The sequence below is a fragment of the Micromonospora sp. NPDC005806 genome (assembly GCF_042871425.1).
Classification (GTDB): Bacteria; Actinomycetota; Actinomycetes; order Mycobacteriales; family Micromonosporaceae; genus Micromonospora.
The window spans coordinates 110,630-165,575 of sequence record NZ_JBIAIL010000014.1 but is presented as its reverse complement, the minus strand read 5'-3'; the positions used below and the strand labels follow the sequence as shown (position 1 = coordinate 165,575).

General features: G+C 71.5%; 59 protein-coding genes (2 of these 59 cut by a window edge). 29 read left to right on the top strand and 30 right to left on the bottom strand.

From position 1 onward, the window contains the following. The 5 genes from ACFYOS_RS17455 to ACFYOS_RS17435 all read right to left on the bottom strand — a co-directional run. On the bottom strand, nt 1–175 hold the 5' end (the start) of the coding sequence (locus ACFYOS_RS17455) for a replication initiator (protein ID WP_387142014.1). Its footprint begins 1,544 nt before the window's first position; 175 of the gene's 1,719 nt are visible here — the first part of the coding sequence; it begins with the start codon at nt 173–175; the stop codon falls past the left edge of the window. Continuing rightward, nucleotides 172–798, bottom strand: a complete 627-nt coding sequence (locus ACFYOS_RS17450; protein WP_387142011.1) for a DUF2637 domain-containing protein — start codon at nt 796–798, stop codon at nt 172–174. Before ACFYOS_RS17450 ends, ACFYOS_RS17455 begins: the two co-directional genes overlap by 4 nt. Then, nucleotides 795–2,225: an FtsK/SpoIIIE domain-containing protein gene (locus ACFYOS_RS17445; RefSeq protein ID WP_387142008.1), complete on the bottom strand. Its 1,431-nt coding sequence runs from the start codon at nt 2,223–2,225 to the stop codon at nt 795–797. Before ACFYOS_RS17445 ends, ACFYOS_RS17450 begins: the two co-directional genes overlap by 4 nt. A 3-nt stretch (nt 2,226–2,228) precedes the next feature. Next, complete coding sequence (locus tag ACFYOS_RS17440) at nt 2,229–2,684, bottom strand: hypothetical protein (protein WP_387142006.1); 456 nt, start codon at nt 2,682–2,684, stop codon at nt 2,229–2,231. An 87-nt stretch (nt 2,685–2,771) separates the two neighbouring features. Further along, a complete protein-coding gene (locus tag ACFYOS_RS17435) occupies nt 2,772–3,263 on the bottom strand; it encodes a hypothetical protein (protein ID WP_387142003.1) in 492 nt (163 codons plus the stop codon). A gap of 99 nt (nt 3,264–3,362) precedes the next feature. Between ACFYOS_RS17435 and ACFYOS_RS17430 the strand changes: the two genes are divergently transcribed. The 4 genes from ACFYOS_RS17430 (at nt 3,363) to ACFYOS_RS17415 (ending at nt 8,309) form a co-directional block, all read left to right on the top strand. Then, nucleotides 3,363–4,178 carry a GntR family transcriptional regulator gene (locus ACFYOS_RS17430; protein ID WP_387142000.1) on the top strand — a complete coding sequence of 272 codons (816 nt, stop codon included), beginning with the start codon at nt 3,363–3,365 and terminating at the stop codon, nt 4,176–4,178. Continuing rightward, nucleotides 4,175–4,927, top strand: a complete 753-nt coding sequence (locus tag ACFYOS_RS17425) for a glycosyltransferase family 2 protein (protein ID WP_387141997.1) — start codon at nt 4,175–4,177, stop codon at nt 4,925–4,927. Before ACFYOS_RS17430 ends, ACFYOS_RS17425 begins: the two co-directional genes overlap by 4 nt. A gap of 251 nt (nt 4,928–5,178) precedes the next feature. Then, nucleotides 5,179–6,783 carry a tetratricopeptide repeat protein gene (locus ACFYOS_RS17420; RefSeq protein ID WP_387141994.1) on the top strand — a complete coding sequence of 535 codons (1,605 nt, stop codon included), beginning with the start codon at nt 5,179–5,181 and terminating at the stop codon, nt 6,781–6,783. A 698-nt stretch (nt 6,784–7,481) separates the two neighbouring features. Beyond that, on the top strand, nt 7,482–8,309 hold the full coding sequence (locus ACFYOS_RS17415) for a hypothetical protein (RefSeq protein ID WP_387141991.1): 828 nt from the start codon (nt 7,482–7,484) through the stop codon (nt 8,307–8,309). Nucleotides 8,310–8,347: 38 nt separating this feature from the next. Here the strand turns inward: ACFYOS_RS17415 and ACFYOS_RS17410 are convergent, their stop codons facing one another. The 3 genes from ACFYOS_RS17410 to ACFYOS_RS17400 form a co-directional block, all read right to left on the bottom strand. Next, on the bottom strand, nt 8,348–9,133 hold the full coding sequence (locus ACFYOS_RS17410; RefSeq protein WP_387141988.1) for a hypothetical protein: 786 nt from the start codon (nt 9,131–9,133) through the stop codon (nt 8,348–8,350). Between the two features lie 135 nt (nt 9,134–9,268). Further along, entirely contained in the window at nt 9,269–9,673 is a 405-nt protein-coding gene (locus tag ACFYOS_RS17405) for a hypothetical protein (protein ID WP_387141986.1), read from the bottom strand. 230 nt (nt 9,674–9,903) lie between these two features. Further along, nucleotides 9,904–10,479 (bottom strand): hypothetical protein, encoded by a 576-nt coding sequence (locus ACFYOS_RS17400; protein ID WP_387141983.1) that lies wholly within the window; start codon nt 10,477–10,479, stop codon nt 9,904–9,906. 177 nt (nt 10,480–10,656) lie between these two features. Between ACFYOS_RS17400 and ACFYOS_RS17395 the strand changes: the two genes are divergently transcribed. Together ACFYOS_RS17395 and ACFYOS_RS17390 are read left to right on the top strand one after the other, a co-directional pair. Then, nucleotides 10,657–11,265, top strand: coding sequence for a type IV toxin-antitoxin system AbiEi family antitoxin domain-containing protein (locus ACFYOS_RS17395; RefSeq protein WP_387141980.1), 609 nt, complete (start codon nt 10,657–10,659; stop codon nt 11,263–11,265). Beyond that, complete coding sequence (locus tag ACFYOS_RS17390) at nt 11,262–12,161, top strand: nucleotidyl transferase AbiEii/AbiGii toxin family protein (protein ID WP_387141977.1); 900 nt, start codon at nt 11,262–11,264, stop codon at nt 12,159–12,161. Before ACFYOS_RS17395 ends, ACFYOS_RS17390 begins: the two co-directional genes overlap by 4 nt. Nucleotides 12,162–12,290: 129 nt before the next feature. On the opposite strand, the gene ACFYOS_RS17385 is transcribed toward ACFYOS_RS17390, so the two are convergent. Continuing rightward, nucleotides 12,291–12,611, bottom strand: a complete 321-nt coding sequence (locus tag ACFYOS_RS17385) for a GYD domain-containing protein (RefSeq protein ID WP_387141974.1) — start codon at nt 12,609–12,611, stop codon at nt 12,291–12,293. A 1-nt stretch (nt 12,612) separates the two neighbouring features. Continuing rightward, the gene (locus tag ACFYOS_RS17380) at nt 12,613–12,834 is read right to left on the bottom strand and encodes a hypothetical protein (protein WP_387141971.1); all 222 of its coding nucleotides are present in this window, start codon (nt 12,832–12,834) and stop codon (nt 12,613–12,615) included. A gap of 104 nt (nt 12,835–12,938) precedes the next feature. On the opposite strand from ACFYOS_RS17380, the gene ACFYOS_RS17375 reads away from it, so the two are divergent. Continuing rightward, entirely contained in the window at nt 12,939–13,133 is a 195-nt protein-coding gene (locus ACFYOS_RS17375) for a hypothetical protein (protein WP_387141969.1), read from the top strand. A gap of 67 nt (nt 13,134–13,200) precedes the next feature. Then, a complete protein-coding gene (locus tag ACFYOS_RS17370) occupies nt 13,201–16,473 on the top strand; it encodes an ATP-binding protein (RefSeq protein WP_387141966.1) in 3,273 nt (1,090 codons plus the stop codon). Nucleotides 16,474–16,475: 2 nt separating this feature from the next. Here the strand turns inward: ACFYOS_RS17370 and ACFYOS_RS17365 are convergent, their stop codons facing one another. The 4 genes from ACFYOS_RS17365 to ACFYOS_RS17350 form a co-directional block, all read right to left on the bottom strand. Continuing rightward, nucleotides 16,476–16,838 (bottom strand): hypothetical protein, encoded by a 363-nt coding sequence (locus tag ACFYOS_RS17365; RefSeq protein WP_387141963.1) that lies wholly within the window; start codon nt 16,836–16,838, stop codon nt 16,476–16,478. 97 nt (nt 16,839–16,935) lie between these two features. Beyond that, nucleotides 16,936–17,790 (bottom strand): ABC transporter permease, encoded by an 855-nt coding sequence (locus tag ACFYOS_RS17360; RefSeq protein WP_387141960.1) that lies wholly within the window; start codon nt 17,788–17,790, stop codon nt 16,936–16,938. Next, entirely contained in the window at nt 17,787–18,800 is a 1,014-nt protein-coding gene (locus tag ACFYOS_RS17355) for an ATP-binding cassette domain-containing protein (RefSeq protein WP_387141957.1), read from the bottom strand. Before ACFYOS_RS17355 ends, ACFYOS_RS17360 begins: the two co-directional genes overlap by 4 nt. A 27-nt stretch (nt 18,801–18,827) precedes the next feature. Beyond that, on the bottom strand, nt 18,828–19,382 hold the full coding sequence (locus ACFYOS_RS17350; RefSeq protein WP_387141955.1) for an NADPH-dependent FMN reductase: 555 nt from the start codon (nt 19,380–19,382) through the stop codon (nt 18,828–18,830). 125 nt (nt 19,383–19,507) lie between these two features. Between ACFYOS_RS17350 and ACFYOS_RS17345 the strand changes: the two genes are divergently transcribed. The 4 genes from ACFYOS_RS17345 (at nt 19,508) to ACFYOS_RS17330 (ending at nt 23,967) form a co-directional block, all read left to right on the top strand. Further along, nucleotides 19,508–20,020, top strand: coding sequence for a GNAT family N-acetyltransferase (locus tag ACFYOS_RS17345; RefSeq protein WP_387141952.1), 513 nt, complete (start codon nt 19,508–19,510; stop codon nt 20,018–20,020). Nucleotides 20,021–20,425: 405 nt separating this feature from the next. Next, nucleotides 20,426–22,096, top strand: a complete 1,671-nt coding sequence (locus tag ACFYOS_RS17340; RefSeq protein ID WP_387141949.1) for a hypothetical protein — start codon at nt 20,426–20,428, stop codon at nt 22,094–22,096. A gap of 106 nt (nt 22,097–22,202) precedes the next feature. Continuing rightward, entirely contained in the window at nt 22,203–23,372 is a 1,170-nt protein-coding gene (locus ACFYOS_RS17335) for an ISAs1 family transposase (protein WP_387141946.1), read from the top strand. 181 nt (nt 23,373–23,553) lie between these two features. Continuing rightward, on the top strand, nt 23,554–23,967 hold the full coding sequence (locus ACFYOS_RS17330) for a hypothetical protein (RefSeq protein ID WP_387141943.1): 414 nt from the start codon (nt 23,554–23,556) through the stop codon (nt 23,965–23,967). Between the two features lie 55 nt (nt 23,968–24,022). Here the strand turns inward: ACFYOS_RS17330 and ACFYOS_RS17325 are convergent, their stop codons facing one another. Then, nucleotides 24,023–24,772: an SDR family oxidoreductase gene (locus ACFYOS_RS17325; protein ID WP_387141940.1), complete on the bottom strand. Its 750-nt coding sequence runs from the start codon at nt 24,770–24,772 to the stop codon at nt 24,023–24,025. Between the two features lie 102 nt (nt 24,773–24,874). Here ACFYOS_RS17325 and ACFYOS_RS17320 point away from each other — a divergent pair, with 102 nt between their 5' ends. After that, the gene (locus ACFYOS_RS17320) at nt 24,875–25,750 is read left to right on the top strand and encodes a helix-turn-helix transcriptional regulator (protein ID WP_387141937.1); all 876 of its coding nucleotides are present in this window, start codon (nt 24,875–24,877) and stop codon (nt 25,748–25,750) included. A 102-nt stretch (nt 25,751–25,852) separates the two neighbouring features. Here the strand turns inward: ACFYOS_RS17320 and ACFYOS_RS17315 are convergent, their stop codons facing one another. The 3 genes from ACFYOS_RS17315 to ACFYOS_RS17305 form a co-directional block, all read right to left on the bottom strand. Then, nucleotides 25,853–26,551: a hypothetical protein gene (locus ACFYOS_RS17315; RefSeq protein WP_387141934.1), complete on the bottom strand. Its 699-nt coding sequence runs from the start codon at nt 26,549–26,551 to the stop codon at nt 25,853–25,855. An 89-nt stretch (nt 26,552–26,640) separates the two neighbouring features. Continuing rightward, nucleotides 26,641–27,495 carry an aldo/keto reductase gene (locus tag ACFYOS_RS17310; RefSeq protein WP_387142047.1) on the bottom strand — a complete coding sequence of 285 codons (855 nt, stop codon included), beginning with the start codon at nt 27,493–27,495 and terminating at the stop codon, nt 26,641–26,643. 76 nt (nt 27,496–27,571) lie between these two features. Next, a complete protein-coding gene (locus ACFYOS_RS17305) occupies nt 27,572–28,567 on the bottom strand; it encodes a LysR family transcriptional regulator (protein WP_387141931.1) in 996 nt (331 codons plus the stop codon). Nucleotides 28,568–28,606: 39 nt separating this feature from the next. On the opposite strand from ACFYOS_RS17305, the gene ACFYOS_RS17300 reads away from it, so the two are divergent. Together ACFYOS_RS17300 and ACFYOS_RS17295 are read left to right on the top strand one after the other, a co-directional pair. Then, entirely contained in the window at nt 28,607–29,485 is an 879-nt protein-coding gene (locus tag ACFYOS_RS17300; protein WP_387141928.1) for a serine hydrolase, read from the top strand. Nucleotides 29,486–29,638: 153 nt separating this feature from the next. Beyond that, complete coding sequence (locus ACFYOS_RS17295) at nt 29,639–30,640, top strand: MBL fold metallo-hydrolase (protein ID WP_387141925.1); 1,002 nt, start codon at nt 29,639–29,641, stop codon at nt 30,638–30,640. 47 nt (nt 30,641–30,687) lie between these two features. Here ACFYOS_RS17295 and ACFYOS_RS17290 read toward each other — a convergent pair whose 3' ends face one another. From ACFYOS_RS17290 to ACFYOS_RS17275, 4 genes are read right to left on the bottom strand one after another with little or no spacing between them, the layout of a single operon-like run. Continuing rightward, on the bottom strand, nt 30,688–31,227 hold the full coding sequence (locus tag ACFYOS_RS17290; RefSeq protein WP_387141922.1) for a DUF1697 domain-containing protein: 540 nt from the start codon (nt 31,225–31,227) through the stop codon (nt 30,688–30,690). A gap of 39 nt (nt 31,228–31,266) precedes the next feature. Then, the gene (locus ACFYOS_RS17285) at nt 31,267–31,494 is read right to left on the bottom strand and encodes a hypothetical protein (RefSeq protein WP_387141919.1); all 228 of its coding nucleotides are present in this window, start codon (nt 31,492–31,494) and stop codon (nt 31,267–31,269) included. 36 nt (nt 31,495–31,530) lie between these two features. Next, nucleotides 31,531–32,019 (bottom strand): hypothetical protein, encoded by a 489-nt coding sequence (locus ACFYOS_RS17280; protein ID WP_387141916.1) that lies wholly within the window; start codon nt 32,017–32,019, stop codon nt 31,531–31,533. Further along, nucleotides 32,016–33,062: a ParA family protein gene (locus ACFYOS_RS17275; protein ID WP_387141913.1), complete on the bottom strand. Its 1,047-nt coding sequence runs from the start codon at nt 33,060–33,062 to the stop codon at nt 32,016–32,018. Before ACFYOS_RS17275 ends, ACFYOS_RS17280 begins: the two co-directional genes overlap by 4 nt. A 167-nt stretch (nt 33,063–33,229) precedes the next feature. Here ACFYOS_RS17275 and ACFYOS_RS17270 point away from each other — a divergent pair, with 167 nt between their 5' ends. Both ACFYOS_RS17270 and ACFYOS_RS17265 read left to right on the top strand, forming a co-directional pair. After that, nucleotides 33,230–35,431, top strand: coding sequence for an FUSC family protein (locus tag ACFYOS_RS17270; RefSeq protein ID WP_387141909.1), 2,202 nt, complete (start codon nt 33,230–33,232; stop codon nt 35,429–35,431). Nucleotides 35,432–35,694: 263 nt separating this feature from the next. After that, entirely contained in the window at nt 35,695–37,818 is a 2,124-nt protein-coding gene (locus ACFYOS_RS17265; protein WP_387142044.1) for a hypothetical protein, read from the top strand. A gap of 59 nt (nt 37,819–37,877) precedes the next feature. Here ACFYOS_RS17265 and ACFYOS_RS17260 read toward each other — a convergent pair whose 3' ends face one another. The 4 genes from ACFYOS_RS17260 to ACFYOS_RS17245 form a co-directional block, all read right to left on the bottom strand. Beyond that, nucleotides 37,878–38,384 carry a hypothetical protein gene (locus ACFYOS_RS17260; RefSeq protein WP_387141906.1) on the bottom strand — a complete coding sequence of 169 codons (507 nt, stop codon included), beginning with the start codon at nt 38,382–38,384 and terminating at the stop codon, nt 37,878–37,880. Nucleotides 38,385–38,480: 96 nt separating this feature from the next. Then, a complete protein-coding gene (locus ACFYOS_RS17255) occupies nt 38,481–39,194 on the bottom strand; it encodes a hypothetical protein (protein ID WP_387141903.1) in 714 nt (237 codons plus the stop codon). A gap of 5 nt (nt 39,195–39,199) precedes the next feature. Next, entirely contained in the window at nt 39,200–39,982 is a 783-nt protein-coding gene (locus ACFYOS_RS17250; RefSeq protein ID WP_387141900.1) for an ABC transporter permease, read from the bottom strand. Next, nucleotides 39,979–40,878: an ABC transporter ATP-binding protein gene (locus ACFYOS_RS17245; protein ID WP_387141898.1), complete on the bottom strand. Its 900-nt coding sequence runs from the start codon at nt 40,876–40,878 to the stop codon at nt 39,979–39,981. The genes ACFYOS_RS17250 and ACFYOS_RS17245 overlap by 4 nt, the downstream gene beginning before the upstream one ends. A 133-nt stretch (nt 40,879–41,011) precedes the next feature. Here ACFYOS_RS17245 and ACFYOS_RS17240 point away from each other — a divergent pair, with 133 nt between their 5' ends. From ACFYOS_RS17240 to ACFYOS_RS17230, 3 genes are all read left to right on the top strand, one after another. Then, entirely contained in the window at nt 41,012–42,250 is a 1,239-nt protein-coding gene (locus ACFYOS_RS17240; protein WP_387141895.1) for a sensor histidine kinase, read from the top strand. A gap of 71 nt (nt 42,251–42,321) precedes the next feature. After that, entirely contained in the window at nt 42,322–42,930 is a 609-nt protein-coding gene (locus ACFYOS_RS17235) for a response regulator (protein WP_387142041.1), read from the top strand. Between the two features lie 260 nt (nt 42,931–43,190). Next, nucleotides 43,191–43,646 carry a hypothetical protein gene (locus ACFYOS_RS17230; protein WP_387141890.1) on the top strand — a complete coding sequence of 152 codons (456 nt, stop codon included), beginning with the start codon at nt 43,191–43,193 and terminating at the stop codon, nt 43,644–43,646. 139 nt (nt 43,647–43,785) lie between these two features. Here the strand turns inward: ACFYOS_RS17230 and ACFYOS_RS17225 are convergent, their stop codons facing one another. Then, nucleotides 43,786–44,568, bottom strand: a complete 783-nt coding sequence (locus ACFYOS_RS17225) for a D-Ala-D-Ala carboxypeptidase family metallohydrolase (protein WP_387141887.1) — start codon at nt 44,566–44,568, stop codon at nt 43,786–43,788. A gap of 342 nt (nt 44,569–44,910) precedes the next feature. On the opposite strand from ACFYOS_RS17225, the gene ACFYOS_RS17220 reads away from it, so the two are divergent. Together ACFYOS_RS17220 and ACFYOS_RS17215 are read left to right on the top strand one after the other, a co-directional pair. Further along, on the top strand, nt 44,911–45,552 hold the full coding sequence (locus ACFYOS_RS17220) for a DUF6642 family protein (RefSeq protein WP_387141884.1): 642 nt from the start codon (nt 44,911–44,913) through the stop codon (nt 45,550–45,552). Nucleotides 45,553–45,580: 28 nt separating this feature from the next. Further along, nucleotides 45,581–46,045: a PPOX class F420-dependent oxidoreductase gene (locus ACFYOS_RS17215; RefSeq protein ID WP_387141882.1), complete on the top strand. Its 465-nt coding sequence runs from the start codon at nt 45,581–45,583 to the stop codon at nt 46,043–46,045. Nucleotides 46,046–46,050: 5 nt separating this feature from the next. On the opposite strand, the gene ACFYOS_RS17210 is transcribed toward ACFYOS_RS17215, so the two are convergent. Both ACFYOS_RS17210 and ACFYOS_RS17205 read right to left on the bottom strand, forming a co-directional pair. Next, nucleotides 46,051–46,689 (bottom strand): NAD(P)-dependent oxidoreductase, encoded by a 639-nt coding sequence (locus tag ACFYOS_RS17210; protein ID WP_387141879.1) that lies wholly within the window; start codon nt 46,687–46,689, stop codon nt 46,051–46,053. 201 nt (nt 46,690–46,890) lie between these two features. Next, the gene (locus ACFYOS_RS17205) at nt 46,891–48,123 is read right to left on the bottom strand and encodes a serine hydrolase domain-containing protein (protein WP_387141877.1); all 1,233 of its coding nucleotides are present in this window, start codon (nt 48,121–48,123) and stop codon (nt 46,891–46,893) included. 66 nt (nt 48,124–48,189) lie between these two features. Here ACFYOS_RS17205 and ACFYOS_RS17200 point away from each other — a divergent pair, with 66 nt between their 5' ends. From ACFYOS_RS17200 to ACFYOS_RS17170, 7 genes are all read left to right on the top strand, one after another. Beyond that, on the top strand, nt 48,190–48,783 hold the full coding sequence (locus tag ACFYOS_RS17200) for a pentapeptide repeat-containing protein (RefSeq protein ID WP_387141874.1): 594 nt from the start codon (nt 48,190–48,192) through the stop codon (nt 48,781–48,783). 55 nt (nt 48,784–48,838) lie between these two features. Then, a complete protein-coding gene (locus tag ACFYOS_RS17195) occupies nt 48,839–49,291 on the top strand; it encodes a pyridoxamine 5'-phosphate oxidase family protein (RefSeq protein WP_387141871.1) in 453 nt (150 codons plus the stop codon). 123 nt (nt 49,292–49,414) lie between these two features. Further along, entirely contained in the window at nt 49,415–50,578 is a 1,164-nt protein-coding gene (locus ACFYOS_RS17190; protein ID WP_387141868.1) for a hypothetical protein, read from the top strand. Nucleotides 50,579–50,716: 138 nt separating this feature from the next. Continuing rightward, entirely contained in the window at nt 50,717–51,607 is an 891-nt protein-coding gene (locus ACFYOS_RS17185; RefSeq protein ID WP_387141865.1) for a hypothetical protein, read from the top strand. Between the two features lie 74 nt (nt 51,608–51,681). Further along, nucleotides 51,682–52,119 carry a nitroreductase family deazaflavin-dependent oxidoreductase gene (locus ACFYOS_RS17180; protein WP_387141863.1) on the top strand — a complete coding sequence of 146 codons (438 nt, stop codon included), beginning with the start codon at nt 51,682–51,684 and terminating at the stop codon, nt 52,117–52,119. 104 nt (nt 52,120–52,223) lie between these two features. Further along, nucleotides 52,224–52,565 (top strand): DUF1330 domain-containing protein, encoded by a 342-nt coding sequence (locus ACFYOS_RS17175; protein ID WP_387141860.1) that lies wholly within the window; start codon nt 52,224–52,226, stop codon nt 52,563–52,565. A 77-nt stretch (nt 52,566–52,642) separates the two neighbouring features. Further along, nucleotides 52,643–53,620 carry a hypothetical protein gene (locus tag ACFYOS_RS17170; protein WP_387141856.1) on the top strand — a complete coding sequence of 326 codons (978 nt, stop codon included), beginning with the start codon at nt 52,643–52,645 and terminating at the stop codon, nt 53,618–53,620. A gap of 60 nt (nt 53,621–53,680) precedes the next feature. Here the strand turns inward: ACFYOS_RS17170 and dacB are convergent, their stop codons facing one another. After that, nucleotides 53,681–54,946, bottom strand: partial view of a D-alanyl-D-alanine carboxypeptidase/D-alanyl-D-alanine-endopeptidase gene (dacB, locus tag ACFYOS_RS17165; protein WP_387141854.1) — the 3' portion only. Its footprint extends 318 nt past the window's final position; 1,266 of the gene's 1,584 nt are visible here — the last part of the coding sequence; its start codon lies beyond the right edge, outside the window; it ends in the stop codon at nt 53,681–53,683.

The following is a 54,946-nucleotide window of genomic DNA, read 5'->3' as shown; positions in this document are numbered from 1 at the left end:
CGGAGTCGAGGTCGGTGCGGCGCAGGGAGATGGGGCGGGTGCAGACGCCGTAGTCGGCGGCCAGGTCGGCCACGACGTCGACGGAGCGGGGCATGAGCATCCGGGCGGCCCGGGAGCCCGGCCGCGGCTCCACCGGGGTGGGGTCGAGGCCGGGCAGCGCCGGTGTGATGGTCATCGGCTCACTTCCCGAGTCAGCGGGGTGCCGTTGCGGCGGACGAACGCGGCCGGGGGCACCGGGGCAACCGGGGCCGGGCGGGTCGGTTCAACCGGGACCAGGGCGATCGGTTCCGGCGCGGTGGCGGCCGGCGTCGGCTCGACGGGCGGGGCGGGCGGCTCGACCGGCCGGGCCGGCGGGGCGACGACTGGAGCCGGGGCGGCGGCGGGTTCCGTGGCCGGGGCCGGGGTGGTGCCGAGGATGAGCTTGGACAGGCCCATGAAGGCCAGGGCGGGTACGGCGGACAGCAGCCAGCCGGTCAGGCCGGGTTTGGCGACGGCGAGCTGCGCGGCGAGGGACAGGACGACGGCGGCGACGAGCAGGAACATCGGGTAGCCGACTGATCCGCCGGTGCGCTTGCGGCGGCGGATGGTGAGCAGGGCGGCGACGGGGACGAGTTCGGAGATGACGGCGTTGGCCCAGCCGAACCACTGCCCGGTCCCCTGGGGTGAGTTGTCGAGGGTCCAGTCCTTGACGTGGGTGAACGAGGCGGCCCCGGCGAAGCCTGCGACGGTGAGGAGGATGACGACGAGGACCAGGCCCTCGATGCGGTCGGCGCGGGTGTGGGTGGGGTGGGGTTTCACGCGGCACCGTCCAGGACTTCACCGTCGATGACCCGGAGTCGGCCGTAGGTGTGGGCCATGTCGCGGATCTCGTCATCACTGAGGTAGGAGAAGCGGACCCGCATCGGCGTCGGATCACCGTCGATGACCACGAACCCGACCCCGGGCAGGGACTGGGGGATGCGGTCGCAGAGTGCGCCTCGGTCGCGCATCCCGTCGCCGAGCACCAGGTCGACTTGGGCGGCTTCCGCGAGTCGCAGGCCGATGCGGGTGGGGAACAGGTCCCGGAACGGCAGCACCTCCTTGCGAGGGTCCTGAATCGCGGCGACCACGTGCACACCAACCGCGCGGCCCTGGGACAGCAGGATCGACAGGGCGGCCTTGATGCGGTCTTTCAACTGCCGGTCGGTCAGGTACGCGGTGAGGTTCGCCAGCTCGTCGATGACGAGGACGATCAGCGGCTCGTCCGGGGTCGGGACATGTTGGCGGGTCCGGCCGTGCAGGTTCCGGGCACGGTTCTTTGCTAGGGCGGCAGCGTCCTCGATCAGGTCGCACATGGCCGGGTAGTCGCGGCAGGCGAACCGGGCGAACATCGGCGCGCCGATCCCCAACTCCATGCCGCCCTTGGGGTCCAAGCCCCACAGCTGTACCAGGCCGGTGGTGGCTCCGGCGGCGAGGGAGCGGACCACGGACCAGATGACGGAGCCTTTCCCCGATCCGGTGGCGCCCACCACGAGGACCTGAGTGCCGAACAGCCGCAGCCCGTAGCCGTTGCCGTCTTCCTGACGTCCTACGGGCAGGGCGGTGAATTCCGGCACGGCCGGCACCGGCAGCGGCCGCACCAGCTTGGCGAGGGGGTCACCGCGGAACAGGGTCAGCAGCACCAGGTCGGTGCGCCGGCCGGGGGCGGCTTTGACCTGGCGGACGCCGAAGGTGTGGGCGAGGCGTTCGGACACCTTGGCGAAGTCGTCGGGGATCTGGCCGGTGACCATCCGCACCGTCACCACATCCACCCCGGCACCACACCGGACGCCCTTGAGGATCGGCAGGACCGTGTGCCGGTCGAAGGAGATGGCGAGGCGGGCGGTGACCATCGCCGCGTGCCACTTCCGGCGGTAGACCATCCGTCGGTAGCAGGACAGGACCGGCCACCATCCGAACCGCAGGAACGAGTCCCGATGCGCCACACACCAGGCCCCGGAGACCAGCGGGACGGCAGCGAGCAGGCCGACCGGACCCGCCCAGCCGAAGCGCAGGTAGAGCCAGCCGAACACGACTGTCGGGGCGGTGACGTACCAGAAGCGGAGCAGCAGCCAGACGAGGCGGCAGAAGCCCTTGAGGGTCCACCAGGTCAGCGCCAGCCACGTCGGCACCCGCAGGACCGGGGTACGCACGGTGATCGGGGCCGGGTCGATCCGATCACCCCGAATCACATTCACCAGCGGCACGGCTCAGCCCTCCCCTGCGGCGGCGGCGAACAGGGAGCCCTGCCCCGGCGAGCCGGGACGGCGACGAACCACCCGACGACGCACCGGGCGAGCCGGGACGAGGGCGGCCAGGTCGACCGGTCCCGTCTGCGGGGCGGGGACGTGGCGGGTCATGGTCGGCAGCCACCGGCCACGCCCGAGGACGGCGCGCAGGTCGACGCGGTCGGAGACGTGTGGGGCGATCAGGTCCGGGTCGAGGTGGCGCAGCTTCACCACCGTCCGCGCCAGGGCTGCGGCGGCGGCGGAGATCTCCACCAGCGCAGCGACACGGACCGCGTCGGCGGGAATGGTGGTGTAGACCTCGCGGGCGGCCCGAATGCCGGGGCCGGCGAGGCGCATCACGGTGCGGCGGTGGGTGCGGCGGTGCGGGCCGGGGCGCGGGTTCCCGGCGATGCTGACAGCGTTCGATACCGTGGGCATCAGCCCAACTCCTTCCACGGAGAGACGGTTAGCGCGGGGCGGGATTCGACTTGGCGGAAGAGGCCCGCCCCGCGCGTCCAGATCTGGTCAGGCCGCCTGCTTCACGTCGGCCGCTTCCGACATGGCCCCGGCGCGGATCGACCACGCCTGCCGTGCCCGGCACTTCCCCGAGCCCTTGCACCGCTGCGAGTCGACGTAGGGCGTGAGGGTCACGTCGGTGAACTCCACCGCCGGCGGATAGCCCGGGATCTTCGACGCCGGCGGCACCGGCTGCACCGGCGCGGCGATCTTCACCTTCACTTCCTTCGAGCCGCCGAACTTGCCGGCCTCCGGGTCCAGGTCCAGGACCTTCACCACCCACAGCCGCTCGCCCGTGTCCTTGTCCCGCGCCTGGTCATCACCCTGACCGCGCTTGTCGAAGTCCGTCACCGGCTCCACACCCAGGCACAGCGCGCCACGCGGGAACACGTAGTCGAACGGAACCGGAACCTTGATCGTGTTCGGGACTGCCATCCCTGACCTCCTGGTCTCAGCCCTCCCGATCGGGAGGAAGCTTGTAGACATGTCTGCCAAGTGCATTGACGAAAGGCTAGATGTTACTTGGCAGACAAGTCAACAGCCCGCGTTCCACATGTCGGGACGGCAGACATGTGAACAGGTGAGAGGTAGCGTGACGACGTGATCGAACGTGACTGGCGGCCCCGGTACGTCCAGCTTGCCGAGGAGCTGCGCGACAAGATCCTGAGTGGGGAGATGCCCGCCGGGAAGCCGATGCCGAGCGAGACCGAGCTCGCAGCATCCTCCGGTCTCTCGCGCACAAGCGTGCGCAACGCCCTCCGCCAGCTCCGCGAATGGGGCCTGGTCCGTGCCGAGCAGGGGCGCGGCACCTACGTCCGCGCGCCACGCGCGCGAGTGCGACGCAGGAACATCGAGCGGTACCAGTGGGAGAAGGACCGCGTCCACCAGTCGGAGGACGAGCGAAGGTCGACCGGAGGCACCGAGCGCGACACCGGTCTGACAGTCGATGATCTCCAGTTCCACGCGCGCTACCGAACCGTGCCAGCTACCGACGACCTCGCCCGGCGATTCGGCGTCCCGCCCGGAACGCAGCTTCTCCAACGGGTCTACTGGACCAGCGCCAAGCATGAGGACGTCCCGCTGAGCATGTCCCGCTCGTACCTGCTCTACGACATGGCGGCGGCGAACCCCGCACTACTCGACGAGACCAACGAGCCCTGGCCCGGCGGCACGCAGCACCAGCTCTCGACCGTCGGCGTCGAGGTCGACCGCATCACCGACGAGGTGACTGCCCGGCCGCCGATGCCTGACGAGGCGGACATTCTGCGGATCGAGCCCGGCGTTTCCGTTCTCGCCCTTTACAAGACGTGCATCGACGCCAGCGACAAAGTGGTGGAAGTGGCCGAGGCCGTCTACCCGGGCGACCGGACCGAGCTCGTCTACGACATCAAGCTCAAGCGGTGGAGCAAGCGGTGAAAGTCGTCTCGATCATCACGCCCGTTCACGAGATCAGCGCGCCCTACCTGACCGACGCGTACGCCTCACTGCTCAAGCAGGAGCTGCCCGCCGGATGGCAGTGGCAGTGGCTCGTCCAGGAGGACGGGGATTCCGGCACCATCGAGGACTTCCTGCCGGACGACGAGCGAATCAGCTACGGCATGGGCCGACACGGCGGACCCGGCGTTGCCCGCACCCTCGCGCTCGGCCGCGCCGAAGGCGAACTCGTCAAGGTGCTCGACGCCGACGACCAACTCACCGAAGGCGCACTCGCACGAGATATCCACACCCTCGACGAGCACCAGGACGTGGGTTGGACCACCGCCCGGGTGCTCGACCTCATGCCCGACGGATCCACCGTCGGATGGGAGCACAGCGACCCACCCGGCGGACCGTTCGAACGCGGCACCGTCTACCAGCATTGGCGCCAGCACCACCGCCTTCCCGTGCACCCCGCGACGCTGTGCGCCCGACGGCAGCTCCTTCTCGCGCTGGGCGGCTGGATGGCTCTGCCCACCTCCGAAGACACCGGCCTGCTCTTCGCCCTCAGCATCATGAGCCGCGGCTACTTCATCGCGGAGCCCGGCCTGCTCTACCGCAAATGGCCCGGACAGATCACCGGTCAGGACACCCACACAGACGCACGCCAGCGCGCCGAGCGAGAGAGGATCATCCAGGCACGCGCCGAGGCCCTGCTCGCGATGTTCCCCACCGAGCCCGTTCTGTGATCCGACACCAGATCCGCGACATTCATCCGCCAACTGATGTGCGACAGATCCAGCGGCCTCGGGGCGGCAGGTTGGCCGCCGACGAAACGTCCTGTCATGCCGATGCGCGTGCGCTTGTGCCGCGATCCGCACGCTACACGGCGTCACGAAGTGCTGACTTGGCCGGCATGCGCACATGCCATTGAACGGTCCAACCTGGGGCACGACGCCGAGCCCCGTGGGTATTGATCGTTGGCCTTATATTCGCCCGTGTGGAGTTGGCGGGTTGGCGTAGATGGCTGCGGCGGGGAGCGCGGGAGGACGCACCGCTGCGCCGGGTCGGGGCGGTCGTCGATGAGGCGGTGGATCTGTTCCGCGCCGGCCGTTTCGACGACGCGGTGGAGACGGGTCGCCGGGCTGTGGAGATGTTGCATGGCTTGGCAGCGCGGGACCGTGGCACCGCTCTGCCCGCTCTCGTTTTGGCATGCACCAACCTGTCCTACTACTTATCGGACGCTGGGCGGCCGGCGGAGGCGCTGGAGCGTGCCGAGGAGGCGGTCCAGCTTGCCCGGGAGCTTTACACCATCGACCGCCGCCACGAGGAGCAGCTCGCCGAGGCCCTTGGCGCGCTCACCAGCCGGCTTATGAATTCGGGCCGGGCGCCGGAGGCGCTAGCTGCCGGCCGTGAGGCGTTGGCGCTGATGGATGCATACTCTGACGTCCTCCTGTCCCGGCTGCTCGAGCCCTACGCGATGGCGTTGGCGGCGACCGGTCACCACGCCGAGGCGCTGCAAGTCAGCGACCGCGCCCTACAGTTGCAGCGCGGGCTGGCCGCGGATCAACCGGTCGGCTCGGAGATGCACAACGCCCTGGGCAGGGTCTTGAGCCTCCACGCCAACCGGCTGTACGAGGCAGGGCGGTGGGAGGAGGCGGTCGAGGTCGGCGCCGAGACGGTCACGCATTTCCGTGAGTCGATGACGCACAGCCGGCCACGGCGTCTCGTCTACTTGGTGATTGCCTTGAAGAACCAGGCAGTTTACCTGGCTGGGGTACGACGACCGGCGGAGGCTCTGGCGGCGGCCGCGGAGGCGGTCGAACTGAGCCGTGAACTGATCGCAGCCCAGCCCGAGGTGCATCATCCGCTGCTCGCCTCGTGCCTGGACACGTACGGCGGGCGGCTCAGCGACATGGACCGGGAAGCGGAGGCCGTGGCCGCGACCGATGAGGCGGTTCAGCTGTATCGCAAACTGGCCGCTGTCGACCGGGGTGCCTACCTGTCGAGGCTGGCCGAGGCGGTGAGCACCCTTGGAGCCGTCACCGAGGATCGAAAGGCCAGCCTCGCGCTCACGACAGAGGCTGTGCAGATGCGCCGGGAGCTCGTTGCTGACAACCGGGCCGGGCACCTGCGCGAGCTGGCACTGTCGCTGTCCAACCTGGCTAACGGGCTGTCCGAGTCCGGCCGGCTCGACGAGGCCCTGGCCGTTGGCGAGGAGACCCTCGAACTGCAGTGCGAGTTCGCGGCGACGAACCGGCCCGCAATCCTGTCGCGACACGCAGAGATGCTGAGGCGACAGGCGATACGGCTGGACGACGCAGGCCGCACGGTCGAGGCGCTGGCGCTCGGCGAGGAAGCTGTCGCAGTCGCTCGCGAGGCGGTCGCCGGCAACCGGGCCGCCAATCTCAAGATCTTGTCGTTCGCGCTCGAGGATCAGGCGGCACGGCTAGAGAATCTGCCCCGTCTCGGTGCACGGCAGGCGCGACGGCACGGGGCCACGCCGAGCTACAGCAAGAAGAAGGCGCGCAATGCACAGGTCATGGCGCGGGAGGCGGAGGAGTTGTGGGCGGAGTACCAACAAGGAGGTTCCGCCTCGGGCTGAGCGACGGAACGGCGTCCGCTCAGCGGCTTCAGCCAGCTAGCATCACCGCCCCGACCGAATGGATGGCAGAGACAAAGGACGCAACCGCGACGACCCGCGACGACAAGACCCCTCAGGCTCTCGCCCAAGCCGTAGCGTTCATCGCCTGCGGCCGGTCCGCGGAAGGCCGACGAGCACTTGCCCGCGCCATGAACCCGAACCAGCGCTGGCCCAACCCTGGCTACGCACCCTCGTCACCCCACCTCAACAACGACTGACAGATCCGCTCATAGCCGCGATCAGCGCGCCGAGGTGTCGTAGATCAGTTGACGGAGGACACCACCGAGTCCGTTCGCACTGCCGAATAGAGCTCTTAAGGATCAAGGCGGCCCGCAAAGCGGGCCGCGCCGGCCCGGCCCCGGCCTGCTGGCGACCTCCGGCCGGCATCGGCCGGGCCGGCCGGCCACACTTGCGGACGACCAGGACCTAGAAGACCTCGGGGCTCCGCCCCGAACCCCGACCCTCCTCAGAGATCAGCCGCGGATCACCTCGCCGGGCACCACAAGGGCTACCAGCCTCCCCGGACGGGGCCAAGGTCGTTCGTCCAGCAGGGCGCTCCACCTTGTCCCCGTCCGGGGAGGCTGGACGGTCGGAGACTGCCCGACGAGGAGATCCGCTCGCATGGCATAGGGTGCTGCCACCGCAGAGAGGGGGTTAACTTGCCGGACACCGGGCTTCAGCTTGGCCTCACGGACAACGCCTACAACTTCCTGAACGAGTCCATGCGCAACACGATGCGGGCCGTGGAGGACATGTCGCAGTGGACCTTCGCCATCGTTAACGCGGCCCAAGCGATCGAGCTACTGCTGAAAGAGCGCCTACGCAGAGAACACAAGCTGTTGGTGTTCACGGACGTCGACAAACCGCGTCGCCACACTGTCAGCCTGGATAAGGCATTGGACCGCTTATCCTCCTGCGGCGTCGAACTTGAGCGTGAAGACCTAGACAGGATCAGGCGTGCCCGAGACCTAAGAAACGATGTAGTTCACTACGAGGTTTCCGCCACTGAGGGCCAGTTGGAGGCGGCGTACGTCGACCTCTTCGAGTTCGCCCACGTCTTTCACCAGCGCGAGCTAGGAGAGGAGCTGCACCCGCACCTAGCGCCGGAGCTGCATGGTATGGAGGCAGCGCTGATGGAGCGATTCCGTCGAGACTTCGTTACCTATCAGGGCGAGCACATGGTGAAGGCGTTCCCGAGCGAAATCGTCGAGTCTCAGCAGATTACCCATATCGCCATAGAAGGATCGGAGTACGAACGTATCCGGTACGGAGGTGAAGGCTACTGGGAATTCGGCAACATCTCCGGCAACTGCCACGACTGCGGAATCGTTGCTGGCCAACTCCACGCCATAACCTGCGATATGGAAGAGTGTCCGAAGTGCCGTGGCCAGCTTCTTAGCTGCCCGTGCCAGATCGATGGTGATGACGAGGCCGACCAGTTGGAGGACGACGAGGACCAGGTCGCCGCCTCATCGAACGCGCCGTGAGCAGACGCATGGTCACGTAGGTACAAAGCCGGAGAGTGCTAACGAGGACAACGAGGCAATGCCTTGCTGGTCGTCCGGTGTAGCGGATTCCCGCTAGATGGCGAGCAATACTGCCGATCCTTCACCTTTTCCTTGGGTAACCGCAGGACGGCATTTTTGTCCTCGAAGAAGACAGCGATCTCATTGTCTTCGCTCTTGAGGACGTAACCACGCTTAGGTGTTCCATCAACTACGAGACGCTCCGGAGCTAGCCACATAGAACTGCTCGTAAGGGATATCAGCAGCGTCGAAAGCACGATGCCCTTTAGGAATCTCTTGTTTTCGTCCCGCGATTCCTCCTGACTCTTCGTTCGGTCCGCGAAGTAGAACCATGCGGCGATCGCCAGGGGTAGCAGCGCATAAAGGGCAAGATCAAACCAGTGCACCGCAGTCAAAGTTATGTACGAAACCACAACGAGCAGGAATATGACTTTAGGGGGGCGGTCTCTACAACCAGCGGAGCCCACTTCGGCCGCTAGCCCCATGGCAAGAAGATAGAGAGCGGTTGGAATCGCCAGAACTAGAAGCGCAACCGCGAGGTCAGCCCCGCCCGAGTTCGCCACGATGGCCAGTGCCACCGTCTGGTTGTAATCAGCCACCACAAGAATTCGGAAGGCAGACAGCGGCACCGCGAGAACCGCAGCGATACCTAGGAGTTCTAAGTACGGCTTCAGCGTTTCGATCGACGCGATGACGGACCGCGACTCTCGGCGGCTCGATTCTTGCTCCAGCTCCTCACGCTGGCTCGGAACCTGCGCTCGGTTCTGCTTCTGCCGTTGCGTCACGCGTGTCAGCCTAGCGAGACCCGGACATTCTCCGATGGCGACGCGACGTTGCAGGGAGCTGCGGATGCGCTCGCCGTGCCATCCACGTGCCAGTAGCCAGTACCCCCGACGGTCACCAGGGGGCACGAATGGTAGCTACTCTCTGGCCGCTGCACCGGCAAGCGCGTATGCAACGACGACCAGAGCGCCGACCAGGAGCCATGGTGGCGCAAAGGTAGGGAGGTCGAGTGCCCCCCACCCGCAGATGAGCACCCCACTGATCAACAGGCCTAAAAGCGAGACTGCCCAAGGGCGTCGCAAGCCGGCGGCCCATGCGACGAGTAGGCCGAGAACCGCGCCGCCCGGGATTCCGACCCCAAGCGTGACGAGGACGGTGGACCCGAGGGTTTCCGGACCGTCGATCTCCGGATGGCGGTCGACGACCGAGCTCGCATACTGCGTCGCCAGGTAGAAGGCGCCGGAGACTGCAAGACCGGCGAAGGCTCCCCGCAACCCATCCAACAGCGAGGTTGGCACTGCGCGGCCGGGCGAGGCGGTCATGCCGCAAGCATCGTCTACTGACCTGCAAAGCACCAACCGCCGCGCGACCGCCAACGACCGCCATTGGTGACAGCAACGAATGACAGCAACGCCGCCGGACTGGCGGGCACGGGGTAGGACGGTGACAGGCGTAGAGCCAAGACTTACAAACGATGACGGACCGTCTCGGACGGCTCCGCCGAGGCTACGGATCAGAAGGTCAGGGGTGTCGATCCCGCCGGCTGACGCCCTCAGGCCACGCCGTGCGACTGGGTGCGGGCATCGAGCGGTCCGCGTCGTCGCCGTAGCCGACGGTTCCACCACCCTGGACGGGTCTGCGCCTGGTGGCGCAGTCGCCGGTGCTCCCAGTGCTGGTACGCGATGAGTCCCGGCACAAGTCCGAGCATGGCTATCGGCAGGTATAAACGGGCGCTGCGGTTCTCCCGGGCGATCGCGAGCAGGCCCGTTACTCCCGAGAGGTAGAGGATCGGGTTGTAGAAGCGCATCAACTCGGGTCCCAGCCCCTCGCAATCCGCCAACCAGGGCAGACCTGTTCTGGTGCGGCGGGTGGGCCAGCCGAGCAGGTGAGCCGATACCGCCGCGATGCCGAAGCCGTTCGCCGCCGCGAGCAGCTCGTCGGCGGACTCGTCGCGACCGCTCGCTGCCAGCACGCCGCCGGTGACGACGGTCCAGAAGCCCGCGGCGGCGTACGGCCCGATCACCGAGGCCAGCGGCATACCAACGCCGGCGCCCAGTTCGAAGACAACGTGTCCCGCGAGGCTGACCACGGTCAGCCGGGTCAGCGGTCGGCGTCTCGCGGGCGGCACGGCGACCCCCGATCTCGTCAGCCACGATCCGTCATGACTCGCCCGACTTTATCTGTTCCGCGACATTTGATGAGCGGAGATGCATGAAGTCAGGGTCCGCCGCCGACCAGCAGCGGCCGCCAGAACATCGGCAAGGAAATCCGTTACATATGGCTGCTACCTGTATAGGATTTTCTTGTGGGGTCTGCGGAGAGGTCAGCAGCCGATAACGGCGGTCTCGGTGTGCTTCCGGCCACCTTCACCTACTCACAGGCCCTGTCAGCCGGCCTCACCGAGTGGCAGCTCTACCGGCTGCGCGACCATGGCCTCATCGAACCTGTCGGCCGCGGCCTCTACCGACGTCACGATGCCGAGGCGGTGGACATCGACCTTATCGAGGTCGCTCGTCGGTCACCGCTCGCTACGCTCTGTCTGACCACGGCGCTGGCGCGGCACGGCCTGATTGACGAGATTCCCTCCCGCATCGATGTCGCGCTGCCTCGCGGCCGACATCGGCCCGTCACCATCGCGCCCGTCGCCTGGCACTCGTTCGACCCCGCCACCTTCGACATTGGGCGCACCAACCTGCCCCTCGATCTGGAGACCTCGATTGGGCTCTACAGCCCCGAGCGCAGCATCGTCGACGCCTTTCGCCTCCGGCATCGCGAGGGGCCGGATTTGGCCTACGCGGCGCTGCGCCGATGGCTGCGCCAGCGCGGCGCATCGCCGTCGAGATTGCTGGCGATGGCCCGGCAATTTCCCAAGGTAGAGCGACCGATCCGAGAGGCGCTGGAGATCCTGCTGTGACCGCACGCCCGACCCGAGCCACCGTTGCCGGCCGCGCCTACCTCGACCTCCAGAACCTCGCGCGCCGCACCGGCCGCCCCACCGATGAACTGCAGCAGTTGTACGCCCTGGAAGGCTTTCTCGCTCGCCTGGCTCAATCCCCTTATGCGGACAGGCTCGTACTGAAGGGCGGCGTGTTGATGGCCGCCTATGCCGCCCGCCGGCCCACACGGGACGTGGACCTCCAGGGCCGATGGATCTCGAACGACACGGACGACGTGCTCGGCGTCATCCGTGACGTGGCGAGTCAGCCGCTCGACGATGGCCTGCGCTTCGACATCAGCACCGCAAGCGCAGAGACGATCCGGGATGACGACGTCTATACCGGCGTCCGCGTCAGCCTCACTGGCAGCCTCGCCGTTGCACGACTGACCTTCCACGTCGATGTCAACGTCGGCGATCCCATCTGGCCCGATCCGCAGCCAATCAAGCTGCCCCGCCTGCTCGACGGGGAAATTGTGGTCACTGGCTACCCACTCCCCATGGTGTATGCGGAGAAGTTGGTGACGGCAGTGCAGCGCGGTGAGGCGAACACCCGATGGCGGGACTTTGCCGACGTGTACCTGCTCTCCGGACAGCACAACGTGGATGGCGACGAGCTTGCGATGGCCATGCGACGGGTTGCCGAGTATCGCGAGGTGATGCTGGTCCCGCTGAGCGAGGTCCTCGATCGCTACGCGACGCTGGCCCAGCCACGGTGGGCGGCTTGGCGACGCAAGCATCGCCTCGACGATCGGCTGCCCCAGGACTTCGAGATGGTCTTGCACCGCCTGTTCGCGCTCGCCGATCCCGCACTGGTTGGATCCTCGGGCGGATGGGCCTGGAGCGCAGCATCCACCGGATGGACGGAGGTGTGACCGCTGCTGGCGCGTATCAGCGATCTTGAGCAGGTACGACCGTACGCGTGAGGCAGGTCCACGCCGGTCTGCGTCTCGACCTCGGCCCCTGATGGCGCGAGCGACTCAGCGCCACGGCGAGCGACGGTGTCACTCGCCCGGGGGTGTGTAACCGGTCGGCATTCGCGCCGCCTCGTCCACCTCGGCCGGGCTGAGCAGCGGGACGACCTGCGTCCGCAGGCCGCGCGCCGCGCCGATCGCGATGGCGAGCGCGGCGGCGGTCCGGTGGTCGGGCAGGTCGCACAGCACGTAGGTGTCATCGTCGGCGAAGGCGAAGTGGATCGACGCCAGGTGCCCGCCGGCGTTCTCCACCAAGGCTCGTACGACCTCGGCGCGTCTGGTGCCGCCGTCCCGGATCAGCCCGTGAAGCCCTTGTGCGGTGTATGTCGACTTGAGCAGGAACGTGGGCACCTCAACGCGTCCCCTGCCGTTGTATCCGCTGCGAACCTTCGACCTTGGCCCGGCCCTGGTCGCGTTCGGTGCCCGATGTCCCGGTCGCGGCGCGCAGGTGCCGGCGCTCCGGCGAGTGCTCGACCTCCGAGCCCTGCCGACCCCGGGGGCCGCTGCCCGGGTGCCGCCGCCCACGTGCCGACTCGCCGCCCGGATCGTGCTTGTTCTGCTTGTGGCTACCCATGGGGCGCGGGTACCCGGTGCGTCTGCGGCTAGTCATGCCCCGCCGGTCCCTTGGACCTGACCTGCACACTCTGGGAGCAGGCAGCTCAGCCCGAGGGGATCGACATGCGGTGGTTCATCGTCCTGATCATCATCGTGCTCGCCGTGCTCGCAGCCCGGCTGTGGCGCCGCACCCGGCGTGCCCCCATCGACGGCGACCGCCAGGTGCGCGACCTGCGCGCGTCCACCGAGGCCCGTCGGCGGCTCGACGACCAGCGGAGCCGGGAAGACCGGGGCGGCGTGGGCGGCTGGAGCCTTTGACTAACCCTGGGCGGCGGTCGCGTCCGTGCCCGGCCGCGTCGGACCGGTCGGCTACCGTCGGGAGGTCATGGAGCCGCGGGTCCGCGAGGCGATCATCGGGCGGGAGCATCCCGCAGGCCTGCTGCGCGCCGAAGTGGACCGGGTGACCGCGAGTCACGGCGGCCTCGTCCTGGTCGCCGGCGAGCCGGGCATCGGCAAGACCACGCTGGTGACCGCGGCGGCAGCGGAGGCCCGGCAACGCGGCGCTCTCGTCCTCGGCGCCGCCTGCTGGGATTCCGACAGCGCACCCGGCTACTGGCCCTGGGTACAGGTGCTGCGCCGCCTGCGCCGCGACGCCGACGACTGGGCCCTGGCCCGCCAGGCTGCCGAGCCCGGCCTCCTGGCGCTGCTCGGCGAGACCAGCGACACCGAATCCGCCGGTCTCCCCGGCGACAGTGGCGACGACGATGGCCAGGAGGAGTTCGCGCTCCACGACGCGGTGACCACCGCCCTGGTCGCGGTCGCCCAGCGCCGGCCGGTCGTGGTGATCCTCGACGACCTGCACTGGGCCGACCCCGCCTCGATGCGGCTGCTGCAGTTCGCCACCCGGCACACCTGGTTCGAGCGGTTGCTGCTGATCGGCACTTATCGCGACGCGGAGGTGGAGTCCGGTGACCACCGGCTGCGCCCGCTGCTGCTGCCGCTGACCGCGAAGGCGACCACCATCACCCTCACCGGCCTGTCCCGCGACGAGGTGGCCGCGCTGATGACCCGCACGGCCAACCGGCAACCCGACGCCGGCCTCGTCGACGAGGTGCACCGGCGCACCGGCGGCAACCCGTTCTTCGTCGAGCAGACCGCCCGGCTGTGGAGCGCGGACGGGCTCGTCACCGCCATCGCGCCCGGCGTGCGGGAGGCCGTACGCCGGCGCCTGGACCACCTGCCCGCGACGGTGGTCGAGGCGCTCACCGTGGCTGCGGCCCTCGGCCGCGCGTTCCACCGCCAACTCCTCGCCGCCTGCGTGCCCAGCCCGGCCGCGCAGGTGGACCGGCTCCTCGACCACGCGGTGTCCGCCCGGCTCGTGGTGGCCCGCGGCGGCGGCCGGTTCGCCTTCGCCCACGACCTGGTCCGGGAAACCCTCTACGACGGAATGCCCGACGCCGACCGGCGAGCCCGCCACGCCGCCGTCGTCCGGGCCGTCGACCGATCGGCCGCCCTCGCCGACCAGCTGATCCCGGCCGACCTGGCGCGTCACGCCTGGCTCGCCGGCAGCGACCTCGACCCGTCCCAGGCCGCCGACCTGCTGGTCACCGCCGCCCGGGACGCCGGTGGCCGGCTGGCCGTGGAGGAGTCGGCGCGGCACTTCCGCCGCGCGCTGGAGGTCGCCGGCGAGCCGACCCGACGCGTCAAGATCATGGTCGAGCTGGCCCAACTGCTGCACCACAGCGGCGGTCGCGACGAGGCCGAACGGCTGCTCACCGACGCCGCGACGCTCGCGCGCACGGTCGACGAACCGGCCGTGCTGGCCCGCGTCGCGCTCACCGTCCACCGGCAGCCGGCACCCACCCGTCGCCGGTCCGACCCGGACAACCTGGTGCGCGAGGCGTACCGGCGGCTCATCGGCGAGCCCGACGGCAGCGTGCCGCTGAGCACCCTGGCCGCCGACCTCATCACCGCCACCGAGACGCTCGCCCGGCACGGCCACGACGACGAGGCACTCACCTTCAGCCTGTGGGCCCGCCACGACACCACCTGGGGGCTGGGCACCGCCGCCGAACGGGCCGCGGTCACCGCCGAGATCCGCGACGTCGGCCGCCGGACCGGCGACCGGGAGACCGAGCTGTGGGCGACGTCGCTGCGCTGGGTGGCGCTATTGGAACTCGGCGACCCGCGCTACCACCAGGAACTCACCGCCTTCGTCACGGGCTGCCGGCAAGGCGACGTCGCCCGCCACCGGATGGCCGCGGCCATCGACGCCGGCATCATCGCCGGGTTCCGGGGTGACTTCGCCGCCGCTGACGAACACTTCGCCGAGATGGACGGGTACGGCGAGTGGGAGCACTCCGACCACGCGTTCATGGGGCACCACCTGCGCTGGGCGCGGCTGCTGCTGCAGGGTCGGTTCGCCGAGCTCGACCCCCTGCTCGACGGGCTCGACGCGGCCGGCCATCCACATCCGGAGCTGCTCCGGGCGATCACCGCCGCCGAACGCGGCGACCCCGAGACGGCCGTCCGGCTGACCGCCGGCATCGACGCCGCCGGCACGACGTATCCGCGCCCGGTGTCACCGCTGTGGCTGCGCCTGCGCGCGCAGGCCGCCGCGGCGACCGGCGACCAGCGTCGCTGCGCCGAGGCGCGCGAGACGCTGGCCCCGCACCGGGGCCGGTGGATGGCCGCGCTGTTCGGCTGCGACCTCAGCGGCCCGGTCGACCACTGGCTGGCCGGCGTCGACGCCGCGCAGGAGCGCTGGGACGACGCCGTCGCCGGGTTCGAGGCGGCCCGCGACGCCGCCGACCGGATGGGGGCTCGCCCCTGGTCACTGATCAGCCGTGCCGCGCTGGTCGACGCCCTCACCGCGCGTGGTCGCGCGGGCGACGCGGCCACCGCGGCCGAGCTGCGCGCCGCCGCCGCGGCCGAGGCGCGAGCGCTCGGCATGGCGCAGGTGCTGCACCGACTGGGCGTCGCGGCTGAGGAACCCGCCGTCGTGGGCCGCCCGGCGCCGGCACCGGCCGCCCCCGGCCCCGCATCCGCCGCGCCGTCGGGCGACGGGCGATCCGCCGCGGCGGCCCCGCCGGCGGCACCCGTCGCGGCTCTCGAGCACGAGTTCCGCCGCGACGGCGCCGTGTGGCGGCTCGCGTACGCCGGGACCGTGGTGCACCTGCCCGACGCCAAGGGCCTGCACGACCTACGGCTGCTGCTGAGCCGCCCGGGCGTCGACGTGCCCGCCGTCGAGCTGCTCGACCCGGCCGCCGGGCCGGAACTCGTCGCCGCCCGCCGGCTCGGCGGTGACCCGGTCCTCGACGACGAGGCGAAGGCCCGTTACCGGCGCCACCTGCAACGGCTCGACGACGAGATCGACCGGGCCGCCGGACGCGGCGACGAGGCGAAGGTGGCCGCCCTCGACGCCGAACGCGCGGCGCTGCTGGACGAACTGCGCGCCGCCGCCGGGCTGGCCGGCCGCAGCCGCCGCCTCGGCGACGAGGCCGAACGGGCCCGCAAGGCGGTGACCGCCCGGATCCGGGACACCCTGCGCCGGCTCGCCGACCGGCACCCGGCGCTCGCCGACCACCTGCGCGACACCGTCTCCACCGGCGGCTCCTGCCGCTACCTCCCACCCGAGCCCCTGCCCTGGCGCCTCTGAACTCATCCGGCGGGACGGAACCTCAGCGCGGACCAGGTGGCGTCGACGGAGATCTGGCGCACCGGTTGGACCCCTCGCTGGCTGAGGTGGGCCGCGAGCCTGTCCCGGTTGAGGTCGGTGCCGAGTTGGCCCCCCTTCGGGTAGGCCACCCACGCCAGGGCATCCCGCCGGGCGAGGGCCAGGACTGCTTCCACCTCGGGGGCGGCGAGATCGGCTGCGGCGGTCACGAACACCATGGCCCCGTCCGCGGCGGCCACGTCCTCGACCGCACCGCTTGACGTACCGTCGATCTCCACCCCGTCAGGCTTCCGCAGCACCACGACGCGCTGCCCCGGCTTGATCTGAAGTTTGCTGGCAACCGACATGCGCCCAGTGTGACAGCAGCGGGTGTGCCGGCCGGTGGCCTGGCGGGATGGTCGTACGGGGGTACCGCCGTGTCCCGGGCGGTACCCCCGATCGAGGTCAGCGACGGTTGTAGCGGTACATGGTCAACGTGCCGAAGACCACCACGAACCCGGCGCTCCACAGCAGCAACCACAGCGTGTTGGCCGCGTCGGACGATCCCGCCATCACCGCGCGTACCGCAGCGACCAGGTGGGTGATCGGGTTGACCTTGACGAACGCCTGCAGCCAGCCCGGCATGGTGCCCGGGTCGACGAACACGTTGCTCAGGAAGGTCAGCGGGAACAGCACCATCATGCTGACCCCCATCACCGACTTCTCGCTGCGCAGCACCAGACCGAAGAACGTCCAGACCCAGGAGAACGCGAACGAGAAGACCACCAGCAGGCCGATCCCCGCCAGCACGCCGAGCAGCCCGCCGTCCGGCCGGAACCCGAGCACCAGCCCGACCCCGAGGATGACCAGAGCGGCGAGGACGTAGCGCAGCACGTCACCGAAGATCATCCCGACCAGCGCGGCCGGCCGCCAGACCGGCAGGGTCCGGATGCGGTCGAAGACGCCCTTCTCGATGTCGGTGTTCAGGCCGACACCGGTGTACATGGTGATCATCACGACGCTGGTCACCATGATGCCCGGCAGGAAGAACTGCAGGTAGTCCCGCGGGCTGCCGGCGAGCGCGCCGCCGAACAGGTACGTGAACATCAGCACCATCATGATCGGGAACGCCGTCACGTCGAACAGCTGCTCCGGCACGTGCTTGATCTTCAACAGCGCCCGCCAGCCGAAGGTGAGCGACGCCGACAGAGCACCCGGCCGCGGCGGCCGCGCACCCGGCGCGAGGACCGTCGCCAACGCCTCCGCGGACGGCACGTAGACCGACGGTGCCCGCCCGGTCGTGGTCGCGGTGTCGCTCATCGGGCCGCCTCCAGCTCGTCGTCCCGCTCGTCGGCCGCGACGGCGGGGTGGTCGGTCAGGGCCAGGAACACCTCGTCCAGGCTCGGCTGGCCGAGGGAGAAGTCGTCGACGACGATGCCGGCGCGGGCCAGCTCCCCGAGGGCCCGCGCGGCCTGCTCGCCGGCCTCCAGGTCGGTCCCGTCCTCGCCGACCCGGGCCGTCATCGCCACCGGGTCCGGCTCGAGCTGCACCGGCACGCCCAGCGCCGTCCGCAGCACCTGCTCGGCCGCGGAGCGCTGACCCGGGTCACGCAGCCGCACGTGGATGGTGCCGGAGCCGACCGACGACTTCAGCTCGCCCGGGGTGCCCTCCGCGATCACCCGGCCGTGGTCGACCACCGCGATGCGCCCGGCGAGCTGGTCGGCCTCGTCCAGGTACTGCGTGGTCAGCAGCACCGTCGTGCCGTGCGCCACCACCGCCCGGATGATCTCCCACACCTGGTTGCGGCTGCGCGGGTCCAGTCCCGTCGTCGGCTCGTCCAGGAAGAGCAGGTCCGGAGTGTTGAGGATGCTCGCCGCGATGTCGATCCGTCGGCGCATCCCGCCCGAGTACTTCTTCACCTGCCGGCCGGCCGCCTCGGTCAGGCCGAACGCGGCGAGCAGGCTCTCGGCCCTCGCCCGGGCCGCCGGCTTGCGCAGGCCGAGCAGGCGGCCCAGCAGGACCAGGTTCTCCGTCCCGGTCAGGTCCTCGTCGAGCGAGGCGTACTGCCCGGTCAGGCTGACCCGGGCGCGCACCGCGTCGGCCTCGGTCACGACGTCGTGACCGAAGACCCGCGCCCGGCCACCGTCGGGGCGCAGCAGCGTGGCCAGCACCCGGACCGCGGTGGTCTTGCCGGCCCCGTTCGGCCCGAGCAGGCCGTAGACGGTGCCGGCGGGGACCTGCAGGTCCAAGCCGTCGAGCGCGCGGGTCGCGCCGAACGACCGCACCAGACCGTCGGCTTCGACGGCCAGGCCGGTGTTCCGGTTACCCATGATCGTTACCCTTCTTTGTCGACATTGTCAGGAGACGTACGGGCGGGCGGCGCGACCCTCGCGCAGCGCCAGACCCCACCAGCAGAGCTCGTCGAGGAGCACCCGGACGTCCTGCCGGAGCTGCTCCGCAGCCTGTCCGGTCAACTCACCGGCGAGCAGGTCGACGCCAACGACGTCGCGTACCGTCACCGCGTGCAGCGCGGTGAAGACGGTCCGGAGCTGGTCGACCGCGTGCACACCGATCGAACGGCAGCCGTACGACACGAAGCCGACCGGCTTGGCCTGCCACTCGTCGTACGCGTAGTCGATCGCCTGTTTCAACGAGGCCGGGAAACTGTGGTTGTACTCCGGCGTGACCACGACGAACGCCTCAGCCAGGCTCACCTGCCGCACGAACGACCGCATGGCCGTGGTGGGCTCGGCGGGATAGCTCGCGGGGAAGTCGTACGCGGCGAGGTCGACGGCGGTCACCGCCATGTCGTCGCGCTGCCGCGCCTGTTCGACGAACCAGCGACCGATCCGGTCGCCCATCCGCCCCGCCCGGGTGCTGCCGATGATCACAGCCAGCTGTAGCGGCGCCATGCTCCCTCCCCGCCTGCGTCGGCCCTCATCCCTCAGGCGCGAGACAGCCCGCTAGATGCGATCTGGCGGGGCCGCCTGGCTGTCCGTGGCGGCTGCTTCAATCAGCGTCGGAAGAGGGGGACGGCATGACCGAGGTGCACATCGTCCGCTGGAGCGTCGCGGATCTGGCGCTGCTGCAGCAGCTCAACACGCCCGAGGTGCGCGAGCACACCGGCGGGCCGGAGACCGACGAGCAGGTGCTCGCCCGCCACGAGCGGTACCTGCGCGGCCCCGGCCCGCGCAGCGGAAACATGTTCACCGTGCGGCTGCCCGACGGGACGAAGGTCGGCAGCGTCGGCTACTGGCCGCGGGAGTGGCGCGGCGAACCGGTCCACGAGATGGGCTGGGCGATCCTGCCCACGTACCAGGGGCGGGGGTTGGCGACCGCGGCAGTGCGCGCGGTGATCGCGGAGGCCGCGGCGCGCGGGGACCGGCGCTCCGCGCACGCCTACCCGTCGGTGGACAACCCGGCGTCGAACGCGGTCTGCCGCAAGGCCGGCTTCACGCTGCTCGGGGAGACCGAGTTCGAGTACCCGCCGGGGCACCTGATGCGCTCCAACGACTGGCGCATCGACCTGACCGGCCGGGCCGGTACGTAGCAGTCGGACGCTCGCTGTTGGGAATTGCTCGGCGACCCGTTTGATCCTCGGCGAAGCGCCGCCGTACTTCCGGGCAGATGGCCTGCCACCTTCGGTTCCGCGCGCGCCGTCCGGCCAGTCGCTGAGCGACGACCGAATGGATGAAGTGAATGAATGTCGCGATAACGGGTTGGTAACAAGAATATCGATGGATCATTCTGAGCGCCGGATCGCAATGCCTGGCGCCCGGCGTCTGACCTGCAATTTGGTCCCCCGCGACGGAGGGTTTCGCGGGCGGCTCCGGTAAGGGCCGACGCGCGACACGCCGATGACCATGTAGCAGGGTGTACTCCTCTGGGTGCTCTTTGTGGTCGCGGCGAGGGGGCGTAGGCCGTGGGGAAGAAGCGCGACGCTCGGAAGACACTGATGAACTTCACCATCTGCCTCGTGGCGGTCCCGCTCGCCATCCTGGCGGGTGGCACCGGATGGCTTCGTGACCTCGTGGACGAGGACCCCGGCTGGCTCGCCGATCACGGGAACCTGCTCGAAGCTGTCGCGCGGATCGTCGCGCTGCTGCCCGCCATCGTGCTGGGCGCGTGGATCTTCCATCGGCTACGCGAGCGGCTCATCAACGACAACGGCAAGTCGGACGCTCCGGCGCAGCCGGACGTCGACTGGCTGCAGGACCTCCAGCGTTCCGCGATCGATCGACTTGAGCAGCATGACCGCAAGGCGATCGCCCTCTTCGTCCAACTCATCATCGACCCGGCGCGCGGGCGTTCACGGTTGACCGAGGTGATCGACCTGGATCACCGTGCGGTGACGCAGCAGGTGACCATCACTTTCTCGCTGCCGCCCACGGAGGACGGAGGCAAAGCCTTCTACATACCCGTCCTGCAACCCTTGAAGGGCGAGCTGGTCGACAACTTCCACCTGCGCTCCGCAGCCGGCGACTCCCTGCCCACCATGTCCTACGAGGAGTCCGTCCGGCTCGCCTCAGCCGGCCTGCGCCTCCTGTTGACGCAGATCTTCGCCGGCCCGGAAGGATCGGCCGATTTGTGGGCGCTGGACGATTCCGTCCGGGCAGCCGAACTGGCGCTGCTGCACCTGATAGCGGTTCGAGGGCCGGTCAACGCGCGTGCCGTCGAGCAGAAGGCCGAGGTGGTCCTCAAGAAGATCAATTTCCCTGAAGATCAGAGCCGGGAACGCGTCCGCAAGTACGTGGCGGCGCTCAGCGTGTCGTACCCGATCATTGCGGTCGTTCCGGCCGCTGAGGCGGTCAGTGGCCGGATCCTGATCAAGTATGAGCGGACCTTCATCCCGTCGTCGCTCAGCCGGGGCCGGCGTGGGCTGCTGCGCCTCAGTCTCGGACTCAACCCGGACCAGGTCGCCGTCCCGGTCGAGCTGGCGCTCACCGCCGACAGCTACCACCTGCGGATCAACGCGCCTTCGAACAAGTACGTGCTCAAGCAGCATCTCCAGTGCCGGCACTGTCTGCGGCTAGCCACGCGCGAGTGGCGGGGCGCGATCCCCACCAAGGGCAGTGCATGTGCCCACGAGGTCGATGACACCGTCGCTGAGGAGAAGATCCCGTTCCACCCCGACCACCACTTCCGGGTGCGCCGCAAGCGAGGCCAGAGCTGGGTCCACGTCTACATGCGCGGCTACGGCAAGGAAGCGCCCAAGCTGCGTGATCTTCAACTGCTCGCCCGGTTCAAGGAGGTTCCGCCGGGCGCCCGGGGACGGGCCGTTGTCACTGCCCTGGCCACCACCATGCTGATCGCGGTCGCTGGCAACCTCATCAACCGACCGGCGGGTGCCCAGGTCGGCGGCTTGCCCGCGTTGATGCTCGCGCTGCCCGCCGTGGCCGCATCCTGGTTCGGCCTCTCCTCGGAAAGGGAGGCGCTGGTCGGCGGTTCCCTGCTGGCCAGGATCTCGCTCATCGTCAGCGGCTGCGTCTCCGTCCTCGGCGTGCTGTTGTACCTGGCAACGCCCCCTTCTCACGGCTCCGGCCATATCTGGCATGACTGGACATTCGTTGGAATCACCGACTGGCGATGGCAGGGTCCCGGCAAAGTCGTGGGGTGTCTGGCTTGAGGTGGTTGGAGTAGACGCGCCGTTGCTGGTGGTAGCAGGGCGGGCATGACTGCTTCAGAAGATCATCGAGGTTCTCGAGGCCTTGTTGATCCGTCCGAAGTGAGCCATGCCCGCGCTGCCATCATCGCTGATCTCGTCGTTGTCGTGCGCACCGGCTGTCACGGTGCCTGAAACCGCTGCTGGACTGCCGGTGGCATTGGCCGTGCTGCCGGATCCTCGGGCCCGTCGAGGGGTGCGGCATCGGCTGACGGTGGTGGTGACGGCGGCGGTGTGCGCCGTGGTGTCCGGCTACCGTTCGTACGCGGCGATCGCCGAGTGGGTCGCTGACGTTCCCGCCTCGACCGCGTTGGCGTTGGGTATCGACCCTGATCGGCGCCCGTCCGAGGCGATGATCCGCCGGCTGTTGCAGGCCTTGGACGCGGACCGGCTCACCGCGGCGATCGGTGGCTGGCTCGCCGCTCGAGCCAAGGTCGAGACCCCAGCGGCGAGACGAGCGATCGCGGTCGACGGCAAGACGCTGCGTGGTTCCCGCACCACCGACGCCGCCGCCCGGCACGTCCTGGCCGCCTGCGACCAGGCCACCGGTCTCGTCCTGGCCAGCACCGACGTCGACGGCAAGACCAACGAAATCACCCGCTTCCAGCCGTTGCTTGACCAGATCGGCGACCTGCGCGACACCGTGATCACCGTCGACGCGTTGCACTGCCAGCGCGACCACGTCGCCTACCTCGCCGAACGCGGCGCCGACTGGATCCTCACCGTCAAGGCCAACCAGCCCACCCTGCACGCCCAACTGACCGGCCTGCCCTGGCGGGCGGTCCCGGAAGCCGCCCGCGACACCGACCGCGGCCCCGGCCGTCGCGAGATCCGCACGCTGAAGATCCTGAGCGTCTCCACCGGGATCGAGTTCCCGCACGCCGCGCAGGCGCTGCAGATCCGCCGTCGCCGACGACGTCTCGACCAGCCCAAACGCTTCACCACCGAAACCGTCTACGCGATCACCAGCCTGCGCCTGCACCAGGCCAAGCCCGCACAACTGGCCGCATGGATCCGCAGCCACTGGCACATCGAGAACAAGATCCACTGGGTCCGTGACGTCACCTACGACGAGGACCGTTCCCAGATCCGAACCGGCACTGGCCCTCAGGTCATGGCCGCCCTACGCAACGCCGCGATCGGCGCCCTGCGCACCGCCGGCATCACCAACATCGCCGCCGCCAACCGCCACCACGCCCGCGACAGCACACGCCCCCTCGCACTACTCGGCATCACCTGACGACTTTGCCGGGGCCCTGCTGGCGATGGTTCGGTCTCTGCGTTGTTTCCGCAATAAACCTGGTCTACGTCTCCTACCGCTTCAGCCTGAAGCTGGTGCACTATAACGATCTAATCAAGCGGAAAGACCTGGGCGCGGAGGACTTCGCGTACTGATGAGGAAAGACTGCGAAGGAGTCGTGGTGGCTGGAGAAAAGCCGGGGCCTTCGGCGGGGGAGCCCGAGGAGCGGTACGTGGCGGACGACGCGTTGTGGGTGGTCCCGTCCGGCAACTACGTGGATTCCGGGCCCGCGCTCGAGGAGAGCCTTTTCGACGACCCGGAGCGGCTCGACCGCGCCTGGGAGATCACGATGGAGACGCTGAGAGCGGAGGCGGAGGAGCCGCCCGAGCGAAAACAGCAGATCGAGGAACAGGCCCGGACCTTCATCGACGAGGCGGAGCGGGCCGTCGAGCCGCTCGACGAGCAGTTCGACCGGCCAGGTGACGCCGGTCAGCCGCTGGCTGAGGTAGCAGGCGAGCGGGGGATCGGACTGCTCGGGCGCGTCGACCACCTCGTCAGGTCAGCTCGTCGAACCCTCTCCGGACAGACCACCTGAGCCGACCCTGCGGGCAACCCCGGCGACGTCTCAAAAAGCCGTCGAGACCGCCCGCTCACCAGGGCAGGACGCCGTACCCGCCGCCGGCGTCCATCTGGTAGCCCCAGAGCAGCCCGCTCGGCCCGTCCTCCGGCAGCGTCGCCAGGTGCACGCTGACCTCGGCGCCCTCCTCGGGCGTACGGAAGCCGGAGTTGCCGTTCAGGTCGGTGGCGCAGTAGCCGGGGTTGGCCGCGTTCACCTTGACCGGGGTGTCCCGCAGCTCCTTGGCGTACATCGCGGTGACCATGTTCAGCGCCGCCTTGGACGACGGGTACGGCACCGAGGTCAGCGCGAACAGGGCGCCCTGCGGGTCGGTCATCACCGCGATCGAGCCGACCTCGCTGGAGACGTTCACGATCCGCGCGGCCGGTGCCCTGCGCAGCAGCGGCAGCAGCGCGTTGGTCACCGTCACCACCCCGAACACGTTCGTCTCGTACACCTCGCGCAGGGTGGCGAGGGTGGTCTCGCTGGGCAGCGCCGTACCGTCGGCCCGGACGATGCCGGCGTTGTTGACCAGCACGTCCAGCTGGCCGTACTCCCGATCGACCAGCTCCGCCGCGGCGGCGACCGACGCTTCGTCGGTGACGTCCAGCGGCACGAACCGGGCGTCGATCCCCTCGGCCCGCAGCGCCCGCTCCGCCTCCTGGCCGCGCCCGGCGTCCCGCGCGCCGAGCAGCACGGTCATTCCGCGCGCGCCGAGCTGCCGGGCAGTGGCCAGGCCGATTCCCTTGTTGGCCCCGCTGATCAGGGCGATCGTCGTAGTCATGCCATCGAGGCTGCCCTCGCCGGGGGACAACCGGGAGAGACCCACCGAGGCTGGTACCGGCGGTACCACCCTGGGCGGCCGGGCTTGCGGCAGGCTGGAGGAATGACCACGCTGCGCCGCGCCGAGCTGGCCGACTTCCTGCGCGCCCGCCGCGCGCGGTTGCGCCCCGCCGAGGTCGGCCTCCCCGAGGGGGTACGCCGCCGCACGCCGGGCCTGCGCCGCCAGGAGGTCGCCCAGCTCGCCGGCATCTCCATCGACTACTACATCCGCATCGAGCAGGGCCGCGGCCCGCACCCGTCCCGGCAGGTGCTCGCCGCGCTGGCGCGGGCGCTCATGCTGGGCCGGGACGAGCGGGCGTACCTGTTCCGGATCGCGGGGGAGAGCCCGCCGGAGGCGACCGGGCCGAGCCGGGACGTGCCGCCGGGGCTGCGGCACCTGCTGGACGCGATGACGGAGACGCCGGCGTTCCTGGTCGACGCCGCGTACGAGGTGCTGGCCTGGAACCGGCTGGCCACCTGGTTCGTGGGGGACCTGTCGGCGCTGCCGGCGGACGAGCGGAACATGATCCGTTGGATGTTCCGCCGGGAGGTCCCGGAGTCGTACTGGGGCGACTCGGAGGTGCTGCGGTTCGCCCGTACCTCGGTGGCCGACCTGCGTGCCGCGTACGGCCGCTACCCGGCCGACCGGGCGATCGCCGCGCTGGTCACCGAGCTGCTCGGGGTGTCGCCGCGGTTCGCCGGGCTCTGGGCCGAGCACGAGGTGGGGGAGCGCCGCCCGACCGTCAAGCGGGTCGCCCACCCCGAGCTGGGGCCGCTGGAGTTCGAGTGCCGGGTGCTGCAGGTGCCGGAGACCGACCAGCGGCTGATCGTCTACGTCGCCGAGCTGGGCTCACCGACCCAGGTGGCGTTCCGCCGGGTCGCGGAGCGCGCGGTCGTGACACCGGCTGAAAACGTGTCCTCGTCGACGCCTCGGGCGTAGGGGACGCACATCGCCTGCCCGAGACCCTGGTGGCGACCCAGCAGCCGTGGGCGATGGAGCCGTCGGTGACCGGACGAGTGTGGCCGCCCTCGTGGCGGGCGGTCAGGTGGCCTGCTCGAGGGCGGCGGTGGCGAGCGGCGCGATCCTGGCCAGCAGTTCGGTGCCGACGGTCAGGTCGCCGTCCTTGCCGGCCACGTCGACCTGGAGCACGAAGTTCCCCCGGGCCACCAGCAGCGTGCACTGGTGGCGGGTGCTCCGGCCGATCAGCTTCTCGCAGAAGGTGATCACGTCCGGGCCGTTCGCCACCGGCGGCGGGGAGGGGCGCACGATCTCGGACGTGCGGCCGTCGCCCGGTACTTTGTACTGCTTGCAGGTCTTCAGGACGCCCTGCAGCTCGTCGGCGAGCTTGCGGCCGGGCACCTTGAGGTAGCCGACCACATACTGCCGGACCCAGATCGTCTCACCGTCCCAGATTCGCTCGCGGTAGGCGGTGCGTCGGCGGTCCGACGGCAGCGCGTCGCGGCACAGCGAGATCAGCTTCCAGGCGTCGCTGTTCTCCTCGGTGAACTCGGTCGTCTCCGGGTGGAACTCGGAGTCCAGGTCCAGCATCGCGGTCTTCACCCGGCTGCGTACCTGGGCGGCCGTGGTCGGGGCGGGCTTCAGCGGCGGCGGGGGAGTCACCGTGGGTGTCGGCGGCGCGGACCAGTGGGCGGCCTGCGGGGCCGATTCGCCCCCGCAGGCGGCGACGGTGGTCACGATCAGCAAGGACAGCAGGGTCAGCGGGAGGCGGCGGCGCAGCATCGCGGCGGGATGGTCCTTCCGGTACGCGAGAAGGAGGGCCCTGGCGCGGTCCCCTTCTCGTAGGCGTCGCTCGCGCGCTGGCCGTTACGTCAGCTCGGCACGTAGTCGAAGGTGTCCGGGTTGGGGCCCTGTCGACCGGCCTCGCCCTTGTTCAGGCTGGCGATCCGGTCCATCGCAGCGTCGTCCAGCGTGAAGTCGAAGATGCGGAGGTTCTCCTCGATCCGCTCCGGGGTGGTCGACTTCGGGAACACGATGTCGCCGCGCTGCACGTGCCAGCGCAGCACCACCTGGGCCGGGGTGCGGCCGACCTCGTCGGCGATGTCGACGATCGTCGGGTCGTTCAGCACCTTGCCCTGGGCGATCGGGGACCACGCCTCGGTGATGATGTTGTGCGCCTTGTCGTACCCGCGCACCTCCTCGTTGCCGAAGTACGGGTGCACCTCGATCTGGTTCACCGCCGGCACCACGTCCGCCTCGGCGGCCAGCCGCTCCAGGTGCGGCAGCTGGAAGTTCGACACACCGATCGACTCGACCCGGCCGTCGCGCTGCAACTCCTCCAGCACCTTCCAGGTGGAGACGTAGTCGCCGTCGTACAGGGTCGGCAGCGGCCAGTGGATCAGGAACAGGTCGAGGTAGTCGAACCGCAACGCCTGCAGCGTCTGCTCGAACGCCTTGCGGGCGTCGTCCGGGCGGTGGAAGGCGTTGTTGAGCTTGCTGGTGACAAAGACATCCCGGCGGTCCAGCCCGGAGGCGCGGACCGCCTGGCCGACCTCGGCCTCGTTGCCGTACATCTCGGCGGTGTCGATGTGCCGGTAACCGACCTCGAGGGCCTTGCCGACGGCCCGCGCGGTGTCCTTCGGGTCGATCTGGAAGACCCCGAAGCCGAACTGCGGGATGGTGTTGCCGTCGTTGAGCGAGATGTTGGGAACGGTGTTCGCGGCCATGGAAAGCGTCATCTCCCATCATCGGGGGTGCCCGGCAGCGTTCCGGACATGCATCGCAGTGGCGTACCCGATTGGCTCAGCTCCTCACGACACCGGACGGGTGATCTGGGACAACCTCGCCCGCCTCGAACAGCACTGGCCACGGGCGGGCGGCGGACGCGATCGTGGCCGGCCCCGGCGGCGGCTCGGCGAGGCCCAGCACCTCCGCCGCGAGCTGGCCGAACATCGGCGCGGCCGGGTGCGCGGCCCGGCTCGGCCAGGCCGCCGACGTGCGCCGCACCAGCGGCGCGCCGACGATCGGCCGCCAGGCGATCCGGGGCTCCCGGCGGGCCACGGCCTCCGGCTCGACGGCCACCGCCCCGCCGGCGAGGACCAGCCCGAACAGGAACTCCGGATTGCGGGCGTGCCGGACCCGCGCCGGGGTGAAGCCGTGCTCCCGACAGACGGCCAGCAGGTGATCGTGCCAGCCGGCCGCGGTGGCCGGCGGCGCGGCGATCAGGTCCAGCCCGGCCAGGTCGGCCAGCTCCACCTGCCGGGCCCGGGCCAGCGGCGCGGCCCGCGGCAGCAGCACCCCCACCGGTACGTCCACGGCCGGGCCGAAGCGCAGCCCCGCCGCGTCCACCGGCTGGTGCAGCAGACCGACGTCGAGCCGTCCCTCGGTGAGCATGCGCAGCTGCTCGCCGGTGGTCAGTTCGTGCAGGTCGAGGTCGAGCCCGGGGGCGCGGGCGGTGAGCCCGTCGAGCAGCGCGCGCAGGGTCACCGCCGGGGTCTCCGGGGGCACGCCCGCGCGGAGCACGCCCAGCGCGCCCCGGCGTACCTGGTCGATCAGGTTGCGCAGCCGCCGCTCCCCGGCGAGCAACTCGTCCGCCTCGCCGAGCAGGAGCTGACCGGCGGGGGTGAGCCGGACCTGGCGCTGCGACCGGTCGAACAGGACCGCTCCGAGCTCCCGTTCGAGGCGCTGGATCGACTGGCTCAGCGGCGGCTGCGCCATCCCCAGCACCTCGGCCGCCCGCTCGAAGTGCAGCTCCCGGGCGACCACCACGAAGTGCCGCAGGTGTCGCAGCAGATCCACCCCGGCACCCTAGCGCCCGCTCGTGGTTAGCGTGTCGGGGTGGATGTGGGGAAGCGGATCGGGGAGATCTTCGGCCGGGTCGGGATCAGCGGGTGCCTGCACGTGGTGGACGTGGACGACCCGGGGCGGGAGGTGGCCGTCCGGGCGGACGAGCAGATCGTGATCGCCTCAGTCTTCAAGATCCTGCTGGTGCTGGAGTTCGCCCGGCAGGTCGTCGCCGGGCAGCTCGACCCGGCCGAGCGGGTGTTGGTGCGGGCGGCGGACCGGCTCGGCGGATGGGGTGTCGCCGGCTGCGCCGACGACGTCGAGATGTCCCTGCGGGACCTCGCGTACTTCACCATGTCGGTCAGCGACAACACCGCCGCCGATCTGCTGCTGCGCCGGGTCGGCCCGGACGTGCCGCCGATGCTCGCCGCCGAGCTGGACCTGCCGCGGACCCGGATCATCGGCGGCCCCCGGCACCTGGTCGAGATGATGCTCGCCGACGTCGGCGCCCGCACCGAGGCCGACTTCGCCCGGATCTTCCCCACGCTGGACGCCGAGCGGGTCCGGGCGATGCGGGTCTTCGACCCGGAACACACCACGTCGAGCACCGCCCGGGAGATCACCCGGCTGCTCGAGTTGATCTGGCGGGACGAGGCCGGGCCGCCGGCCGCCTGCGCGATGGTCCGCGAGCTGATGGGCCGGCAGCTCTACTGGACCCGGCTCGCCGCCGGCTTCCCGCCCGGCGTCCGGGTGGCCGGGAAGACCGGCAACCTGCCCGGCCTGCACCTGGAGGCCGGGGTCGCCGAGTACCCCGACGGTGGCCGGTTCGCGATCCTGGTCTTCGCCCGCACCGAGCGGCTCAGCGTCCGCCGGATCGACGTGGACCTGGCGATGGGCGAGGCGGCCCGGACCGCGGTCGAGTCGCTGCGCTGAATCCGGCCCCGCCTGCCGCCGGAAACGATGCCGCTGACCTGCGGTGATATCCGTTCGCATATCGGCCGCATCGCCGCTTGATCTTGGACAGGGTCGGCCGGCCGGTGGTGGGGTGGGCGTACCGAACACCCACCCTCACGGGGAGGACCCAGCATGCTCGACAACCGCCCGTACGGTCGCCGCCGCTTCCTGCGCGACGCCGCCGTCGGCACCGCCGCCGTCTCGGCCGCTGGCCTCGGCGCCGGCGCGCTGGCCGCACCGGCCCAGGCCGCCCCGGCGGCCACCGCGCCGGTCGCCGCCACCACCACCGGGGCCCGCCGGTCCGGCGCGGTCAGCTTCCGCTGGTGGGGTACGTCCGGCTGGCGGATCGACATCGGCGACCGGACCGTGCTGGTCGACCCGTACCTGAGCCGCTACGACACCGGCCTGTTTCAGGGCGCGTTCAACGCCGACACGCTGCTCAAAGTGGACACCGACATCATCGACCCCCTGGTGGACCGGGCCGAGAACATCCTGGTCACGCACACCCACTGGGACCACTTCAACGACGTGCCGTACATCGCCGGCCGGACCGGCGCCCGGGTGTTCGGCACGCTGACCGCGTACCACCTGGGGCTGGCGTACGGGCTGCCGTCCGGCCGGCTCGCCCCGGTCAAGGGCGGCGAGGTGCTGGACTTCGGCGACTACACCGTCGAGGTGGTCAGCTCCCTGCACAGCCGCAACGGCGGCTGGTCGATGGCCTTCCCCGGCGTACGGGTCAGCCCGCCGCCGAAGCCGGCAAAGATCTCCGACCTGCCCGAGGGCGACACCCTGGCGTACCAGATCCGGGTGGCCGGCGGGCCGTCGGTGTTCTTCATGGGGGCCAGTGACCTCAACGAGCGCAACCTGGCCGGGCTGGCCCCCGACGTGGCGATGGTGGCCTCCGCCGCCACCACCTCCACCGCCGACTACGTGCCCCGGCTGATGGCCGCGCTGGACTATCCGAAGGTCGTGGTGCCGGTGCACTGGGACAACTTCGAGACCTCGCTGACCAATCCGCCGACCGTGGCGGAGAGCGACCGCGAGCGCCTCGACGCCCTGATCGCCGAGGTGCGCCGGGTGTCGCCGCACAGCCGGGTGCTGGTGCCCGAATACCACACCGCGTACCGCTTCTGACCGCCGCTGGCGGAGGGGCCGGGGTCAACGGGGGCCAGCCCCTCCGCTCAGTCGGCGGTCAGGTCGCGCAGGGCCAGTACCGACTTCCAGTTGCGGGTCGTGGCCACCACGCCCAGCTTCTTCTCCAGGTACGCGTTGGTGAACTTGGTCCGCCCGTACCCGCCGTCCGGGAAGTGCAGGTGGATCTCCCGGCCGATCACCTCGTACTCGATGTTCTCGCCGGCCGGCACGGTCAGGTCCCTGACCCGGGCGGCGGTGGGCTTGGCCGACAGGAAGGCCACCAGCACGCGGGTCTGGTCGTCCTGCTTCTTCGCGTACGGGCTGGCGTCGGCGACCGCCGCCAGCTCACCGCCGCGGCGGACCAGCACCGGCACGCGCAGGCCCAGTTCGTCGGCGAGCTTCCGCGCGATGCCCTCGGCCAGGATGTCGTCCTTGGTCGGCGGGCTGGTGAAGACCACGTTGCCGCTCTGCAGGTACGTCTTCACGTCCTCGTGGCCGAGGTCCTCGACGATTCGGCGCAGGTCGGTCATCGCCAGCCGGGCGGTGCCGACGTTGACCCCGCGCAGCAGGGCGGCGTAGCGGGCCATCCCGGGCCTCCTCACCTCGACGTCCCTCGACCACCCAGCCTAGGGCCCGCGACCGACGCCCGTCGGTGCCGCTGGCCGACGCGCCGGGTCGGTGAGGGTCAGCATGCCCACCGGGCAGGTCCGTCCGAAGCGGAGGGTCAGCTTCCCGTCGACCAGCCGCGCCTCGACCCGGTCGCTGGTGGTACCGCATCCGGACGCGGCGCCCACCAGCAGCACGCCGGCCAGGGTCGGGGCGACGACGCGTGCCGCGAGACGGGACGGCGACATGGGGCCTCCCCAGTCGCTGCGCCGAAGCGTCGCGCCTCAGCGCCGGCGGATGGCGGTGGAGTCGAGCCGGAAGCCGATGGTGCGGTCGACGATCCGTTCGACCAGCTCAATCTTCCGCAGCCCGGCCACTCCGCGCAGCCCCGCCCGGGCGGCGAGGGCCCGCAACTCCCGCGCCGTCCACGACGACAGGTACGCCGTACCGTCGTCGCGCCGCGACATGGCGGCCAGCGCGGCGTGCGCCCGCTCGACATCCACTCTGGACGGCGTCGCCATGGCGACGGGCGGGACGACACCGGTCGGGCCGGTCCCGGCGGTGCCCGGTCCCGGGGTGACGTGACCGTGCGGGGCGGCGGCCCGGCGGGGCGGGGCGCTGCCGTCCGCGGCGACGGCCGGGGTCGGAGCGTCGGCGGCGGGCAGCACGGCCAGCCGGGCGCGTCCCTCGGCCAGGGCGGCAACCTCGGCGGCGGAGAGGCCGGCCAGGAACTCGGCCACCCGGGCCAGCACCGCCCGCGTCGGTTCGGTCATGCGTCCACCCCGGCCGTGGCCGTGGCTCCGGCCTCGGCCCCGACCGTGACCTCGGCCCCGACCGCGACCTCGGCTCCGGCCGCGCCCGGGCTGACGGTGGCGGGGGACTTCGGCGCCGAATCCGGCTGGAGGGCGGCCAGGAACTCGGTGGTGATCTGGCGCAGCTCCGCACGCACCGCCGGCGCGGTCACCCGGTCCCGCAGCACCACCGGCACCCCGCGCGGAGTGTTCGTGGCGAACAGGGTCACGTTCTCCCGCAGCGCGGTCGGGAACACCGGCACGCCCAGCGCCCGCACCTGATCCAGGTAGCCCTGGTGGGCGGCGACCGGCCGCTGCGCCATCAGCTGGACCATGGTGAACACCACACCCGCGATGTCCGGCGCCACCTTGTGGTGGCGGCGGATCTTGGCGAACCGGCGGGAATCCGCGTTGTACCGGTCGACCAGCTCCCGCACGTTGCCGTGCAGGTAGTCGATGCCGAGGGTGGACAGATAGTCGGCCTTCGCCGGGATGAGCAGATGGTCGCTCGCGATGATCGCCGACTGGGTCACCACGTTGAAGTTCGGCGGGCAGTCGATGAGCACCAGGTCGTACGGATCGAGCGCCGGGTCGTGCAGCCCCTGGTCGAGCGAGCCGCGCACCCGGAACAGCTCGGCGTCGTACTCGTCGCCGTCGGCCACGCCCCGGGCCAGGGCCAGGTCGATGTCGACGAGCTGGAGGTGCGACGCGATGAGATCGAGCCGTCCCGTCCCCTTGAGCTGCGCGTTCGCCGGGCCGGGAGAGACCACCAACTCGCCGAGGGTCACCTTCTCGGTGTCCCCGCGCAGGCCGTCATACCAGCGTTTGACCGTGCGTTCGTCGCGCAGCCGGTCCCGCCAGTCGTCCGGCTCGTAGAAGCTGAACGTCAAGCTGGCCTGCGGATCGAGGTCGATCAGCAGCACCTTCATCCCTCGGTTGGCCAGCTCGGCTCCGAGGTTGGCGGTCATGGTGGTCTTGCCCACCCCGCCCTTGTAGTTGATCACCGATACGACGTACACCGTCACCTCCCCGACTGGAACGGTAGCGGTAACTGGGACGGCCGGGCAGGCCGGGATCAGCCGGGCGAGAGTGTGACCGTCCGAACGACGGAGGTTTCCGGGACCGACTTGCGGGAAAGCCCGCTCGCGGGGTCGTCGGCCCCGGACGGGCCCGGTAAGGCGTCAAGGTGGACATGTCTCGGCGGAAGCAGGCGCGATGGAGAGACGGCGCGCTGAACTGGCTCCACCGTCGGGATCCGGGATATGGGCGAATTCGCCAGGGCGCACGGTTGACCCTCGTCGCCTCCGTCAATTTCTACGGCTGCCGGTACGGTCTCCGCAACACCGTCCTGGCGACGTACGCGCTGTTCGGCACCGTCGCTACCGGCGTGTTCGCCCAGTTGCCGGGCGCACCGACCCAGCGAGCACGCACCCTGCTCTCCGCACTGCCGATGGCGTGGCTGCTCGTGGCTGTCGGCACCGTCCTGGCGAAGAGCACCTGGGCCGCGGCGACCGGGATGCTGGTCATCGGGTTCGCGGTGGCGTTCGCCGGCGTCGGCGGCCCGCGTCTGGTCGGGCTGGCGAACGCCTTCCAGCTCTTCTACATCCTGGCCTGCTTTCCGCCCTATCAGCCCGCCACCCTTCCGGCCCGGCTGGCCGGCGTGACACTGGGTATCGTGCTGGTGAGCCTCGCCGAGGTGGCGCTCTGGCCCGGCCCGGCACCGGTCGCCTTCCCGCAGCGCCTGCGCGACGCGGCGCGGTGCGTCGCCGCGCTCTTCGATGCGATCGCGGAGGTGATGTCCGGGCAGGGCGCCGGCGAGGAGGTCGCGCGACGCAAGGCTCAGGCCGTCCGTGCCGTCGACCAGATACGGGTATCGCACCTGCCGGCAACGCAGCGGCCGACGTCGGCGAGCGTACGGGACCGCGCGTTGCGCGACGCTGCCGCCGCCGTACACGAACTGCTCGCGCTCGCCGAGTCGCTGGCGAACGATCCGAGAACGAAGGAGATCGGGGACGCCGACGGGGCGCGGCTGCTGCGGCAGTGCGCGGCATCGGTCCGCCGCTCCATCGGCGCCCTCTGGCAGGCGCCGGCAGCCGGCGCGGACGACCAGCTGGCGCCGCCGGTGTCGCGCCGGGAAGGCGGGCTCGCCCAGGCGTGGCCGTCGGCCGACGCCACTCGACTGCGGGTCGGCGCGATCGCCGAGGCTGTGGTGCATTTCGCCGGTGTCTTCGCGACCGCTGCGCGGCTGGCCGGCGGTGCCCTGAGCAGGCAGGCCGTGGTGCGCCCGGCGGCGGGACCGGATCTGTTCTGGTACGCCCGGCGCAGTGCCCTGTCGTTGTACTGGCAGCAGTTCCGGGTACACCTCACCCCGCGCTCGGTGTACTTCGACGAAGCGGTGCGGCTTGCCGTGGCGCTGGCCGCCGCCCGGACAATCGCCGGAACGTTCGAGCTGCTTCACGGCTTCTGGGTGCTGCTGGCCATCCTGACCCTCATGCGGACGTCCGCCGCTGACACCGGCACCACGCTGGGTCGCGCCGTGGTCGGTACGCTCATCGCTGCCGTCGCCAGCGGTCTGCTGCTCCTCAGCTCCCCGGCGCCCGCGATCTACGCCGCGCTGCTGCCGGTCGCCATGGTGCTGGCGTTCGGTGTCGGTCCGGTGCTGGGCCTGGGCTGGGCGCAGGCCATGATGACACTGCTGCTCATCTTCGTCTTCGCCCAACTCTCGCCGCCGAACTGGCAGCTGGTCGGGGCCCGCGTGGTGGATGTCGCGATCGGGGCGACGGTCGGCATCCTTGCCGGGCTGCTGCTCTGGCCGCGCGGTGCCGCCGGCGAACTGCGACGCAACGCCGCCGCCTACCTCGCAGCCGCCGCGAAGACCATTGAGCACACCGTGAAGGTGCTCGCCGGGAAGGACGGAACGCCCGAGGCGATGGACGCGACGCGGCGGAGCAAGAAACTCACCGAAGCCGCCCTCGCCCACTACCGTTCCGAGCGCCACGACCCGCGGATGTCCACCATCGACTGGGATCTGCTGCTCATTGCGGGGAACCGCATCCTCCACGGCGCGGAGGTGCTCCTCGCCCGCGATCGACCCGGGGTCCTGGCGCCCTGGCCCGACCCCGCGGCCCAGCTGGTCGGCTGGGCGCAGCGACTGCGGTCCGCGTACGCCGAGTTGGCCGGCCAGTTGCCGCGGGGCCGAATCGACCACGTGGTCGCCACCCCGGCACCCGCCCATGGTGTCGTCGACCAGGCCAGGGACATCATCCAGCATGGCGAGCCCAGCCGGGGCGTCCTGCGCCTCGTCGAGGTCGACGTGTGGCTCGCCGGCCTCACCGGCCACATCCCGCGAATTCAGGCACCCCCGATGCCAGGGGGCCAGCAGGACGAGAGGTAGGGGCCGGATCCGACCGGCTTGAGAATCCTGCCGGGTCGCCCGTGCGGTCCGGGCTCATCCGTACGGCGGTGTGTGACGGCCGTTCGTGCCGCAGTTGTGACCTGCCGTCGCTTCGCAACTCACCGTCGCAAATGGTTGCCTGAGCTAACAATCCCCTGAACAGCTGCTGCTTTGCGCAGTATCTCCAGGGATGAACCTGTTACGCCGAAGGCGGTGACCGGAGCTGACTCACCGCCTCACCCACAGGAGGCATTCGCGTGCGAATGAGACGACCGAGCCGGATCGCGGCCGTGGTGGCGGGTGCGACGGCGCTCGCCTTCACGGTCTCGGCCCCGGCCCAGGCCAACGATCACGAGAACCTTCCCGGCGAGCCGACCATCACGCTGCCGATCAACGACAGCGCGGCGGGCGGCACCTACAACCAGGACTTCACCCGGGTGTACGCCAACGCCACACCGGACGGAACTCCGGTCTACATCTACGTCCCGAAGGGAACTCCGCTCAACGGCACCGCGCCGGTCGGCGTGGCCAGCCTCGACCCGCAGTTCGACCACAACCCGGGCGACGCGTTCAAGCCGTGCACCACGGCCACGGCGGCGCAGTTCACCCTCACCCAAGCGGAGATCAACTACGTCGGCGACAAGCTCGCCAACCAGATCGCCGCCGTGGACGAGGAGCACTTCGGTCCGATGGACGCGGCGGACCCGGCCGAGCCGGCCAGCGACTCGCTGGTCATGGTGCTCTACAACATCCAGGACGACGCCTACTACGACTGCGCGCAGACGTCGTACACGGCCGGCTACTTCGCGCCGGACTTCATCGACAGCAACGGGATGAACGTCATCGTGGTCGACGCCCTGGACTGGGCGAACCGGGTCGGCCCGAACGACTCGCCATGGCGCGACGCCAACCCGGCCAACGACCGTCCGGAACTGTACGAGGGCACCGTCGCCCACGAGCTGCAGCACCTGCTGCACAACTACAGCGACCCGGGCGAGCTGTCCTGGGTCGACGAGGGCCTGGCCGACTTCGCCATCTTCCTCAACGGGCTCGACGCCGGCGGCTCGCACCTGAGCAACCAGCAGGTGTTCTACGAGGAGACCTCGCTGACCCGGTGGGGCGGCACCCTGGCCAACTACGGCACCTCGTTCACCTACTTCCAGTACCTCTGGGAGCAGGCCGGCGGCAACGGCGACGGCACCTACACGCCGGACAAGCAGTACGACGGCAAGGCCGGTGACCTGCTCATCAAGAAGATCTTCGAGGAGCAGGCGGACGGCATGACCGGCGTGCAGAACGCCATCGACGACTTCAACGCGGCGACCGGCGCGCACCTGCGCAGCGCCGAGCAGTTGTTCCGGGACTGGTCGGTGGCGGTCTACCTGGACGACGAGAAGTCGCCGATCTACGACATCAAGGCGTTCAACTTCGGTGACCCGGCCGACACCACCTGGACCATGGACATCGCCGACGACGTCTTCTGGGCGGGTCGGGGCAGCTACCAGGGCGCCACGCCCGAGTCGAAGTGGGCGCGGCTGAAGAACCGCCCGGACACCACCGCCGTGCCGTTCGGCATGTCGGTCGAGCGGTTCCGCAACCCCGGCCCGACGGTCGCGCTGGCCTTCTCCGGCGACGACGAGACGGTGATCGCGCCGCACACCGGCACCACCCACTGGTACGCCGGCTACGAGAGCCAGAACGACAACGTCCTCGACGTCGCTACCTCCGGCGCGGTCACCTCGCTGGACTTCTGGAGCTGGTACTTCATCGAGGAGGGCTGGGACTACGGCTTCGTCGAGGCCCTGGTCAACGGCAACTGGGTGACCGTGCCGGTGCGCAACGACGCCGGGCAGGTCGTCACCAGCAACGACAACCCGCACGGCAACAACACCGAGGGCAACGGCCTCACCGGCACCTCTGGCGGCCGGTACTTCGTCGACGACCCGAAGTACGTGCACCTCACCGCCGACCTGCCGGCCGGCGCGACGGACGTGCTGTTCCGCTACTCGACCGACGCCGCCTACCTGGACACCGGCTGGTTCGTCGACGACGTGAAGGTCAACGGTGCCGAGGCGAACCTCACCTCGGCGGCGGGCAACTGGTTCACCACCACCGGCGTGCAGGACAACAACTGGACGGTCCAGGTGGTCAGCCACTGCGACCTCACCCCGGGCGTCACCTCGCCGGGGGAGACCACCGACGGCGCGGGCAACTGGGTCTACCGGTCCACCGGTGACCAGTTCACCGCCAGCGGCCTGCAGACCAAGTGCGCCAACGGCAACCAGGACGACTTCGCCGTCATCATCAACAACCTGCCGACCGGTGACCTCACCTTCCTGGACGCGGACTACACGTTCCGGGTGACCAACACCGGCAACGCCAAGTAATCCGGTACCCCTTCGGGCCCGCGCCGCACGTCTGGCGCGGGCCCGTCGCCGTCCGACAGTCAGCTCTTCTTGTAGACCGGCAGGCCGAGGGTGGTGCGTACCCGGTTGGCCTGGGTACCGCCGTCGTGCGCGGCGGCGGCGCGGATCTCCCGCATCAGCGCCGCCGCGGTGTTCGCCTCGGCGGCCAGTTGCCAGTGCCGCAACGCCACGTCGTTCTCCTTGAGCAGCGCGGCGATCGGTGCCCGCGCCTGGGCCGGCCAGGGGGTGGTCCGAAGCTGCTCGGCGTGGGCGGCGTTGGTGGTGGCGACCGTGCGGGCGAGGCCACGCACCGTCCGCCACGGCTTGCCGGCCTTCAGCGCCGCCTCCAGCTCTTCCAGCGCGGTGTTGTACGGCGCCACGATCGACAGGTACCGGCCCTTCGCCGCCTTCATCGTCAGCGGGGCCGGGGCGATGGGCGAGGGGGTCTGCCAGGCCGGGAGCTGGGTCGGCTCGGCACCCCCGCCGCAGCCGGCGAGCAGCAGGACCAGGGCGAGGGCGGCGGGCCAGCGACGCACGGAACTTCCCATCCGGTCGAGGGGGCGGGTCACCCGGGAGTGTAGGGCCGACCCGGCGACCACGCCGGCCGCTGCCTGTTCGGCGACCGGCAGCACAACCTCGTTACGCTACCGCCCGGCGCCGTCGCGGTCCGGGGGGCGCGGGACCAGCCGCCAGTACTGCCGTTTCCCCTCGTCCCGGACCACCACGCCGAGTCGCGCCAGCTCCCCGCGCAGCTCCCCGGCCTCGCCGCCGCGATCGGTGTCGACGGCCCGCTGCCGGGCCCGCAGCAGCGCGTCCGCCCCGGACGGCATCCCGGACAGGCCCGGCACCCAACGGCGGTACGCCTCCCGGTGCGGGTCCTGCGCGAGCCACGGCCAGCCCTGCCCGGTGAACGCCTCGCGCAGCCTCGCGTGGCTCAGGTCCGACGTCTCCCGGACCAGCTCGCCGCCCGCGGCGTCCAGCAGCACCAGCGCCTTCCTGTCGAGGAAGACGCCCGCGACCGTGGCCCGGTCGACATCCTGGCCGTGGCCGTCGCGGTGCAGCCGCACCCCGGTCCGGCCCACCGTCACGGTCAACCGCTCCCGGGTGCCCAGGTAGGCGACCACCAGGCCGGCCAACGCCGCCACCGCCGCCCCGGCCGGGTACGCCCACTCCTCGGGCAGCCGGTCCAGTAGCGCGAACCAGCCCTGGAACGGGAACCAGGGCAGGCCGGCCAGCCAGCCGGACGCCGCGGTCAGCCCCGCGCCCAGCCCCGCCCCGAGCAGCGGGAACCCGGCCCACATCACCACCAGCTCGGCGACGCCCCCGCTGACCACGGTGGCGCCTGGCTCCCGCGTCACCACGGTCAGGACACCTCCCGCCGCAGCGTCCGGGCCAGCCCGGCGACCAGGGGCACGACCATCCAGACCAGCAGCGAGACCGCCAGCCGGCCCCACTGCCCGGCGCTGACCTGGGGGCCGAGCAGGGGCGCCATGGTGACCGAGGTGTCGAGCCACTGCGCCGGCCGGTGCAGCGCCGAGACCATCGCGGACAGGATGCTCCATACGGTCGGCAGCAGCAGGTACGTCACGATCGCCAGCGGGGTGTTCAGCAGCAGCAGGCCGAACCCCGCGCCCATCAGCACGTTCGCCACCTGGAACACGGCCGCGTACGGCAGCAGGTGCCAGTCGAACGTCCACCCGCCCGCCCCGCCGGTGGCCCGGGCTGCCAGCGTGCCGAGCGCGGCGACGGCCAGGCTCACCAGCACCGAGGCCAGCGCCGCCAGCACCACCGCGGCGAGCTTGGCGGTCACCACCCGCTCCCGACGCGGCACCAGGGCGAACGTGGTCAGCGCGGTCCGCTGCGACCATTCCCCGGTGATGGACAGGATGCCGAGCACGGGCAGCAGCAGCCCGGTCGGGAACAGCGACGGGGCGAAGAAGGCGGTGAAGGTCTGCTCGGCGTCCTCGAGCACGAACAGCTGCACGGTGACGATGGCGGCCGCGACCAGCCCGATGGTGATCAGCAGCCAGCGGCCGGCCCGGGTGTCGATGAGCTTGCGCAGCTCCACGCCGGTCAGCCGGGCCAGCGACGGCCCGGGCACGGCCGGCCGGTGGACCTGCGGGGCGGGTGCGGTGAGCGTGGTCATCGGACGGCCTCCTGGGTCGACGCGCCGGCGGTGAGGGTGAGGAAGAGCTGTTCGAGGCCGCCGCTGCCGGCCGGACGCAGCTCGGCGAGGACCAGACCGGCGTCCGCGGCGGCCTGGCCGACGGCCTCGGGCTCGGCCCGGACGACGAAACCGCCGTCGGTGCGGGCGGTCGCCGCCAGGCCGGCCCGGTCCAGGGTCAGCCGCAGGGCCAGCTGGTCCCGGGCGCGGACCAGGGTGCCGGCACCGGCCAGCAGCTCGTCCTTGCCGCCCTGGGCGACCACCCGGCCGCCGCCGATCACGACGAGCCGGTCGGCCACCGCCTCGACCTCGCGCAGCAGGTGCGAGGAGAGCAGCACCGTGCCTCCCCGGTCGGCGAAGTCGCGCAGCAGGCCGCGCATCCAGAAGATGCCCTCCGGGTCGAGGCCGTTGGCCGGCTCGTCGAGGATCAGCACCCGCGGGTCGCCCAGCAGCGCCAGCGCCAGGCCGAGCCGCTGCCGCATCCCGAGGGAGTACGCCCCGACCCGCCGCTTCGCCGCAGTCGCGTTCAGCCCGACCAGTTCGAGCTTCGCGGCGACCTGCCGCCGGTCCACACCCATGGTCGCGGCGGCCAGGGTCAGCGCCTCCCGGCCGGTCCGCCCGGCGTGCTGCGCGGACGCGTCGAGCAGCACGCCGATCTCCCGGCCCGGGTTCGGCAGCTGCCGGTAGGCCCGCCCGGCGAGCGTGGCCCCGCCGGCGGTGGGCGGGGTCATCCCGCAGATCATCCGCATGGTGGTGGACTTGCCGGCGCCGTTCGGGCCAAGGAAGCCGGTGACCGTGCCGGGCTCGCAGTGGAACGAGACGTCCTCGACGGCGGTGTGCGGGCCGTACCGCTTGGTGAGGTGTTCGACTTCGATCATGCCGTCGAGCCTGGCGGTGCCACCCGTCCGCGCGCTGCGGGCAACGGTCGGGATCCGGCCATACCTCGGTCTACCAATAGGTGTCGACTTTGGTAGCTGGTGGCGCCCGGAGCCGCGTTCCTAGCATGGACGGGTGAGCAGCGCCGTCGTACCCGAGCATCCCTGGCTGCTGCCGGGCTCCCTGGTCCCCGCCACCCCGGTGGTCCGCCGGACGGCCCGGGACTGGCTCATCGACAGCGTGGCGTTCCTGTCCGCCGTGGCCTGGGTGCTGATCTCCTACGGCGACTCGGTGAGCCCCACGCCGGACTTGGCGGTGAACCGCGGGCCGTCCTGGCTCAACGAGTTCGATCTCCTCGTCGGGATCCTGGTCAGCGTGGCGCTCTGGCTGCGCCGCCGCTGGCCGGTCGGGCTCGCGGTCGCGACCGCGCCGGTCGCGCTCTTCTCGGTCACCTCCGGGATCGCCCTGCTGATCATCGTCTTCACCGTCGTGGTGCATCGCCCGCTGCCGGTGGCCGCGGCGGTGGTCGGCTGGCAACTGCTGACCGCGCCGATCTTCGTCGCGATCCGCCCCGACCCGGTGCTGCCGTTCTGGGCGACCATGGCCTGGACGCTGCTGTTCATCGGCGGGGCGGTGGCCTGGGCGTTGTTCGTCCGGGCCCGCCGCCAGCTCGTGCTCTCCCTGCGCGACCGGGCCGACCGGGCCGAGGCCGAGCAGCAGCTCCGGGTCGACCAGGCCCGGCAGCTCGAACGCACCCGGATCGCCCGCGAGATGCACGACGTGCTCGCGCACCGGATCTCCCTGCTCAGCCTGCACGCCGGTGCCCTGGAGTTCCGCCCGGACGCGCCACCCGACGAGATCGCCCGGGCGGCCGGCGTGATCCGGGCCAGCGCGCACGCCGCCTTGCAGGACCTGCGCGAGGTGATCGGCGTGCTCCGCACCGAGCCGGGCGGTGAGGAGACGCCGGAGCGGCCGCAACCCACCCTCGGCGACGTGCCCGCGCTGGTCGCCGAGTCCCGGGCCGCCGGCGTACGGGTCAGCGTGGTGGACGAGGTCGCCGACGCGGCGGCCGTGCCGGCGGCGGTGGGGCGCAGCGCGTACCGGATCGTGCAGGAGGGGCTCACCAACGCCCGCAAGCACGCGCCCGCGGCGCTGGTGGTCGTCCGGCTGGCCGGTGCACCCGGCGACGGTCTCGCCGTGGAGATCCGCAACCCCTGGCCGGTGGGCGACCCGGCCTCGGCGATCCCGGGCACCGGGACCGGGCTGGTCGGCGTCGCGGAGCGGGTCACCCTCGCCGGCGGCCGGCTGGAGCACGGGCGCGACGCGGACGGCGACTTCCGGCTGGCCGCGTGGCTGCCCTGGCCAGCGGCGTGAGCGCCGCCGACCAGCCCCCCGTCCGGGTGCTGATCGTCGACGACGACGCGCTGGTCCGCGCCGCGCTGTCGATGATCCTCGGCGGCATGCCCGACATCCGGGTGGTCGGCGAGGCCACCGACGGGGCCGAGGTGCCGGCGGCCGTCGAGGCCTACGCGCCGGACGTGGTGCTGATGGACATCCGGATGCCCCGGGTGGACGGGCTGACCGCCACCTCGGCGCTGCGGGCGGCACCCGAGCCGCCCGAGGTGCTGGTGCTGACCACCTTCGACGCCGACGAGCAGGTGCTGCGGGCGCTGCGCGCCGGGGCGGGCGGCTTCCTGCTCAAGGACACCCCGCCCGCCGAGATCGTGGCGGCGGTACGCCGGGTGGCGGCGGGGGAGGCGACCCTGTCGCCGGCGGTGACCCGCAAGCTGATCGCGCACGTGACCGCGCCGATGCCGGCTGCGGGCCCGGACGCCCGGCAGGACCGGGCGCTGCGGCGGCTCGACACGCTGACGCCGCGGGAGCGGGAGGTCGCCGTGGCGCTCGGCCAGGGCCGGACGAACGCGGAGATCTCGGCCGAGCTGTTCATGAGCGTGCCGACGGTGAAGGCGTACGTCTCCCGGCTGCTCACCAAGCTCGAGCTGAACAACCGGGTGCAGGTGGCGCTGCTGGTGCACGACGCCGGCCTGGTCTGAGCGCGCGGGGACCGTTCGACGCCCACGACCTGGGCCGGCTCCTCCGGCACCGTTCCCAACTGCCCTGGGCGGACGAGCGGACCCCGCTCGTCGCCGTCTCGCGCAGCGGTTGGTCGGTCGACGGCGTCACGGTGCTGACTCCGGAGGACCTGCTGACCCCCTTTCGCGATTGAACTCCTGCCGCCCGGGGGCCGTACCAGTGGGCGAGGATGTGGTGCGGCGGGTCGGCCGCACCCCTGCCGAGCTGCGGGAGGCCTGCCGTGCGAGTTGGTGAGCAGTCGACGGATCCCATCGATCAGATCCTGGGTGAGGTGCCGGTGCCGGCGCAGCTGACCCCGGAGGATGTCCGGCTCGCGGTCCGGGCGGTGGTGGTGCACGCCGCCGAGGAGTGGCCCGCCGGACCGAAGTGCCGCAACGACGGCGCCGCGTACCCCTGCCGGCTGCACCGGTGGGGACGGCGCGTGCTGGAGGCGCACGGCCTCAACGAGCGCCAGATCGACGCGCTGGTGCGGCACGGCAACCCGTTCGTGCACGTGCCCTTCCCGTTCGTGCTGGCCGGGCCGTCAGCGCGCCCGGCGGCCCCGACCTCCCAGTCCCCGCGCGGCCAGGCCGGCCGGGTCGCCGCACCCGGGGTGCCGCCCGCGATCCGGCCCAGCGGTACCGGTCGGCCGGCGGCACCCGCCACCCCTCGGCCGCGCTGGCCCCGGGCGAGCTGACGACCACTCCGGCTCACGGCGTGGCACGCCGCGAGCCGGAGTGGTCGAGTCGGGGGCACGCCCGACCAGCCCGGGGCGACGCGACGGCGGCCCGCCGCAGGGACCCCCACCCCCGCGTCGGGCCGCCGTCGACGTCGGCTCAGTTGTTGCCGACCCCGCAATTCGGGGCGGACCAGTAGGTCGTGTTCGACGTCTTGTCGCGGTTGTTCTCCCGGCGTGAGTCCACGTGGACCTGGTCGCTGTGGTCGGGATAGCCGGGGCCGAAGATCCCGCTGAAGCCGTGGCTGCGGGCCGCCCGGGCCACCTGGCACAGCGACACGGTGCGCGGGGTCAGGTCGGCCGCGTCGCCGTAGAGATGCTGGCTGTCCGACGCGCCGTCGACCTGCCGGTTACAGGCGGTGCCGCGGAAGCCGCTGGACACGGGGAGGGCTTTGTCGCCGAGGCCGTGCCGCAGCGCCTCCAGCTTCCACATGGTGCGTATGGCGTTCTCCCGGGTCGCGCTCGCGGAGAGCGGACCGCCGCTGAAGCCGCCTGTGCCGCAGCCGTTGTCCAGCTCGGTGTAGCTGAAGTGCTTCGGCGTGCAGTCGTTGTCCTGCAACTCGTAGATCTTGGCGAAGGTCTGCGGTCCGGCGATGCCGTCGGCGCGCAGCCCGTACGCGGACTGGAAGCGTTTGACCGCGGCGGCCGTCTCGGGGCCGTACCTGCCGTCGATGCGGACGATGTCCCGGTAGGCGGCCCAGCCGGCCACCCGGATCTGCAACTGGCGGACGTCCTCCCCGGAGCGCCCCTGGGTGAGGGTCCGGTTCCAGGTGTAGCAGCCGTCGGCGTGGGCCGCCGGCGCGGCGACGACCGTGGCGATCGCGGCCCCGGGTAGGGCGAGCGCGAAGGCGACGGCCACCCGCTTCAGCGTGTTGACGCGCACAGGATTCCTCCTGGTAGGAGTTCGATTGGGAGGTGATCAGGACATCGGTCGGAATGTCCCGTCTCACCCATCCTGACGCCGTGTCGACCGCGCGGCGGGGGTTTACCCGAATTACTCTCATAACCGCAGTTCAGGAGAGGCTGTTGCAAATTGCACCAAAATCTGGGAATCGCCCATCCAGGCCAGGCCGGGCTGTGCGGCCGCAAAGACGACCAGAGGTGACGGAAACCGCGCTCCGGTGGCACCGAGGGTGATGTCGCTGGGCGGCTCGGAGCCGGTAACGTCTGCCTCGGGAACCGGGCACGGCTTCCCGGGCGGCCTTCGCGGCGGGGGAGGTGGGCGTTGGCGCGGGGTGGCGTCTTCTGCATCGAGGGGCAGTGGCACCGGGACCTCAACGAGCGCGGGTCCGTCCTGCCCACCCTCGAACTGCTCGAACGGCTGAGCCGGATCCGTTTCATCCACAAGGACGCCGCCACCCGCGACGAGCTCTTCTACTTCCTCGACCGCTGGCTGCTCAAGCAGTACGCCGACTACCGGGTCGGCTTCTTCGCCATGCACGGCGAACCGAGCCGGCTCTGCCTCACGGACTGGGACTCGGTGGAGCTGGCCGACGTGGCCGAACGGATGGCCGGCCGCTGCGAGGGGCGCCGCCTGTACTTCGGCAGCTGCTCCGTGCTGCGCGCCTCCGACGCCGCCCTGCGCGACTTCCTCGACGTGACCGGGGCGGCGCTGGTCTGCGGTTTCACCCGGGACGTGGACTGGGTCGAATCGGCCGCCTTCGAGACCGTGCTGCTCGACGTGCTGGCCAACGGGCAACGGCACAACGCCGCCGAGCTGCGGATGGGCTCGGCGCACTGGGCACCCCTCGCCTCGTACCTCGGCTTCCGGGTGATCTACGCCAACGGCCGCGCCTGGCGGCCGACGGCACGGCCCCGGGTGCCGGCCCAGGCATCCCCGCCCCGGGTTGCCGGCCGCCCTCGGTGAGCCCGCCGGCACCTGATAGAACCGAGACATGGCACGCAGCATCGCGACCAACACCCGGGTCGACCGGGACGCCCTGATCGAGTTCCTCCGCCCCCGGCACAAGGTCCTGCTGATGACCACCCGCGCCGACGGCCGGCCGCAGTCCTCCCCGGTCTCCTGCGGCGTCGACGCCGAGGGTCGGCTGGTGATCTCGACCTATCCGGAGCGGGCCAAGGCGGCCAACATCCGCCGCGACCCCCGGGTCTCCGCGTGTGTGCTGTCCGAGGACTGGAACGGGCCCTGGGTCCAGGTGGACGGCACGGCCGAGGTGCTCGACCTGCCCGAGGCGCTCGAGCCGCTGGTGGAGTACTTCCGCAGCATCTCCGGCGAGCACCCGGACTGGGACGAGTACCGGGAGGCCATGGTGAAGCAGGGCAAGTCGCTGATCCGGGTCACCATCGAGAGCTGGGGTCCGATCGCCACCGGCGGCTTCCCCGCCCGGCTGGCCGACTGACCTGCTCAGTACGCCGCGGTGAAGCGCGCGTTGCGGAACTGCGGATTCTCGATCTCGTCGAGGATCGCCACCGCCAGGTCCTCGTAGGTGAGCACCGACCGGCCCTGCGCGTCGGTCACCGGGTGGTCGGTGCCGGTCCGGTAGTGGCCGGTGCGCTCGCCGGGGTGGAACTCCAGCGGCGGCGGCGAGACGTACGTCCAGGTCACCCCGTCGGCCGAGCGGTAGATGTCCAGCGCCGCGGCCTGGCCCTCGGCCGAGTCCCGGTACTCCTCGGGGAAGTCCGGCTCGTCCAGGTACGGCGTGCCCTTCGGCGTCAGCAGCGTCGCCCCGCCGCCCACGTGGATCACCCGGGGCGGGTCCGGCAGCCCGCGCAGGGTGTCGACCAGCGTCCGCGCGGCGTCCGGCCACAGTTCCCGCTCGCCGCCGCCGATGGCCACCACCAGCACATCTGCGTCCTCCGCCAGCTGGCGTACGCTGCGCTCAGAGGTGGCGTCGCCGGTGACCGTACGCACGCTGGACGACAGGTAGCTGGTCGCCTCCGGGCGGCGCACCGCCGCGGTCACCCGGTGCCCCCGGTTCACCGCCTCGTCGGTGATCCGCGAGCCCGCGGTGCCACCGGCGCCGAACACGACGATGTTGCTCATGGCTGACCACCTCCCGCCCGACTGCCCGCCTCCCCCAGGCTAGGGACTCGGCACGGCGGCCGGTGCCGTTACGCGGATCACGCCACTCCGGCGAAAGCGGGTCAGCCGCCGTTGCGGGCATCGACCAGCGTCCAGTCCGCAAGATCGTCGATCCGACGATCCTGGCGGAACTGGACCACCCGCGACGGCACCTCCGACCAGTCAGTCGATCAGCGCGGAGTAGACCAGCTGGCGCAGCTGCGAGCGCAGCGGGTACGTGCTCGACGGCATCAGCTGGGTGAACAGCAGGGCGGTGACCTCCTCCACCGGGTCCACCCAGAACGCGGTGCTGGCCAGGCCGCCCCAGTAGTACTCGCCCACGCTGCTCGGCACCCGCGACGGCACCGGGTCCAGCACCACGGCGAAGCCCAGGCCGAAGCCGATGCCGTCGAGGATCGTCTCGGCGAACCCCTCCGGGGAGAACGAGGCCAGGTCCCGGTTGCCCGGCAGGTGGTTGCGGGTCATGAACCGCACCGTCCGGGGCCCCAGTAGGCGGACCCCGTCCAGCTCACCGCCGCGCAGCAGGAACTGGGTGAACCGGTGGTAGTCGGCGGCGGTGGAGACCAGCCCGCCGCCGCCGGAGAACCAGCTCGGCTCGGTCAGCGCGGCCCGGCCGATGGAGTCGGCGCGGACCGTCTGGCCGGTCGCCGGGTGCGGGGTGTAGAGCGCGGCCAGCCGCTTGGCGTCCGGCTCGTCGACCCACCACCGGGTGTCGGTCATGCCGAGCGGGCGCAGGATCCGCTCGGTGAAGAAGGCGTCCAGGCTCTGCCCGGAGACCACCTCGACCAGTCGGCCCAGCACGTCGGTGGAGACGCCGTAGTTCCAGCTCGTGCCCGGCTGGAAGAGCAGCGGCAACTTCGCCAGCCCGGCTGAGGTCGCGGCCAGGTCCGCGCCCGGCGGCACGCCCAGGTCGAAGCCCGCCTTCCGGTACAGGCCGTCGACCACCGTGGTCTGCGCGAAGCCGTACGTGAGGCCGGCGGTGTGGGTGAGCAGGTGCCAGACCCGGACCGGCTCGACCGCCGGCACCGTGTGCGGCTTGAGCACCGAGCCCTTGTCGTAGACCCGGACGTCGGCGAACTCCGGCAGCCAGCGGCTGATCGGGTCGTTCAGCTCGAACCGGCCCTCCTCCCAGAGCATCATCGCGGCGACCGAGGTGATCGGCTTGGTCATCGAGTAGATGCGCCACAGGGTGTCCGCCTCGACCGGCACGCCGGCCTCCCGGTCCCGCAGCCCGTACGTCGAGGAGTGGGCGACCTCGCCCCGCCGGGTCACCACGATCTGCCAGCCGGCGAGCCGGCCGTCGTTGACGTACCTGCCGAAATGCTCGTCGATCCGGGCCAGCCGGGCGGGGTCGAAGCCGATGTCTGCGGGGTCGATGCTCACTGCGAGGCTCACGGCGCCGACGCTACCGCCCAGTAGGCGTACCGGGAAGTGTCCGCCGCCCCCACTAACCTCGGCGGCATGCCGGAGACCATCGAGGACGTCACCTACCGCCACCAGGACTGGTACGCCGAGGAGTTGGTCGACCGGCACTTCGTCCGCTGCGAGTTCTTCCACGTCGACCTCACCGAGGCGGTCAGCCAGGGGGCTGTCTTCACCGAGTGCGTCTTCGGCAACGTGGCCTTCAACGCCTCCCGGCACATCGACTCGGCCTTCACCCGCTGCGTCTTCAAGCGGTGCAACCTCTTCGAGGCCGAGTTCACCGGCTGCAAGCTGGTCGGCAGCAGCTTCGACCAGTGTGACCTGCGCCCGCTGCGGATCGACGGCGGCGACTGGTCGTTCGTCGCCATGCCGGGCGCCGACCTGCGCGGGGTGCGCGTCACCGACGCGCGCATGCGCGAGGTCAACCTGACCGGGGCGGACCTGACCGGCGCGACCGTCACCGGCGTCGACCTCTCCGGCGCCCAGCTGCACGCCGCCAAGCTGGTCCGGGCCGACCTGCGCGGCAGCGACCTGACCGCGCTGGACCCGACGGCGGTGGAGCGGGCCGGCGCGATCGTCGACGCCGAGCAGGCGATCGTGCTGGCCCAGGCGTTGGGCTTCGAGATCCGCTGACCCGCGCCGCAAAAGACGCCGTAGGTTGTCAGGTTTTCCTGCCAGGCTGGGGGCCATGGCATGGTGGTCCGACCTGAAGGCATCCGAACCCGACTTCGCGGCGCGCGTGCGCGCCCGCTTCACCGTCCGCAAGCACGGCACGATGGCGACCCTGCGGCGGGACGGCTCGCCGCGGATCAGCGGCACGGAGTTCGACTTCTCCGACGACGGGCAGCTCCGGCTGGGCAGCATGGCGGGCGCGGTCAAGGCGCTCGACCTGCGGCGGGACCCGCGCGTGGCGCTGCACTGCCCGACTGAGGACGCCCCCGAGGACGACCCGGCCGGGTGGGGCGGGGACGCGAAGATTGCCGGAGTGGCGCATGAGGAACCGCCGGGCGAGGACGGCTCGCACCGGTTCCGGATCGAGCTGACCGAGGTGGTGCTGACCCGGGTCGGTGACCCGCCGGACCACCTGCTGATCGAGAGCTGGCACCCCGACCGCGGGCTGAGCCGGCGCGAGCGGCGGTGAGCGGCCGCAACTGTCGGATAAATGGCTCCGTCCGGCAGCTTCTCGAAGATCGGGACGTATGTCATCCTCCCTGCGGCGGCCACCGCGGGTGACCGCCGACGCCGGTGGCCGAGGGAGGGGTCGGTGGCTGAGGACGAACTCACCCAGACCGGTATCCGGGTCGGGCGATGGCTGCCCGCCGTACCGGGCGAGTCGGCGCCGGGGCGGCAGCCGCAGAGCGTGCCACGCCGACTGCCCAGCGACCCGGACGATCCGTCCACACCGGCCCCCGACGTCGCCACGTTCCCCGACCACGCCGATCCGACGGCCACCGCCGAGCCGCCGGCGCACCTCCCGGGCGTGCATCCGGGGGACTCGCTCCCCGCACCGCCGGTCGCCGGACCCGGTCCGATCCCGGCCGCGCCGGCCCGGCACTCCTCCCGCAAGGGGGTCGGCGCCCGGCTCGCCGGGCTGGTCGGTCCGGCCGCGGCGAAGGTACGCGTGGCCGTCGGCGGCACCCCCGACGGGCCGGTCACCCGGGTCGGCGCGGCCCGGGCGCGACGCCGTCGCCGCCGGGTGCTGCTGGCCGCGGCCGCGCTGGCCGCGTCGGTGGTGGTGCCGGTGCTGGCGTACGTCGGCCGGGAGCCCGGCTCCGGCGGCGGGCCGACCGTGCCCGCGGCGCTGCCCACCACCGCCGTCTCCCCGTCGTCCCCGGCGGCGCCACCGCCCACCATCGTGCCGGTCACCGGGAACCCGGCCTTCCCCGGTGGGCCGCTGCTCAGCCTGGACCAGGAGCAGAGCCCGACGCGGGTGGACCTGACCACGCTCGGCGTCCGCGACTGGATCCACTGGGGCGGCAGCGGCGGCAACAGCGCCCAGCGCAAGCAGACCAGCACCGGTGAGATCCGCGACCCGGGCGGCGACCGGCTCGAGCACCGGGCCAGCGCCTCCTCCTTCGCCTGGACCGACGGCACCCCCGTCGCCCGGCAGGACGCGATCCGGTCCGGGGTGTTCCAGCGCGGCGTCGGGAAGAGCTTCACGGTGAACGTGGCCGGCAGCGGCGACCTGCGGACCGTCCGGCTCTTCGTCGGCGCCTTCTCGGCGGGCGCCCGCCTCGACGTCCGGCTCTCCACCGGCGGCGACCCGGCCGTCCGCGAGGTGCCCCTCGCCGCCGGCGACCGGTTCTTCGAGTACGTCATCCAGTTCCGCGCGCCCCGCGGCGCCCAGCTGCTGATCACCTGGCGGGCGCTGACCGTCGTCGGCGGCGAGAACGACGGCGTGACGCTGGAGGCGGTGGCGGTCGGCTGAGACGCACCGATACCGTCTGACCACAAAGGGGAAACTTCCCCTGCCGACATATGGCGCATCGCCGCCCATCATGGAAACCTGAGGCCGGGTCGCGCCCCGCCTGTCCCGGCGGTCGGGGCAGGCGGGAGCGGAGGTCAGGTGGGGCAGGACCACGGTCCGATGGGCTGCCGGACGTCGTACCCGTATGCGCGGACGCGGTTGGCGCTGCGCCGCATGGCGCGGGCCCGGCAACGCCGCCGCTGGCTGCTGGAGGCGCTGGCCGCGCTTGCGTGCCTGGCCGCCGTGGCCGCGTACCTGGGCGCCGAGCAGCGCACGACGCCGCGTCGGGAGGAGAGCGGCGTGCTGCCCGCCCCGCCCGCCGCCCGGCCCGCCGTGCCGTCCCCGGGCGCGCCCGGCGCCGACGGCGGGGTCGTCACCCCCGGGCTGCGGCCCCGGCAGCGCCCACCGTCGCCGTCACCCACCCCGTCGCCGTCCACCCCGGCCGTCGAGCCAGCCCTGACGGTCGGCCAGGCGGACGCGCCGGCGCGGGTCGACCTGAGCGCGGCCGGCCCGGTCGACTGGGTCCACTGGGGATTGCTCGACGCGGGTCGGTCGGTCCACAAGCGGCAGGGCTCCGGCGCGATCCGCGACGAGGGCGGCCGGGGCCGGCGTACCAGCTACGACAACAACCCGGAGGCGTACAGCTGGCACGACGGCGAGCCGGTCGGCGCGGCCAGCGGCACCATGTCCGGGGTCTACACCTGCGGCACGGGCAACGGGTTCACCCTCTCGGTGGCCGCCGACGGCCAGCTGCGCACGGTACGCCTCTATGCCGGCGTCTGGATGGCCCGGGCCCGCCTCGACCTGTGGCTCTCCAGCGGCGGCCCGACCAGCACCCAACGGCTGGAGGATCCGCACACCGAGCGCACCGCCGAGTTCACCATCCGGTTCCGTGCGCCCCGGGGTGCGAAGCTGCTGGTGAGCTGGACGGTGGAGCGGAACCTGGGGGACTGCGGCAACGTCAGCCTCCAGTCGGTCGCGCTGCGCTGACCGTCGTTCGTCCGGTGCCGCCGCCGGGCCGGGAGTAGCGTGGGCGCGACGGCCGGACGACCCGGGAGGGACCGATGACGGCGAGCGAGCAGGTGCTGGACAGCCCGGAGGGGTGGGTCGCCGAGCACATCCGGCGGTACGTGGAGACCGACGGCGCGGAAGGCCACGAGTGGCGGCCCGGCGTCTTCACGCTGCTGCTGACCACCCGGGGCCGGCGCTCCGGCCAGTTGCGGCGCACCGCGCTGATCTACGGCCGGGACGGCGACGCCTACCTGGTGGTGGGCTCCCAGGGTGGCGCCCCGCAGCATCCCGCCTGGTACCTCAACCTGCTCGCCGACCCGGAGGCGCAGGTGCAGGTCGGGTCGGAGAAGTTCACCGTCCGGGCGCGGACGGCGAGGCCGGAGGAGAAGCCGCGGATGTGGCGCACCATGACGGCCGCCTGGCCGGCGTACGACGGGTACCAGACGAGGACGGACCGGGAGATCCCGGTGGTGGTGCTGGAACGGGCCTGATCCCGTCCCTTGTGTACCGGGTGATCGACTCGGCTGCGGGTTGCGGGCAGACTCGGTGCCAGGCCCTGCGTCGCGGAGTCGGCGCACGTCACCGGGGAGGGACCATGCCGGCGTTCGCGCTCGCGCACCTGCACACCACCAAGAACAACGACGACATCGTCGAGTACATCGACCGGATCCAGGCGACCCTCGACCCCTATCAGGGGCGGTTCCGGGTGCACGGCGGCACGCCGGAGGTGATCGAGGGGGAGTGGCCGGGCACCGTCGTGATCATCGAGTTCCCGGACGTGGAGCATGCCCGTGGCTGGTACGCCTCCCCGGCGTACCAGGAGATCCTGCCGCTGCGCCTGCGGCACCTGCCGGGCTCGGCGATCATCATCCAGGGTGTCGGCCCGGATTACGACCCGCGCCGTACGGCCGCCAAGCTGCGCCAGGCCTCCGGCTGAGCCCGTCCCCCGTCCGGGGGATCCGGTCCACTCCCGCTCGGGAGCGACCGTACGTCCGGCGCCGGCATGGTGGGCACATGACGCGACTGCTGCTGCCGCCGCCGGCCGCTGTCCGACCCGCCCGGAGCCGTCCCGCCTGGCTGCTGTACGCGGTGGTGGCCTGGGCGGTCGGTTACGGGACGCTGCGGGCCGGCTGGCTGGTGGTCGAGGCGCCGTCGTTCGGGCCGCTCGGCACCGACCTGGTGGTGGTCACCGGCTGGTGGTCGGTGGCGCTCTGCGCCGCCGCGGGGGTGGTCGGCGTCGGGCTGGCCCGGGCCCGCACGTGGCGGCCGGTGTTGGCAGGGGCGGCCTGGGCGGTCTGCGCCGCGCTGCTGCTCTCCTGCGCGCTGCTCCTGCTCGACCTGGTGGGCTTCCTCATCCTCGACCCCAGCCCGGCGTTCACCCTGGCCGGTTTCCTCAGCCGGACCGGCGCGCTGGCCGGGGCGCTGCTGCTGCAGGCGGCGGCGCTGGCCCACCTGCGCCGCTTCCGGGGTGACTGCGGCGGGCGCGGCCGGACGCGGTCCTCGGGCGGCCCGGTGCCGGGCTGGGCCGGGGTGGCGGCGTGGTGCGCCGTCGCCGGCTGCCTCGTCCGGCTCGCCGCCCAGGCGGCGGTGGGCTTCGGTGACGTGCCGCTGACCCAGGGCGTCTCGCTCGCGCTGTTCGAGGTGGGTTTCCTGCTCGCCGGGGTGCTGCTGCCGTTGGCGTTGGTGTACCACTGGGGGACGGTCTGGCCGGGGTGGGTGCCGCTGCTGGCCGGCCGGCGGGTGCCGCGCCGGCTGCTGCTGGTGCCGGCGGCCGCCTTCGCGGTGGGCCTGATCGGCTACTTCGGCATTGGCCTCGCCCAGCTCGCCGTCGAGACGGCCACCGGCACCTTCGACCCGGGTGGCGGGCGCTACCCGCCGGCGTTCTTCTGGGTGGCCGAGTCCGGTTACTGGGTGTGGGGCTGGGGGCTGGGGGTGGCCGCGCTGAGCCACCACCTGCGGACCCGCCGGCCGTGTCCGCGCTGCGGGCGGTGACCCGGGGACGCCTTCTCCGTCGTGGCCGCGGCCCCGGCCCGGGAGGCCGGGGCCGCGCGCTCAGCACACGATCGGCTTTACCCAGGAGCACTCCAGGCCCTCGGGCACCCGGGGCGACTCCGGCGCCGTCGGCACCGCCAGCCGCGCCGTGGTCGTCCCGTTCTCGCTGTACGACGCCAGGGCGATCGCGATCTGGTCCTCCAGCCCCTTGACCGACGAGGTCAGATAGTTGTTGAGCACGATGGAGAACGCCAGCAGGTGCCCGTCGGCGTCGGTGGCGTAGCCGGAAAGGCTGGACACGCCGGTCAGGCTGCCGGTCTTGCCGTGCACGTTGTTCGCCGCCGCGGTACCCCGCATCCGGCTGCGCAGCGTCCCGCCGACGAAGCGTTCGGCGTTGCCGGCCACCGGCAGAGCCGCGTACCAGGTGTCGAACCAGGACTCGGCGCGGACCGTCGACAGCAGCGACACGAACTGGGCCGGCGGGATCATGTTGCGCCGGGACAGGCCGGAGCCGTCACGCTGGCGCAGCGTGCCGGTGTCCATGCCGGAGTCGCCGACGTACTCGCTGATCGCGGTGAGCCCGGCGGTCCAGGTGCCGGAGCCGGAGAGGACCCGCCCCAGCTCCTTGGTGAGCACCTCGGCGTGGCCGTTGTTGGAGAGCTTGAGGAACGGCACCATCAGCTCGGACAGTGGCATCGAGTCGTGCCGGGCGACGGTCTCCGCCTGCTCCGGGGTGGCCTGGCCGAGCACGGTCCGGCCGAGGACCCGGACGCCGTGCCGTTGCAGCGCGGACCGGAAGATGTCGGCGGCGTAGCCGGTCGGCTCCCAGACCGTCATCCAGTCGCTCTCCGGGGCCTGACCGACGGCGATCTGCCCGGTCACCACGATGGTGTTGCCACCGTGCTCGCGCTCGAAGGAGATGGTGGTCTCGCCGGTGGCGACTGTCTCGGCCCGGTTGTCGATCCGCAGCCAGCCGTTGGCCGGGGTCATCGTGACCAGCGGGCGCGCGCCGGCCTGGCCGCCCGGGGCGGCGCGCACGATCACTGTGCCGGCGTCGTAGTCGGTGTCCGGGGCGACGGTCAGCGCGGACACCTGGGCCGCGTAGTAGTAGGACTCGTCGTCCCAGGTCCAGTCGGGGCCCAGCCGGGTCCGGTCGTAGCGGGTGTCGTCGGCGACCAGGTTGCCCGTCACCATGCGTACGCCCTCGGCGGCGACCTGGGCGGCGAGCCGGTCGTAGTCCTCGGCCAGCATGGTCGGGTCGCCCCCGCCGCGCAGGTACACGTTGCCGGAGAGCACTCCGGCCCGGCGTACCCCGTCGCTGAGGAC

Coding starts and splice junctions, on each gene's coding strand:
- ACFYOS_RS17435 (WP_387142003.1), bottom strand. CDS start 3,263: ATGCACTTGGCAGACATGTCTACAAGCTTCCTCCCGATCGGGAGGGCT.
- ACFYOS_RS17320 (WP_387141937.1), top strand. CDS start 24,875: ATGACCACGCTGCGCCGCGCCGAGCTGGCCGACTTCCTGCGCGCCCGC.
- ACFYOS_RS17285 (WP_387141919.1), bottom strand. CDS start 31,494: ATGTCGCCGTCCCGTCTCGCGGCACGCGTCGTCGCCCCGACCCTGGCC.
- ACFYOS_RS17405 (WP_387141986.1), bottom strand. CDS start 9,673: ATGACCGCCTCGCCCGGCCGCGCAGTGCCAACCTCGCTGTTGGATGGG.
- ACFYOS_RS17290 (WP_387141922.1), bottom strand. CDS start 31,227: ATGGCCCGCTACGCCGCCCTGCTGCGCGGGGTCAACGTCGGCACCGCC.
- ACFYOS_RS17175 (WP_387141860.1), top strand. CDS start 52,224: ATGCCGGCGTTCGCGCTCGCGCACCTGCACACCACCAAGAACAACGAC.
- ACFYOS_RS17195 (WP_387141871.1), top strand. CDS start 48,839: ATGGCATGGTGGTCCGACCTGAAGGCATCCGAACCCGACTTCGCGGCG.
- ACFYOS_RS17295 (WP_387141925.1), top strand. CDS start 29,639: ATGCTCGACAACCGCCCGTACGGTCGCCGCCGCTTCCTGCGCGACGCC.
- ACFYOS_RS17215 (WP_387141882.1), top strand. CDS start 45,581: ATGGCACGCAGCATCGCGACCAACACCCGGGTCGACCGGGACGCCCTG.
- ACFYOS_RS17370 (WP_387141966.1), top strand. CDS start 13,201: ATGGAGCCGCGGGTCCGCGAGGCGATCATCGGGCGGGAGCATCCCGCA.
- ACFYOS_RS17310 (WP_387142047.1), bottom strand. CDS start 27,495: ATGGCCGCGAACACCGTTCCCAACATCTCGCTCAACGACGGCAACACC.
- ACFYOS_RS17350 (WP_387141955.1), bottom strand. CDS start 19,382: ATGGCGCCGCTACAGCTGGCTGTGATCATCGGCAGCACCCGGGCGGGG.
- ACFYOS_RS17265 (WP_387142044.1), top strand. CDS start 35,695: ATGAGACGACCGAGCCGGATCGCGGCCGTGGTGGCGGGTGCGACGGCG.
- ACFYOS_RS17380 (WP_387141971.1), bottom strand. CDS start 12,834: ATGGGTAGCCACAAGCAGAACAAGCACGATCCGGGCGGCGAGTCGGCA.
- ACFYOS_RS17345 (WP_387141952.1), top strand. CDS start 19,508: ATGACCGAGGTGCACATCGTCCGCTGGAGCGTCGCGGATCTGGCGCTG.
- ACFYOS_RS17325 (WP_387141940.1), bottom strand. CDS start 24,772: ATGACTACGACGATCGCCCTGATCAGCGGGGCCAACAAGGGAATCGGC.
- ACFYOS_RS17280 (WP_387141916.1), bottom strand. CDS start 32,019: ATGACCGAACCGACGCGGGCGGTGCTGGCCCGGGTGGCCGAGTTCCTG.
- ACFYOS_RS17340 (WP_387141949.1), top strand. CDS start 20,426: ATGAACTTCACCATCTGCCTCGTGGCGGTCCCGCTCGCCATCCTGGCG.
- ACFYOS_RS17355 (WP_387141957.1), bottom strand. CDS start 18,800: ATGGGTAACCGGAACACCGGCCTGGCCGTCGAAGCCGACGGTCTGGTG.
- ACFYOS_RS17250 (WP_387141900.1), bottom strand. CDS start 39,982: ATGACCACGCTCACCGCACCCGCCCCGCAGGTCCACCGGCCGGCCGTG.
- ACFYOS_RS17260 (WP_387141906.1), bottom strand. CDS start 38,384: ATGGGAAGTTCCGTGCGTCGCTGGCCCGCCGCCCTCGCCCTGGTCCTG.
- ACFYOS_RS17315 (WP_387141934.1), bottom strand. CDS start 26,551: ATGCTGCGCCGCCGCCTCCCGCTGACCCTGCTGTCCTTGCTGATCGTG.
- ACFYOS_RS17360 (WP_387141960.1), bottom strand. CDS start 17,790: ATGAGCGACACCGCGACCACGACCGGGCGGGCACCGTCGGTCTACGTG.
- ACFYOS_RS17180 (WP_387141863.1), top strand. CDS start 51,682: ATGACGGCGAGCGAGCAGGTGCTGGACAGCCCGGAGGGGTGGGTCGCC.
- ACFYOS_RS17210 (WP_387141879.1), bottom strand. CDS start 46,689: ATGAGCAACATCGTCGTGTTCGGCGCCGGTGGCACCGCGGGCTCGCGG.
- ACFYOS_RS17170 (WP_387141856.1), top strand. CDS start 52,643: ATGACGCGACTGCTGCTGCCGCCGCCGGCCGCTGTCCGACCCGCCCGG.
- ACFYOS_RS17335 (WP_387141946.1), top strand. CDS start 22,203: ATGCCCGCGCTGCCATCATCGCTGATCTCGTCGTTGTCGTGCGCACCG.
- ACFYOS_RS17440 (WP_387142006.1), bottom strand. CDS start 2,684: ATGCCCACGGTATCGAACGCTGTCAGCATCGCCGGGAACCCGCGCCCC.
- ACFYOS_RS17235 (WP_387142041.1), top strand. CDS start 42,322: ATGATCCTCGGCGGCATGCCCGACATCCGGGTGGTCGGCGAGGCCACC.
- ACFYOS_RS17200 (WP_387141874.1), top strand. CDS start 48,190: ATGCCGGAGACCATCGAGGACGTCACCTACCGCCACCAGGACTGGTAC.
- ACFYOS_RS17270 (WP_387141909.1), top strand. CDS start 33,230: ATGTCTCGGCGGAAGCAGGCGCGATGGAGAGACGGCGCGCTGAACTGG.
- ACFYOS_RS17375 (WP_387141969.1), top strand. CDS start 12,939: ATGCGGTGGTTCATCGTCCTGATCATCATCGTGCTCGCCGTGCTCGCA.
- ACFYOS_RS17365 (WP_387141963.1), bottom strand. CDS start 16,838: ATGTCGGTTGCCAGCAAACTTCAGATCAAGCCGGGGCAGCGCGTCGTG.
- ACFYOS_RS17245 (WP_387141898.1), bottom strand. CDS start 40,878: ATGATCGAAGTCGAACACCTCACCAAGCGGTACGGCCCGCACACCGCC.